51 protein-coding genes (2 of these 51 cut by a window edge) are annotated in these 56,594 nt (G+C 72.0%); 21 read left to right on the top strand and 30 right to left on the bottom strand.

The window, feature by feature from the left end; translation table 11 throughout:
* Positions 1-191, top strand: partial view of a DUF4272 domain-containing protein gene (locus ACLQ3B_RS06630; protein WP_425778317.1) — the final stretch only. The gene continues 490 nt to the left of window position 1, outside the view; only the last 191 of its 681 coding nucleotides appear in the window; the start codon falls outside the window, past its left edge; it ends in the stop codon at positions 189-191.
* Positions 192-193: 2 nt separating this feature from the next.
* Here ACLQ3B_RS06630 and ACLQ3B_RS06625 read toward each other — a convergent pair whose 3' ends face one another.
* Positions 194-1,198: a putative RNA methyltransferase gene (locus ACLQ3B_RS06625; RefSeq protein ID WP_425778315.1), complete on the bottom strand. Its 1,005-nt coding sequence runs from the start codon at positions 1,196-1,198 to the stop codon at positions 194-196.
* 140 nt (positions 1,199-1,338) lie between these two features.
* On the opposite strand from ACLQ3B_RS06625, the gene ACLQ3B_RS06620 reads away from it, so the two are divergent.
* Positions 1,339-2,412 (top strand): adenosine deaminase, encoded by a 1,074-nt coding sequence (locus tag ACLQ3B_RS06620; protein WP_425778313.1) that lies wholly within the window; start codon positions 1,339-1,341, stop codon positions 2,410-2,412.
* Positions 2,413-2,414: 2 nt separating this feature from the next.
* On the opposite strand, the gene ACLQ3B_RS06615 is transcribed toward ACLQ3B_RS06620, so the two are convergent.
* The gene (locus ACLQ3B_RS06615; protein WP_425778311.1) at positions 2,415-2,708 is read right to left on the bottom strand and encodes a hypothetical protein; all 294 of its coding nucleotides are present in this window, start codon (positions 2,706-2,708) and stop codon (positions 2,415-2,417) included.
* A gap of 502 nt (positions 2,709-3,210) precedes the next feature.
* Between ACLQ3B_RS06615 and ACLQ3B_RS06610 the strand changes: the two genes are divergently transcribed.
* The 4 genes from ACLQ3B_RS06610 (at position 3,211) to ACLQ3B_RS06595 (ending at position 8,372) form a co-directional block, all read left to right on the top strand.
* The gene (locus ACLQ3B_RS06610; protein ID WP_425778310.1) at positions 3,211-6,903 is read left to right on the top strand and encodes a nitrate- and nitrite sensing domain-containing protein; all 3,693 of its coding nucleotides are present in this window, start codon (positions 3,211-3,213) and stop codon (positions 6,901-6,903) included.
* Positions 6,900-7,304 carry a roadblock/LC7 domain-containing protein gene (locus ACLQ3B_RS06605; RefSeq protein WP_030329023.1) on the top strand — a complete coding sequence of 135 codons (405 nt, stop codon included), beginning with the start codon at positions 6,900-6,902 and terminating at the stop codon, positions 7,302-7,304. The genes ACLQ3B_RS06610 and ACLQ3B_RS06605 overlap by 4 nt, the downstream gene beginning before the upstream one ends.
* Before the next feature lie 98 nt (positions 7,305-7,402).
* A complete protein-coding gene (locus ACLQ3B_RS06600; protein WP_124820399.1) occupies positions 7,403-7,777 on the top strand; it encodes a DUF742 domain-containing protein in 375 nt (124 codons plus the stop codon).
* A gap of 1 nt (position 7,778) precedes the next feature.
* Positions 7,779-8,372, top strand: coding sequence for a GTP-binding protein (locus ACLQ3B_RS06595; protein ID WP_007455465.1), 594 nt, complete (start codon positions 7,779-7,781; stop codon positions 8,370-8,372).
* 270 nt (positions 8,373-8,642) lie between these two features.
* On the opposite strand, the gene ACLQ3B_RS06590 is transcribed toward ACLQ3B_RS06595, so the two are convergent.
* Together ACLQ3B_RS06590 and ACLQ3B_RS06585 are read right to left on the bottom strand one after the other, a co-directional pair.
* Positions 8,643-11,120 carry a transposase gene (locus ACLQ3B_RS06590; protein WP_425779794.1) on the bottom strand — a complete coding sequence of 826 codons (2,478 nt, stop codon included), beginning with the start codon at positions 11,118-11,120 and terminating at the stop codon, positions 8,643-8,645.
* Positions 11,121-11,159: 39 nt separating this feature from the next.
* Positions 11,160-12,131: a DNA primase gene (locus tag ACLQ3B_RS06585; RefSeq protein ID WP_425778308.1), complete on the bottom strand. Its 972-nt coding sequence runs from the start codon at positions 12,129-12,131 to the stop codon at positions 11,160-11,162.
* Between the two features lie 160 nt (positions 12,132-12,291).
* Here ACLQ3B_RS06585 and ACLQ3B_RS06580 point away from each other — a divergent pair, with 160 nt between their 5' ends.
* Positions 12,292-12,630: a PadR family transcriptional regulator gene (locus ACLQ3B_RS06580; protein ID WP_425778306.1), complete on the top strand. Its 339-nt coding sequence runs from the start codon at positions 12,292-12,294 to the stop codon at positions 12,628-12,630.
* Positions 12,631-12,651: 21 nt separating this feature from the next.
* Here ACLQ3B_RS06580 and ACLQ3B_RS06575 read toward each other — a convergent pair whose 3' ends face one another.
* The 10 genes from ACLQ3B_RS06575 to deoC all read right to left on the bottom strand — a co-directional run bounded on the left by ACLQ3B_RS06575 (position 12,652) and on the right by deoC (position 24,567).
* Positions 12,652-13,326, bottom strand: coding sequence for a permease prefix domain 1-containing protein (locus ACLQ3B_RS06575; RefSeq protein ID WP_425778304.1), 675 nt, complete (start codon positions 13,324-13,326; stop codon positions 12,652-12,654).
* A gap of 68 nt (positions 13,327-13,394) precedes the next feature.
* Positions 13,395-15,185, bottom strand: a complete 1,791-nt coding sequence (gene cydC / locus ACLQ3B_RS06570) for a thiol reductant ABC exporter subunit CydC (protein WP_425778302.1) — start codon at positions 15,183-15,185, stop codon at positions 13,395-13,397.
* The gene (cydD, locus tag ACLQ3B_RS06565) at positions 15,182-16,858 is read right to left on the bottom strand and encodes a thiol reductant ABC exporter subunit CydD (RefSeq protein WP_425778300.1); all 1,677 of its coding nucleotides are present in this window, start codon (positions 16,856-16,858) and stop codon (positions 15,182-15,184) included. Before cydD ends, cydC begins: the two co-directional genes overlap by 4 nt.
* Entirely contained in the window at positions 16,855-17,862 is a 1,008-nt protein-coding gene (locus ACLQ3B_RS06560; RefSeq protein WP_425778298.1) for a cytochrome d ubiquinol oxidase subunit II, read from the bottom strand. The genes cydD and ACLQ3B_RS06560 overlap by 4 nt, the downstream gene beginning before the upstream one ends.
* Before the next feature lie 17 nt (positions 17,863-17,879).
* Entirely contained in the window at positions 17,880-19,133 is a 1,254-nt protein-coding gene (locus ACLQ3B_RS06555) for a cytochrome ubiquinol oxidase subunit I (RefSeq protein WP_425778296.1), read from the bottom strand.
* Positions 19,134-19,489: 356 nt separating this feature from the next.
* Positions 19,490-20,395 carry a M56 family metallopeptidase gene (locus ACLQ3B_RS06550; RefSeq protein WP_425778294.1) on the bottom strand — a complete coding sequence of 302 codons (906 nt, stop codon included), beginning with the start codon at positions 20,393-20,395 and terminating at the stop codon, positions 19,490-19,492.
* A gap of 10 nt (positions 20,396-20,405) precedes the next feature.
* Complete coding sequence (locus tag ACLQ3B_RS06545) at positions 20,406-20,879, bottom strand: BlaI/MecI/CopY family transcriptional regulator (protein WP_425778292.1); 474 nt, start codon at positions 20,877-20,879, stop codon at positions 20,406-20,408.
* A 474-nt stretch (positions 20,880-21,353) separates the two neighbouring features.
* Complete coding sequence (locus tag ACLQ3B_RS06540) at positions 21,354-22,178, bottom strand: aldehyde dehydrogenase family protein (protein ID WP_425778290.1); 825 nt, start codon at positions 22,176-22,178, stop codon at positions 21,354-21,356.
* The gene (locus ACLQ3B_RS06535) at positions 22,171-23,601 is read right to left on the bottom strand and encodes an aldehyde dehydrogenase family protein (protein ID WP_425778288.1); all 1,431 of its coding nucleotides are present in this window, start codon (positions 23,599-23,601) and stop codon (positions 22,171-22,173) included. Before ACLQ3B_RS06535 ends, ACLQ3B_RS06540 begins: the two co-directional genes overlap by 8 nt.
* A 6-nt stretch (positions 23,602-23,607) precedes the next feature.
* Positions 23,608-24,567: a deoxyribose-phosphate aldolase gene (gene deoC, locus ACLQ3B_RS06530; RefSeq protein ID WP_425778286.1), complete on the bottom strand. Its 960-nt coding sequence runs from the start codon at positions 24,565-24,567 to the stop codon at positions 23,608-23,610.
* Positions 24,568-24,700: 133 nt separating this feature from the next.
* Between deoC and upp the strand changes: the two genes are divergently transcribed.
* Positions 24,701-25,333 carry a uracil phosphoribosyltransferase gene (gene upp, locus ACLQ3B_RS06525; protein WP_425778284.1) on the top strand — a complete coding sequence of 211 codons (633 nt, stop codon included), beginning with the start codon at positions 24,701-24,703 and terminating at the stop codon, positions 25,331-25,333.
* Between the two features lie 75 nt (positions 25,334-25,408).
* Entirely contained in the window at positions 25,409-26,086 is a 678-nt protein-coding gene (locus tag ACLQ3B_RS06520; protein ID WP_425778282.1) for a GOLPH3/VPS74 family protein, read from the top strand.
* Positions 26,087-26,261: 175 nt separating this feature from the next.
* On the opposite strand, the gene ACLQ3B_RS06515 is transcribed toward ACLQ3B_RS06520, so the two are convergent.
* Positions 26,262-27,986, bottom strand: a complete 1,725-nt coding sequence (locus ACLQ3B_RS06515) for a phospho-sugar mutase (RefSeq protein WP_425778280.1) — start codon at positions 27,984-27,986, stop codon at positions 26,262-26,264.
* A 48-nt stretch (positions 27,987-28,034) separates the two neighbouring features.
* Positions 28,035-30,104: a protein kinase domain-containing protein gene (locus ACLQ3B_RS06510; protein WP_425778278.1), complete on the bottom strand. Its 2,070-nt coding sequence runs from the start codon at positions 30,102-30,104 to the stop codon at positions 28,035-28,037.
* Positions 30,105-30,310: 206 nt separating this feature from the next.
* Between ACLQ3B_RS06510 and ACLQ3B_RS06505 the strand changes: the two genes are divergently transcribed.
* The gene (locus tag ACLQ3B_RS06505) at positions 30,311-31,894 is read left to right on the top strand and encodes an acyl-CoA mutase large subunit family protein (protein WP_425778277.1); all 1,584 of its coding nucleotides are present in this window, start codon (positions 30,311-30,313) and stop codon (positions 31,892-31,894) included.
* 458 nt (positions 31,895-32,352) lie between these two features.
* The gene (locus tag ACLQ3B_RS06500; RefSeq protein ID WP_425778275.1) at positions 32,353-33,612 is read left to right on the top strand and encodes an amidohydrolase; all 1,260 of its coding nucleotides are present in this window, start codon (positions 32,353-32,355) and stop codon (positions 33,610-33,612) included.
* On the opposite strand, the gene ACLQ3B_RS06495 is transcribed toward ACLQ3B_RS06500, so the two are convergent.
* Complete coding sequence (locus ACLQ3B_RS06495) at positions 33,569-34,531, bottom strand: DUF4349 domain-containing protein (RefSeq protein WP_425778273.1); 963 nt, start codon at positions 34,529-34,531, stop codon at positions 33,569-33,571. The two genes, ACLQ3B_RS06500 and ACLQ3B_RS06495, sit on opposite strands and share 44 nt — an antisense overlap.
* 93 nt (positions 34,532-34,624) lie before the next feature.
* Here ACLQ3B_RS06495 and ACLQ3B_RS06490 point away from each other — a divergent pair, with 93 nt between their 5' ends.
* From ACLQ3B_RS06490 to ACLQ3B_RS06480, 3 genes are all read left to right on the top strand, one after another.
* A complete protein-coding gene (locus tag ACLQ3B_RS06490; RefSeq protein WP_425778271.1) occupies positions 34,625-35,257 on the top strand; it encodes an MBL fold metallo-hydrolase in 633 nt (210 codons plus the stop codon).
* A 4-nt stretch (positions 35,258-35,261) separates the two neighbouring features.
* Positions 35,262-36,245 (top strand): hypothetical protein, encoded by a 984-nt coding sequence (locus ACLQ3B_RS06485; RefSeq protein WP_425778270.1) that lies wholly within the window; start codon positions 35,262-35,264, stop codon positions 36,243-36,245.
* 98 nt (positions 36,246-36,343) lie between these two features.
* Positions 36,344-37,078 (top strand): SCO6745 family protein, encoded by a 735-nt coding sequence (locus tag ACLQ3B_RS06480; RefSeq protein WP_425778268.1) that lies wholly within the window; start codon positions 36,344-36,346, stop codon positions 37,076-37,078.
* Between the two features lie 134 nt (positions 37,079-37,212).
* On the opposite strand, the gene ACLQ3B_RS06475 is transcribed toward ACLQ3B_RS06480, so the two are convergent.
* Positions 37,213-37,668, bottom strand: coding sequence for a gamma-glutamylcyclotransferase (locus tag ACLQ3B_RS06475; RefSeq protein ID WP_112588201.1), 456 nt, complete (start codon positions 37,666-37,668; stop codon positions 37,213-37,215).
* 106 nt (positions 37,669-37,774) lie between these two features.
* Between ACLQ3B_RS06475 and ACLQ3B_RS06470 the strand changes: the two genes are divergently transcribed.
* The gene (locus ACLQ3B_RS06470; protein WP_425778266.1) at positions 37,775-39,178 is read left to right on the top strand and encodes an NAD(P)H-quinone dehydrogenase; all 1,404 of its coding nucleotides are present in this window, start codon (positions 37,775-37,777) and stop codon (positions 39,176-39,178) included.
* Positions 39,179-39,229: 51 nt separating this feature from the next.
* On the opposite strand, the gene ACLQ3B_RS06465 is transcribed toward ACLQ3B_RS06470, so the two are convergent.
* From ACLQ3B_RS06465 to ACLQ3B_RS06450, 4 genes are all read right to left on the bottom strand, one after another.
* A complete protein-coding gene (locus tag ACLQ3B_RS06465; protein ID WP_425778264.1) occupies positions 39,230-39,874 on the bottom strand; it encodes a DUF998 domain-containing protein in 645 nt (214 codons plus the stop codon).
* 152 nt (positions 39,875-40,026) lie between these two features.
* A complete protein-coding gene (locus tag ACLQ3B_RS06460) occupies positions 40,027-40,359 on the bottom strand; it encodes a helix-turn-helix domain-containing protein (protein ID WP_425778262.1) in 333 nt (110 codons plus the stop codon).
* A complete protein-coding gene (locus ACLQ3B_RS06455; RefSeq protein ID WP_425778260.1) occupies positions 40,356-40,724 on the bottom strand; it encodes a type II toxin-antitoxin system RelE/ParE family toxin in 369 nt (122 codons plus the stop codon). The genes ACLQ3B_RS06460 and ACLQ3B_RS06455 overlap by 4 nt, the downstream gene beginning before the upstream one ends.
* A gap of 44 nt (positions 40,725-40,768) precedes the next feature.
* The gene (locus ACLQ3B_RS06450; protein ID WP_124861997.1) at positions 40,769-41,389 is read right to left on the bottom strand and encodes a DedA family protein; all 621 of its coding nucleotides are present in this window, start codon (positions 41,387-41,389) and stop codon (positions 40,769-40,771) included.
* Positions 41,390-41,897: 508 nt separating this feature from the next.
* Between ACLQ3B_RS06450 and thrS the strand changes: the two genes are divergently transcribed.
* A complete protein-coding gene (gene thrS / locus ACLQ3B_RS06445; protein WP_425778257.1) occupies positions 41,898-43,115 on the top strand; it encodes a threonine--tRNA ligase in 1,218 nt (405 codons plus the stop codon).
* Positions 43,116-43,154: 39 nt separating this feature from the next.
* Here the strand turns inward: thrS and ACLQ3B_RS06440 are convergent, their stop codons facing one another.
* The 4 genes from ACLQ3B_RS06440 to ACLQ3B_RS06425 are packed head-to-tail and all read right to left on the bottom strand — an operon-like array spanning position 43,155 to position 47,914.
* A complete protein-coding gene (locus ACLQ3B_RS06440) occupies positions 43,155-45,236 on the bottom strand; it encodes an ABC transporter ATP-binding protein (protein ID WP_425778255.1) in 2,082 nt (693 codons plus the stop codon).
* Positions 45,233-46,966 carry an ABC transporter ATP-binding protein gene (locus ACLQ3B_RS06435; RefSeq protein WP_425778253.1) on the bottom strand — a complete coding sequence of 578 codons (1,734 nt, stop codon included), beginning with the start codon at positions 46,964-46,966 and terminating at the stop codon, positions 45,233-45,235. The genes ACLQ3B_RS06440 and ACLQ3B_RS06435 overlap by 4 nt, the downstream gene beginning before the upstream one ends.
* The gene (locus tag ACLQ3B_RS06430; RefSeq protein WP_425778251.1) at positions 46,960-47,442 is read right to left on the bottom strand and encodes a MarR family winged helix-turn-helix transcriptional regulator; all 483 of its coding nucleotides are present in this window, start codon (positions 47,440-47,442) and stop codon (positions 46,960-46,962) included. The genes ACLQ3B_RS06435 and ACLQ3B_RS06430 overlap by 7 nt, the downstream gene beginning before the upstream one ends.
* A 25-nt stretch (positions 47,443-47,467) precedes the next feature.
* The gene (locus tag ACLQ3B_RS06425) at positions 47,468-47,914 is read right to left on the bottom strand and encodes a DoxX family protein (protein WP_425778249.1); all 447 of its coding nucleotides are present in this window, start codon (positions 47,912-47,914) and stop codon (positions 47,468-47,470) included.
* Positions 47,915-47,997: 83 nt separating this feature from the next.
* On the opposite strand from ACLQ3B_RS06425, the gene ACLQ3B_RS06420 reads away from it, so the two are divergent.
* Positions 47,998-48,603 (top strand): TetR/AcrR family transcriptional regulator, encoded by a 606-nt coding sequence (locus ACLQ3B_RS06420; protein WP_425778247.1) that lies wholly within the window; start codon positions 47,998-48,000, stop codon positions 48,601-48,603.
* Positions 48,604-48,737: 134 nt separating this feature from the next.
* Here the strand turns inward: ACLQ3B_RS06420 and ACLQ3B_RS06415 are convergent, their stop codons facing one another.
* Positions 48,738-50,177, bottom strand: a complete 1,440-nt coding sequence (locus ACLQ3B_RS06415) for a GuaB1 family IMP dehydrogenase-related protein (RefSeq protein ID WP_425778246.1) — start codon at positions 50,175-50,177, stop codon at positions 48,738-48,740.
* A gap of 145 nt (positions 50,178-50,322) precedes the next feature.
* On the bottom strand, positions 50,323-50,919 hold the full coding sequence (locus tag ACLQ3B_RS06410) for a LysE/ArgO family amino acid transporter (RefSeq protein ID WP_425778245.1): 597 nt from the start codon (positions 50,917-50,919) through the stop codon (positions 50,323-50,325).
* 70 nt (positions 50,920-50,989) lie between these two features.
* On the opposite strand from ACLQ3B_RS06410, the gene ACLQ3B_RS06405 reads away from it, so the two are divergent.
* Positions 50,990-51,883 (top strand): LysR family transcriptional regulator ArgP, encoded by an 894-nt coding sequence (locus ACLQ3B_RS06405; protein ID WP_425778243.1) that lies wholly within the window; start codon positions 50,990-50,992, stop codon positions 51,881-51,883.
* Between the two features lie 16 nt (positions 51,884-51,899).
* On the opposite strand, the gene ACLQ3B_RS06400 is transcribed toward ACLQ3B_RS06405, so the two are convergent.
* Positions 51,900-53,651: an acetyl/propionyl/methylcrotonyl-CoA carboxylase subunit alpha gene (locus tag ACLQ3B_RS06400; protein ID WP_425778241.1), complete on the bottom strand. Its 1,752-nt coding sequence runs from the start codon at positions 53,649-53,651 to the stop codon at positions 51,900-51,902.
* 150 nt (positions 53,652-53,801) lie between these two features.
* Between ACLQ3B_RS06400 and ACLQ3B_RS06395 the strand changes: the two genes are divergently transcribed.
* The 3 genes from ACLQ3B_RS06395 (at position 53,802) to ACLQ3B_RS06385 (ending at position 56,268) form a co-directional block, all read left to right on the top strand.
* Entirely contained in the window at positions 53,802-54,413 is a 612-nt protein-coding gene (locus ACLQ3B_RS06395) for a PadR family transcriptional regulator (RefSeq protein ID WP_425779792.1), read from the top strand.
* Between the two features lie 121 nt (positions 54,414-54,534).
* Positions 54,535-55,494 (top strand): ATP-binding cassette domain-containing protein, encoded by a 960-nt coding sequence (locus tag ACLQ3B_RS06390; protein ID WP_425778239.1) that lies wholly within the window; start codon positions 54,535-54,537, stop codon positions 55,492-55,494.
* Between the two features lie 18 nt (positions 55,495-55,512).
* Positions 55,513-56,268, top strand: coding sequence for an ABC transporter permease (locus ACLQ3B_RS06385; RefSeq protein WP_425778237.1), 756 nt, complete (start codon positions 55,513-55,515; stop codon positions 56,266-56,268).
* Between the two features lie 99 nt (positions 56,269-56,367).
* Here the strand turns inward: ACLQ3B_RS06385 and ACLQ3B_RS06380 are convergent, their stop codons facing one another.
* Positions 56,368-56,594 carry the 3' end of an O-methyltransferase gene (locus ACLQ3B_RS06380; protein ID WP_425778235.1) on the bottom strand. The gene runs 427 nt beyond the window's last position, so 227 of the gene's 654 nt are visible here — the last part of the coding sequence; its start codon lies off the right edge, out of view; its stop codon occupies positions 56,368-56,370.

Raw genomic sequence — 56,594 nt, 5'->3', positions numbered from 1 at the left:
CCCTGCTCGACCTGCACTACTGCCTGGACTGGGCGTACCTGGAGACCGAGCGCGGCGGCCAACGTGCGCCGGGCCTTGTCGACGCGAACGCGATCGGGCAGCGGCGTTGGGCGCTGGAGTGGGCGGTGATCCTGCGCGGGCCGTACCACGACGAGCCGCCCGGCTGGGAAGAGGTCGACCTCTCCACCTGAGGTCAGCGGGGCCGGTACGCGTCCACCCGGACCGCCACCGTCACCCGGACCGGCTCGGGCCGGGCCGCCAGCCGGGCGGCGAGCGCGACCGGGTCGGTGTGCCAGGCGCTCGGGCCCATCCCGACCACTGTGGCGACCTCCGGCCGGGTCAGCGCCAGCTCCGCCCGGTGCACGGTCGAGCTGACCAGCGTGAAGTGCCCGCCCAGGCTGTCGGCCACCCGGTCGGCCTTGTCCGGGTCCACCCGCAGCAGGTCGAGGGCATCCACCAACTCGGCCAGGTGGTCGGTGTCGGGCGTGACCACCAGCAGCGTCCCGGCCGGATCGAGCACCCGGTGGAACTCGGCGCCGTTTCGCGGGGCGAAGACGTTCAACAGCACGGCGGTCGAGGCGTCCGCGAGCGGCAGTCGCTGCCAGGTGTCGGCGAGCGCGGCGGCGGCCCGGGGATGCGCGCGGGCCGCGCGGCGCAGCGCCGGCTTGGACACGTCCAGGGCCAGACCCACGGCGTCCGGCAGCGCCGCCAGCACCGCGCCGAGATACCGGCCGGTGCCGGCGCCGGCATCCACCACCAGGGGGTACGCCCGGACGGCTGGTGTCGGCGGCTCGGCCCGTACCGCTGTGGTGGTGTCCTTTGCTCTGCCTACCTCCGCGCAACGGTTCTGCCCGGAAGTCGTTGCGTCGGTTGAAGCAGAGCAAAGGATGGACGGGGCAGCTCCCGGGTGCGGGGCGGCCGTCCCGCCGAGCCGGCCGACGGCTTCCGTCGCGGCGTCGACGAGGGCGGCCGAGATGACGTCGTAGTGGCCGGCGGCTTGGAAGTCGGCGCGGGCGGCGACCATCTCGGCGGTGTCACCGACGTGCGGCGCTCGACCGGTGAGCAGGTTCACGTAGCCCTGGCGCGCGACGTCGAAGCTGTGCCGGCGCGGGCAGCGCACGGCTCTCGTGTCGGTGGCCTGCTCCAGTGGTTCACCGCAGACCGGGCAGCGCAGCCCATCGAGGACGCGGGCGTCCACGTCAGGCCCCCCGGTCGCGTCGGGGGTGGCGGGCCCGTCCGCCGGGGTCGCCCCGCTCGTCCAGCCACCGTGGCGCGTCCATGTCGTCCAGCCTAGTGGCCTGGCTCGGCGGGCCTGAGCTGGCTGACTAGGGTCTGAGCATGGTCGCAACTATCCGGTACGAGGACATCGTCAAGGTCCCGAAGGCGCTGCTGCACGACCACCTCGACGGCGGGCTGCGGCCGGCGACGATCGTCGACCTGGCCGCCGAGGTGGGCCACGAACTGCCCACCACCGACCCGGAGGCGCTCGGACGCTGGTTCGCGGACGCGGCGGACTCCGGCTCCCTGGAGCGCTACCTGGAGACGTTCGCGCACACCGTGGCGGTCATGCAGACCGCGCCGGCGCTGCGTCGGGTGGCCCGCGAGTGCGCCCTGGACCTGGCCGCCGACGGAGTGGTCTACGCGGAGGTGCGTTTCGCCCCGGAGCAGCACCTGGAACGGGACCTGAGCCTGGACGAGGTCGTCGAGGCGGTGCTGGCCGGGTTCGCCGAGGGCACCGCCCAGGCGGTCGAGGCGGGCCTGAGCATCCGGGTGGGCACCCTGCTCACCGCGATGCGGCACGCCGCCCGCTCGCAGGAGATCGCGGAGCTGGCCGTGCGGCACCGGGACGTCGGGGTGGCCGGCTTCGACATCGCCGGGGCCGAGGCGGGCTTCCCGCCCACCCGGCACCTGGACGCCTTCGAGTACCTCCAGCGGGAGAACTTCCACTTCACCATCCACGCCGGCGAGGCGTTCGGTCTGCCGTCGATCTGGCAGGCGATCCAGTGGTGTGGAGCGGACCGGCTGGGCCACGGGGTGCGGATCGTCGACGACATCGCCCCCGACGGCTCGCTCGGCCGGCTGGCCGCGTACGTCCGGGACAAGCGCATCCCGCTGGAGCTGTGCCCCTCGTCGAACGTGCAGACCGGCGCGGTGGCCTCGATCGCGGACCACCCGATCGGCCTGCTGCGGGACCTGCGCTTCCGGGCGACAGTCAACACCGACAACCGGCTGATGAGCGGCACCTCGATGTCGCGGGAGATGGCGCTGTTGGTGGAGACGTTCGGCTACGGCTGGAAGGAGTTGCAGTGGTTCACCATCAACGCGATGAAGAGCGCCTTCATCCCGTTCGACGAGCGGCTGCGGATCATCGATGAGGTGATCAAGCCGGCGTACGCGAAGTTGCTGGCCTGAGCTCAGCCGTGTGGGTGGCCGGCGAGCAGGCCGGCCACCCGGCGCAGCACCTCCCGGGCCCGGGCCGCCTCCGCGCCCAGGCCCATCTGCCGACGCAGCACCGCGGGCTCGGCCCGCAGGAGCGTCACCCCGCGCCGAATCAGCACCCGGGGCGCCTTGCGCTGTTCGGACAGGTCACGGGCGAGTCGGCGCAGGAACGTCGCCCCGCGCGGACGGCGCAGCGCGTACGCCCCGGCGAGCAGGCCCAGGCGGCGGCACTCCTCCACGATTTCGGCGGCAAAAATCCCTTCGGCCACGAAAAGTGGCGATCCGGCGACATCAAATGGCCGGGTGGCCACCCGTCGATCCGCGCCGATCGCATAAACCGGCACATCGGCCCGACCCTCGCGGGCAAGTCGGGCAATGATTTCCACTGCACTGGGCGCGTCCCAGGACTGCGGTGATTCCCAATCCACCTGCCCGTTTCGTCTGGGCAACGTAGGGTCATCGCCGTCTTTGTAGAAGTCGTCCAAGCAGAGCACCGGCAAGCCGGTTTGCTGCGCTATGTACGACTTTCCGGACCCCGATGGGCCGGCCAGTAGGACAACTCGGTGCGGATGTTCCATTACCTTCAGTTACTCCGGCCAGACAGACTGCTATCAAATCGCATCAACATCTCATCACACCTTCGGTTGGGTACAACCTGGGCTTTCTTCTTGTCGACCGGCGTGATGGAATCTCGGGGGTCCGACCCGCCGGGTCGGTCGCTGGGCGTTGCCCGGGGCAACGCGTTCAAGCTGTAATCGCGAGGGCGGTGACGTGAGCAAACGGCCAAAGACGGCGGGCTCCTTCCTGTCGCGGCTGCGCCGGCCGGCCAGCCGGCTCCGGGACATGCCGATCTGGTCCAAGCTCGGTCTCATCATGATCGTGCCGACCATCGCCACGGTCGTCGTGGGCACCAGTGGTCTCGTCGACCACGTGGAGACGCTCAACAATGCCAACCGAGCTGGCGATCTGGCGAACCTGTCGAGCTATTCAGGTGACCTGGTCGACGCATTGCAGGACGAGCGGACCGCCGCCGTGCTGCTGCTGGGCGCGGACGGGACGCAGCCGACGGCGCAGTACCAAGAGGCCTACAACCGGGTGAACTCCCGGGTGGATCAGGAGGCGGGCCCCTACCGCCAGCAGCGGACCGAGATCGAGGACCTGCCGAGCAGCCTGGAAGGCCTCCTCAACAGCATCGACCAGAACCTGCAGGACCTGTCGGGCGTGCGCAGTCAGGTGTTCAACGGAAAGCTCGCGCTCACCGAGACCGTGCAGGCGTACGAGGGCCTGATCAGCGACCTGCTCGCCATCCGCGACTCGTCCACGCAGCTCGCCGGTGACAACCAACTGAGCGACCGGATGCGCGCCGCCGCGGCCGTCGCCCGCGAGAAGGAATTCCTCGCCGTACGCCGGGTTGTGGTGCACCGCGCGCTGGGCGTCAAGGGCGGACGACGCCTGACCCCGGCACTGCGCAGGGACTACGTCGCCAGTGACACCGGCCAGCAGCAGGCGTTGCAGAGCTTCAAGGCCGTCGCCACCGAGGCCGACGCCAAGTTCCACGACCAGACGGTCGCGGGCGGCGACCGCCGGCAGGCCCAGAACTACACCGGCTGGATCGACGGCAACACCACAGGCGACATGCGCGGTGCGCCGTTCGGCCCGGACCAGTGGGAAGCCGCCATGACGGCCAACGCCAAGCTGATCCGCGCCGTCGAGACGAAACTCGACCGCGAAGTGGTCGACCAGGCCGACGCTCTCCGCTCGGACGTCCAGCGCCAGGTCTTCCTGGAGACCGGCCTGCTGCTCAGCATGCTGCTGCTGGCCATCCTCTTCGCGTACCTGGTCGCCCGCTCGATGGCCCGCTCACTGCGTGAGCTGCGGCAGGGCGCGCTCTCCGTCGCCCAGTACGGTCTGCCGCAGGCGGTGGCCCGCCTGCGCGACCCGCAGGTCGTCGGGCAGCTCTCCCCGGTGCAGTTGGCCAACCAGATCGCCGAACCGCTGCCGGTGCGCAGCAAGGACGAGTTCGGTCAGGTGACCGAGGCGTTCAACGCCGTCCACCTGGAAGCCGTCCGTACGGCCGCCGAGCAGGCGGCGCTGCGCGCCTCCGTCGCGACCATGTTCGTCAACCTGGCCCGCCGTTCCCAGATCCTGGTCGACCGCCTCATCGGGCACCTCGACCGGCTGGAGCGCGGCGAGGAGGACCCGGACCGGCTGGCCGAGCTGTTCCAGCTCGACCACCTGGCCACCCGGATGCGCCGTAACGACGAGAACCTGCTGGTGCTCGCCGGTGCCGACTCCACTCGTGTGCAGCGTGAGCCGGCCGCCCTCATCGACGTGCTGCGCGCCGCGCAGTCCGAGGTCGAGCACTACACCCGGATCGAGTTCGGCGTCATCGACCGTGACATCGAGGTCGCCGCGCACGCGGTCAACGACCTGGTGCACCTCGTCGCGGAGCTGTTCGACAACGCCACCGCGTTCTCGCCGCCCGACTCGCAGGTCATGGTCGAGGCTCGCCGTGTCGGTGACCGCTCCTCGCTGTACGTCGAGGACCGCGGCATCGGCATCAGCGCCGACCAGTTGCACGACCTCAACGAGCGGCTCGCGACGCCGCCGCAGGTGGACGTGGCCGTGTCCCGGATGATGGGCCTGGTCGTGGTCGCCCGGCTGGCGTCCCGGCACGGTGTCCGGGTCGAGCTGCGCCCCGGCAACGATCGCGGCACGGTCGCCGACGTGACCCTGCCCACCTCGGTGCTGGTGCCTCGGGCGCTGTCCGGTCGGGTGCAGCAGCCGCCGGCATTGCCAGCGGCCGGTGCACCCCAGTTCGGCGGTCCGCAGTCCGGTGCTCCGCAGTCCGGTGCACCCCAGTTCGGCGGTCCGCAGTCCGGTGCTCCCCAGTTCGGTGGTCCGCAGTCCGGTGGGCCCGCGCCGGTCTTCGGCGCGCTGCCCGCGCTGGGCAACGGCCCCCGCCCGAGCGAGTCCGGTAACCAGGTCACCCTGGGCGGTCGTCCGTTCGACCCCGCTTCGCGCAACGGTGCCGGCACCCCCGCCAACGGCGGCGGGTACCGCTCGATGCCGGCCTGGTCCGACCTGACCGGTGCGGCCGGGACGAACGGCGTCAACGGCGGCGACGGGTTCACCCCCCGGTCGGCCAACGGCCAGGAAACCGACCCGCTGCCGCAGCGCCGCGCCGGGGACGAGACCCCGACCACCGGCCAGCAGCCGCCCATCCCGCGTCAGCTGCCGAGCAGCCCCGAGGCGCACCCGTACTCGGCGCCGCCGGTCTCCGCGCAGCCCTACTCCGGCGCGCCGGTCTCCGCCTCGCCGGCGTCCGGCCAGCCGTACTCCGGGCAGCCCTACTCGGGTGCGCCGTACACCGGCGCGCCGGTGTCCGCCGCTCCGGCCTCCGGGCAGCCGTACGCCGGTCCGCCGGTGTCGGCGTCGCCCGTCTCGGCCTCGCCGGCGTCCGGTCAGCCGTACTCGAACCAGCCGTACTCGGCGCCACCCGCCTCCGGTCAGTCGTTCAGTGGCTTCGCGCCCCGATCCGCCCCGCCCGCGCAGGCAGCCAGCGCCCCGGCACCTCCGGCCTGGCCGCCAGTGCCGGGCAGTGACCGGGACACGGCCACCCCACCGGTGCCCGAGCGGCTGGCCGCGGCGCTGGACATGACCACGGAGCTGCCGCGTGTGCCGCGACCCGGCGAGCAGCCGGCCGCAGCCCAGCCTCCGGCTCCCGCGCCGACCCCGGCAGCAGCTCCGGCTCCGGCTCCGCAGACTCGGCCGGCGCCGCAGCAGCCGCAGGCGCAGAACCGACAGCGGTACGCGGACGAGACGATGGAGCTGCCGATCTTCCGGGAGCTCGAGTCGGCCTGGTTCCGTACCCGTCGCCCGGGCTCCGAGGAGACCGCGGCCGGCGCCCAGCCAGCGACGAACGGCGACTCCGCGACCCAGCAGTTCGCCACGGTCGAGGCCACCGGTCGGGCAGTCCACAAGACACCACCCGGGACGACAGGTAACACACCGATGGCAGACACTCCGACGGTCGGAGGAGCGCCGCGGGACAACGGCTCCACAGCGAACGAGGGCACCCGTCCCAGCCTCGCCGAGAGCCTGCCGAACCGCAGGCCCCAACCGCAGAGCAACGGCTGGCAGACCGCCGCCGACGACGGCTGGCGTGCTGCCTCCGCGGCGGCCGGCGCGACGCCGGTGAGCGAGACCACCACGACCGGTCTGCCGAAACGCAAGCCGATGGCGCAGCTGGTGCCCGGCGCGGTGGAGAAGCCCACCACCTCGGTCCAGCGGCGCTCCCCGGAGGCGGTCCGTGGCCTGCTCTCCGCCTACCACCGGGGCGTGCAGCGAGGGCGTAGCACCTCGGACAACCCGACCAGCCCGGAGGCGACTCCGGGAGGGCAATCCTCGCAGTCTGGCTCAGGCCCGGTGGCCGGGAGCGGGCAGAAGGAGCAAGAAGGATGACAACTACGCAGGATCTTGGTTGGCTGCTGGCCAACTTCGCCGACCGGGTGCCCGGCGTCGCGCACGCGGTCGCCGTATCGGCGGACGGCCTACTCCTCGCGTCGTCACGGGATCTGCCGCGCGACCGGGCAGACCAGCTCGCCGCGATCTCGTCGGGTCTGGTCAGCCTGACCCAGGGGGCAGCCCGCTGCTTCGAGGGAGGCGCGGTGTTGCAGACCGTCGTGGAGATGGACAATGGCTTCCTGTTCCTGATGTCCATCTCGGACGGCTCGTCCTTCGCCGTGCTGGCGGCCCGCAGCTCCGACGTGGGCCAGGTTGGCTACGAGATGGCGCTGCTGGTCGACCGGGTGGGCGACGCGCTGACCCCGCAGCCGCGTGCGGCTGCGGGCATGCTGGGCTGACGTTTCGCCGATCGTGAGGTCGGCGCGACTGCAACAACGACAACGACGGGTTTCACCGGTGGGAGCCGGTAACGGGTGCGAAGGAGGTGAGCGGCGAGATGGCCGATCGTGACGAACCGACCGGAGCGTTGGTCCGTCCATACGCCGTGACCCGTGGCCGTACCCGTCCCCGGCTCGACATCGCGCTGGAGGCGCTCGTCGAGACGACGGTGCGCGGCCGTACCGCTGCCAATGGCAACGGTGGTGGCCGCGAACACCAGTACATCGCCGCGCTGTGTGACGGACGCGTGCAATCGCTCGCGGAGATCGCGGCGCGGATGCAGCTCCCGCTCGGTGTGGCCCGGGTGCTCATCGCCGACATGGCGACGGACGGCCTGGTCGCGGTCCACGAGCCGACCATTTTGGACGACTCCGACGACGCGGTGGGCACTGAACTGCTGGAGAGGGTGCTGAGTGGACTTCGCAGGCTCTGACATGTCGCACCGGCCGCCGAACCCGAGCGGCCGCGTGACGTCGGCGAAGATCGTTATCGCCGGTGGATTCGGCGTCGGTAAGACGACGCTGGTCGGCTCGGTCTCGGAGATCACGCCGCTGACCACCGAGGCCATCATGACCTCCGCTGGCGTGGGCGTCGACGACACCCGGCAGGTGCCGGGCAAGACGACGACCACGGTGGCCATGGACTTCGGCCGGATCTCGATCGACCGTGACCTGATCCTGTACCTGTTCGGTACGCCGGGTCAGACCCGTTTCTGGTTCATGTGGGACGAACTGGTGCGGGGTGCGATCGGTGCGGTCGTGCTGGTGGACACCCGCCGGCTGGCCGACTGCTTCGCGGCGATCGACTTCTTCGAGCACCGACGCCTGCCGTACCTGGTGGCGATCAACTGCTTCGACGGGATGCAGTACCACGACCCGCAGGACGTCCGGGACGCCTTGGCGATCTCGAGCGACGTGCCGGTGGTGGCCTGCGACGCCCGTAACCGGGAGTCGACGAAGCACGTGCTGATCTCGCTTGTCGAGTACGTGCTGACCATGCGCCGTACGCGCGCCGTCGCCCCGGCCTGATCGCGGCGCTGCACGCCCCGGTGGTGGCTCCGGCCGCCACCGGGCGTTGCCAGCCGCCCCGGTGAGTTCCTCCGCGCTGGCCCGTCGCCCAGACGGGCCGGCGCGCCGCCAAGCCGCCTCCTGACGTCCTGGAAGCTGTCCGCCCCTACCCGGGGCACAAGCCCACCCACGGACCTCGCGAGGCGGCTTCTGCGTACCCGCGATCGACCTGCTGACGTGAGAACGCCCCCAGCCAACTGGCCTGGGGGCGTCCTCACGTGTGCGGAAGGGTCAGGACTGGTAGCCCGCCGAGCGGTACTCGTACTCCCGGTCGTCGTCGCGGTCCCCGTGGTCGCGGCTGAAGTCCCAGCCGCCAGCCGCCTCGCGACCAGGCCGACCACCCACCGCGAAACCGCCGATCTCCTGGCCTCGACGCCAGCCCCGGAAGTAGCCTGTCGTGTTCTCCGCGAGGCTTGCCGCATCACGCACTATCCGCAATGGGCGCTCCTCGCGTATCGGGGAACCCGGCACCAGGTTGGCCTGCGGCACGCGCTTCGGCAGCCCGGCGTTGGTCTCGGCGCCCACCGCCGGGCGAGCGGCCTGCTCAGCTGCCTGCCAGCCGGTGTCGGCCGTGGTCGACCAGTCCAGGTCGGACTCCTCGGGCTGCCCGACGAACCAGGCGGACTTGGCCTGCGCGAAGATCAGCAGATCGCCGTCACCCTCGTCGGCGACCGGCGGCGGCCGGTGCTCCATCGGCGGAGGTCGGTGCTCCATCGGCGGCGGCCGGTGCTCCACCGGGGGCGGTGGCCGGTGCTCGGCGCGCTCGCCACGGGCGGCAGCCCGACCGTTACGAGCGGCCTGCTCGCGGTCGACCAGACGCAGCGGGGGCGTCTCCAGGTGCTGGTCCGCAGGAGGGTTGAGCCCTTCGCGCAGCGCCCGGTCGGCCAGCGGCGGCGGCTCCACGAGCCGCAGCATCGGTGGCTCCGGTGGCAGGTCGTCCGCCAACCAAGGCGGGGTGACCCGACCATCGGCCCGGCCCGGGTCGGTCGGGGCGTCGACGCGGCTGCCGTACGAGTAGGCCACCGGGTTGTTCGGTGAGCTGTCGGACGGGTCCTCCGGGTTGTTGACCAGCGGCCAGTTGGCACGTGAACCGGGCGGCGCGGTCTCCTGCCCGGGTCGGGGGGTCGGCACCGGAATGCTGAGATCGGTGGCGCTGAACCCGCCGGTGGGTGGCTCGTCGACCGGGCGTTGCAGGTGGCTCGGCCGGGGCTCGCCGTTGGTCTTGGGGCGGGGCGGAATGACCGTACGCTGCCGTTCGGCCCGGGCGTTGTTGATCGCGGCGGTGGTCAGCGTCGGCCGGAACGGCTCACCGGCCTCGGCCGGAGGCACCAGGCCGCGCTGTGTCGGCGCGATCGGGGTGATCCCAGGCGGTGGAGGCGGCGGCGCGGAGACCGGTCGGTTGGTCGGGCCGTCGATCCGGCTGGAGACCTGCTCGGTGCGCCCGGGCAGCGTGGACGACGGCGGACCAGCCATCGCCGCCGGAGTCATCGGCGCGGGTGCGACCGGCGGCGGTGTGACCGGCGCCGGGGCGACCGGTGGTGGCCCGAGCGGGCGGGGCGACGCCAGCGGCGCGTTGCCGGAGACCGGCTCGGGACGGCTGCGGCGCCCGACGGCGGGTGCCGGCTCGACGGCTGGCGGGGTGGGCCGGACCGACCGCAACCCGGCGTTGGTGCCGGCGAGGCCGGTCAAACCGGCGTTGGTGCCGGCCAGCCCGGCGTTGGTGCCGGCCAGACCGGTCAGCTCGCCGACGGACTCGCCGCGGCGGGCAGCGGCCCGGCGGCCGGGCGCCTGGACGGACGTGCTGACCCGTGAGCTGAGCGCGCTGACCAGCGCCTCACACCCGGCGTCGCAGGCCCGTACGGAGGCGACGGCCTGGCGGACCGTCTCGGCCACCGCGGACGTGAGGGCACGGTTGACCGCAGCGCGTCGGGGTGTCTCGGAGATGGCGACCCGCAGGGCGGTGACCGCATCGTTGATCTCCTCGGCATCGGCGACCCCGTCGGCGGCGAGGTGCGCGGCGATGGCATCCGCCGCCACCGACACCTCGCGGCCCCGGGCCACGGTGCCGCCGAGCATGCCCGGCTCGGGCAGCGCGTCCAGCACCGCCAGCGAGACCGGCTCGGCCGGGTCCGGGTATGCGCGCAGGGCCGCCGGGTAGAGCTCCCGCAGAACCTCGCGCAGCGCCACGGCGGCGGAGTGTCGACCGCTGGCCAGCGCGGCGTGCGCGGCGAGCACCTGCTTGTAGCCGGCGAGGTCCCGAGGCGCCGGCAGGGTGACGGCGGAGAGCGCCCCCGCCTGCAACGCGCGGGCCAGGCCGACCGCCCGTCGTTCGGCCGGAGGCGACTGCATCTCCTCCAGGGAGTCGTCGTCGGCGAACCGCTCGGCGAAGTCGTCCACCGAGTCGTCGTCGGCGATCGCCAGGGGTCGCCCCGCCGCGCTCAGCAGCGAGGTGACCGTGTGGTCGTCGCTGTCGGCGGCGATTGCCGCACCGCTCGGCCCGCCCGACCGCTCCACGAGCAGCGCGACGAGCTGGGCGTAGCCAGCGGCGTCATCGCTGATCTCGCAGACATGCAGCAGACGGCCTGCGTCGTCGACCACAGCGGACGTCAGCGTCGAACCGGCGGAGGCCGGTCGGTCAGCCGGATCCGCCGAGGCCAGACCGCAGTAAACGCGCACGAGCGCCACGGCGTCGTCCTCCTCCCGGGACAGGTCTTTCCTCTGCCAGCAACTGATGCTCCCCGGTACGGGTCAGTCGCGCCAGTCCACCACCGCAGAGATCTTGCCGACAATGGTGCGCCAACCCAAACTCGCGGTCTGCGCCCCGATCTTCTTCAGCCGTCGCCGACCCATGAACGCGCCGATTCCGCCGTTGGCGGTGGCGCGCAGCGCCTCGTCCAGGTCGTCGAGGCTGGAGCCGGCGGAGAGCATGTCGAGTACCGCAGGCAGCCGCAATGCGTACGAGAGGTCACGTGCGGCCTCGCCGGCCTCGATCAGCAGGGTCGAATCCCACGTGTCGTGCCCGCCGCGCAGGTTCTCCACGACCAGGTCGAGCTCGTAGGTGTCCTCGTCGAGCGGAGCGATATCTGCCGGCTCCACCCGTTCGGACAATTCATTCCAGCTGTCCAGTTGGGACAGATCGTTGGGCGCACCGGATCGGATGAAACTGACAAGCGACTCGGGGGTCTTGAACAGCAACAGCTTGCCCCGGTTGCTGAGGAAGACCGGCACCTCCTCGTCGTCCGCCTCGTCGGCCTCGTCCGTGACGGCCTCGTCGGACTCGTCGTCGGTGTCGGCCGCGGCAGCGCCATCGCGCCGGCGGCGCGTCGACTCGTCGTCCTCGTCCTCGGCGGCGAACTCCTCGGCCAGCTCCTCGTCGAGGATGACGACGGTCTCGTCGTCGTCCTCCTCCTCGACCGCCTGGCGGCGGGCGAGGAACGGGTCGTCCTGGTCGCGCTCGGTCACGTCGGTCGGGGTCAGCGAGCTGGCCGGCCGGTACGCCCGGAGCGTGAAGCCGGTGCCGGCGGGCAGCGCGATCTCCACTGGGTCGATGCGCAGCTCGTCCCAGAGCGAACGGTCGATCGACGCCGACGGGCGGTCGGTCTCCTCGGTCTCATCTGGCTCGGCCGTGCCGGTGGTGTCGTCGAGCTCGGGCTCGTCGGCGTCGGGCCGTTGGGGCGACTGGCGGGCCACGCTGACCTCCGTGTGCTTCGGGTTGCCCACCCACCGGGGTCTCTGACCGGCGAGTGACTCTGGGCACATACCCTAGTCGGCGGCCCTGGGTGACCGATGCCCGCACCCCGGTGGCCGGTTGACGCACGGGTCCGACCTGCTGGTGCTCACCGCTGGCGAAGCGGCCGTTCGACAAGTAGCGTAGCTACGCATGAAGGCCCAGGCGCTGCACGGCCATCTCGACGCTCTGCTGCTCGCCGTTCTCGAACAGGGCGCGCTGCACGGCTACGCGATCATCGAGGCGCTGCGTGCCCGCAGCGACGGCAATCTGGACCTACCCACCGGCACCATCTATCCGGCACTCCGTCGCCTGGAACGCGCCGGCCACGTGGCGAGCACCTGGAGCACGGTCAGCGGCCGGGAACGGCGGACTTACCAGCTCACCGACTCCGGCAGGCGGGCGCTGGCCGGGGAGCGCGCCGGTTGGCGCGAGTTCCAGGTGACCGTCGGCCGGTTCCTCGACCCCGGCAGCCCGCCCACCCCGGCCTGACCCTCTCGGGTCGGCCGCCGATCAGCGGACGGTGGCCCGGAACCAGCCGCGCGCCGCGCGGGTCAGCGAGAAGTATCCGCCGCCCACCAGCACGCCCCCGATGATCATCGGGGGCCAGCGCAGCGCCGCGTCCCAGAGGTTGAGGGACCAGGTGAAGAGGGCGCAGCCGGTGAGCATGGCGAGGGCCAGCAGGCCGGTCAGGCCGGCGCCCACCGCGCGTTGCGCCAGGGCCAGGCTCGGCCGAGGGGCCCGCGCGCTGACCCAGACCACCAGCAGGCCCGCCACCGAGAGCAGCAGCGCGCTCATCCAGACCCAGTCGACCGAGTTGGAGAGCAACAGGTAGCCGGCCGGGGGGCGCGGGCCGCCACTCCAGCTCGCCCCGCGCCAGGTCAGATCGCCGGCGGCCACGCCCACGCCGGCGACAGCGAGCATCCGCAGGGAGAGCCCACGCAGGGCGGCCACCGCCAGCTCGGCCTGCCAGGAGGGGAGCAGCTGCGCCGGCGAGCCGAACTCGGCCACCGCCCGGCGCTGCGCCTCGGTGGGCGGCACCCCGCTCTCGCGGTACGCCTCGACGGCGTCCAGCAGCCCGTGCCGGGCCTCGGTCAGCAGCTCGGACTTGAGTCGCGCCGGCCCCTGCAACCGAGCGCCCAGATCCCGCAGGTGCTCGTCGACCAACACATCCTCAGCACGCGCCATGGCACCACCCTGCCACGGACTCCGACGGGTCGACGTCCGGGAGAACCCTGGTCCGTCCCCGAGGCCGGTCAGGGGGCGAGCGCCAGGTAACCCCGTTCGGCCGCGGCCTGGAGCAACCACTGGTCCCGGTACCAGCCCGGAACGGCGACCAGTTCGGCGTGCCGACCGCGCTGGGTCACCCTGCCGCCGTCCAGGACCACGATCTCGTCCAGCTCGGCCAGACCGCTGAGTCGGTGGCTGATCAGCAGCACCGAGTGCCCGGCGGGGGTGGCGGCGAGGGCGGACGCGAGCACCGCGTCCGCGGCGGCCGGGTCCAGACCTTCGGTGGGCTCGTCGAGCACCAGCACCGGCGGCGCGGCCAGCAGGGCCCGGGCGAGCGCCAGTCGCTGCCGCTGCCCGCCGGAGAGCTGCCCGCCCTCCTCGCCGACGAGCGTGTCCCAGCCTGCCGGCTGGGCGTGGACCCAGTCCAGGAGGCCGGCGGCGGCGGTGGCTCCGGTCAGCTCCTCCTCGCCTGCCCCGGCGCGCCCGAGCAGCAGGTTCTCCCGCACCGTGGCGTGGAAGACGTACGCCTCGGCCAACAGCCCGCCGACCGCGCGGGGCAGCGCCTCCTCGGCGTACGCCGAGAGGTCGTGACCGTCCAGGGTCACCCGGCCGGACGCGGGCCGGACGGCGCCGGTCAGCACGGCGGCCAGGGTGCTCTTGCCGGCGCCACTCGGGCCGACGACCGCGATCCGGCGTCCCGGCGGCAGGTCCAGGCTGACGTCGTCCAGGGCGGGCGCCGCGCCGGCCCGGTATCGCACTGTCACGTCGACGAGGCGCAGCTCGTGCGGGCCGGTCAGGTCCGTGGGGCCGTTCGCGGGCGGCGGGGTCGGCGGGTCCGTGTCGAGCAGGTCGGCCACCCGGGTCAGCCCGGGCCGCAGTTGCGTCCACTGTCGGGCCGCCGCGACCAGCGCCAGTGTCACCTCGACGGCGGCCAGCGCGCCGACGGCCAGGACGCCCACCAGCACCCCCGACACGTCGGCGGCGAGCGCGACCAGCACCACCGCCGCGGCGGTCACGCCGGCGGTCAGCACGCCGGCCGCGTCCACCGCGAACCCGGTGGCGGCCAGCCGACGTTCCAGCCGGGCCAGCCGGTGGGCGCGCTGCTCGGCGGCGCGCAGCGTGACATCTGTCGCCCCGAAGGCGGCCAGGTCGGCTGCGCCGTGGGTGAGGTCGATCGCGTCGGTGGCCAGCGCGCCCCGCAGGGGGGCCACCTCGGCCGCGCTGCGGCGGGTGACCGCGGTGGCCAGTGCGGGCAGGGCCACCCCGGCAACCAGCAGCCCGACGGCGAGCGCGCCGGCGGCCGGTGGTGAGATCAGCGCCGCCACGGCGACCGCCAGCACACCGACCAGCGCCGCCGCCGAACCGGGGACCAGCACCCGCAGCAGCAGGTCCTGGACGGCCTCCACGTCGGAGACCAGGCGGCTCAGCACGTCCCCCGAGCGGTGCGCCGGCCCACGGCGGGCCGCCAGGGTGGCGAAGACCCGGGCCCGCACGTCGGTGATCATGCGGAGCACCGCGTCGTGCCCGGCGAGCCGTTCGCTGTAGCGGAACACGCCCCGGCTGATCGCCAGCGCCCGGACCGCGACGATCGCCACGGTGAGGCGGTCCAGCGGAGGCTGGCCGGCGGCGCTCATCAGCAGCCAGGTGGCGGTGGCCATCAGGGCGAGCCCGGCGAACTCGGTGGCGGCTGCCAGCAGCCCGGCTCCGACCAGGCGGCCCAGGTACGGGCGGGCCAGTCGCAGCACGGCCCGCTCGGCGGCGGCGCGCCCGGCCGGCGCCGAGTCGGCCGCCGCCGTCGGCCCGTGTTCCCTGTTCATCGGGTGGTCTTTCCGGTCGGCTCGGGCGTCAACTCGGTGACCCGGCCGTCCTCGACGCGCAGGATCCGGTCGGCGTCGGCGAGCAGCGCCGGTCGGTGCGCGACCAGCAGCGCGGTCCGCCCGGCGACCAGGCGACGGGTGGCGTCGAGCACCACCGCCTCGGCCGCCGTGTCGAGTCGGGCGGTGGGTTCGTCGAGCAGCACCACCGGGGCGGCACGCAGGAACGCCCGGGCCAGGGCCACCCGCTGCCGCTGCCCGCTGGACAGCCCGTGGCCGCGCTCGCCGAGCACTGTGTCCAGACCGTCGGGCAGGCCGGCCACCACGTCGTCCAGGGCCGCGTCGTGCACGGCGGCGGTGAGTGCGTCGGCCGGGGTGTCCGGGGCGCCGAGGCGGATGTTGTCGGCCAGCGAGGCGGCGAAGAGGTGCGCCCGCTGCGGCACCCAGGCGAGTTGCCGACGCCAGGCGTCCGGGTCGGCGGTGGCGAGGTCGACCCCGCCCACCGTGATCCGGCCGCCGGTCGGCGTCACGAAGCCGAGTAGCAGGCCGAGCAGGGTGCTCTTGCCGGCGCCGCTGGGCCCGATGATGGCGATCCGCTCGCCGGGCCGGATGGTCAGGGTCACGTCGCGCAGCGCGGTGGTCCGCTCGTACGCCACGGTCACCCCCTCGAACCGGATCTCGGCCCGCGCGGGCGGGGTGGACGCGCCCTCGGCGGCCCGGGGTGGGGCGGGCGCGGCGGAGACGGTCAGTGCCTCGTCCAGCGCGGCCAGGCCCTCCATGCTGGCGTGGAAGCGGCTGCCGGCGGCCCGCAGCGGCAGGTACGCCTCCGGGGTGAGCAGCAACACCAGCAGCGCGGTCTGCAGGGCCAGCCCGCCGCCGAGCAACCGGATGCCGACCGGCACCGCGACCAGCGCCACCGAGAGGGTGGCGACCAACTCCAGCACCAAAGCGGAGAGGAAAGCGATCCGCAGCGTCTTCATGGTGGCCACGCGGTGACCGTCGGCCATCCGGCGCACCACCTCGGTCTGCGCCCGGGCCCGGCCGAACGCGCGCAGAGTGGGCAGCCCGGCGACCATGTCCAGGAAGTGCCCGCCGAGCAGCGCGAGTCGCCGCCACTGCCGTTCGGTGGCGGCCTGCGCCTGCCAGCCGAGCAGCGCTCCGAAGACCGGGATCAGCGGCAGGGTCAGCGCGATGATCACCGCCGAGCTCCAGTCGGCGAAGACGACCCGGGCCAGCACCGCCAGGGGCACCGTCACGCTGAGCACCAGCTGTGGCAGGTACCCGGTGAAGTACGCGTCCAGCGCGTCCAACCCGCGGCCGGCCAGGGTGGCGATCTCACCGGCCCGCTGCCCGGCCACCCAGCCGGGCCCGTGCCGGCCCACCGCACCGAGCAGGTCGGCCCGCAGCGCGGCCTTGACCGTGGCGGCGACCCGCGCGGAGACCGTGCCCTGCGCCCAGACCAGGGCCGAGCGGACGGCGACCGCGCCCACGAAGCCGGCCAGCGCCTGTCGATCCAGCCGACCGTCGATCGCGGTGGCCAGCAGCGACGCGAGCGCGGTGGCCTGCGCCACGATCAACCCGGCGGCCAGCACCCCGAGGAGCGCGAGCACGGCGAGATCGCCCCGGGCCGCAGGGACCCGGCGCAGCAGACGCGGATCGAACGGACGGCGGCTCACCAGTACACCGGTGCCCTACCGTCGGTCCGTCCTCGGAAAACCCACCAGCACATCGCCTGGAAGCCTAGTAGGGCCGGAAGTAGCGGCAGCGCCACCCAGCCCAGCAGCCGCAGGGTCGGGGCGCTGGCGGCGGCGTCGGCCACCCGCAGCGAGGCGTCCGGGTCGGTCGTGGACACCAGCACGTAGGGCCAGAGAGCGGCTCCGACCAGCACCACCGGCAGCGCCAGGGCCACGCCGGTGGCGACCAGAGCCCACCCCGGCCGCCCCCGCGTCAGCGCCGCGCGGGCCGCCAGCAGCGCCGCCACGAGCAGCACCGGCAGGAGTACGGCCACCGCCGGCCGCTGCACGGCGTCGCGTACCCGGGTGGAGAGCAGGCCCACGACGGTGGCCAGGGCGACCGCGGTGAGCGTTACCGGCACCAGCCGGCGGGCCGTACGGCCGACCACGGCGGCGGCCTCGGCGGACAGGCGCAGGGCGAGGAAGGTCGCCCCGTGCACCGCGACCAGGGTGACCATGGCCAGCCCGGCGGCGGCCGCGAACGGGGTGGCCAGGTGCGTGACCCCGGCGACGTGCCCGTCGGCCTGGAGCGGCACACCCTGCAACAGCGCGGCGAGCAGCGCGCCCCAACCCAGCGCGGCGAGGGCGCTGCCGATCACCATCACGCGGTCCCAGCGGGCGCGGACCCGCTCGTCGCTCGGCCGGCTGCGCAGCTGCACCCCGACCGTGACCAGGATGACGCCGGCCAGGGCGCCGACGACGACCGGATAGCAGCCGGCCAGCAACTCGCCCTCCAGGAGGGGGAACGCGCCGAAGAGGATGCCCACGGCGGCCACCAGCCAGACCTCGTTGCCGAGGAAGAACGGGCCGAGGGCGGTGAGCGTCTCCCGCCGCCCGGCCGGACCGACGCCCCGGGCGAGCAGCAGCCCGACACCGTAGTCGTAGCCGGCGAGCACCAGGTAGCTGGCGAAGAAGAGGCCGAGCAGGGCATACCAGGCGAGGTCCACGGTCTACTCCTCGGTGCTCAGATGAGGACGGGTTCGGGGTGGGCCGGCTCGCTGGGCGGTGCCGGTGGGCGGCCGAGCGCCGGGTCGGCCGCGCCGCGTCTGGCGTGCCGGGCGAGCAGCACCCAGTTGGTGACGGCGAGGGCGCCCAGCAGCAGGCTGAACCCGATCAGCGAGGCGAGCATCAGTGGCGCGCCGACCGGGGAGACGGCCTGCTCGGTGGGGAGCAGCCCGTACGCCACCCAGGGTTGACGGCCGACCTCCCGGGAGATCCAGCCGAGGATCACGGCGACGAACGGCAGCGGCAGGGCGAGCAGGATCAGCCAGAGCGGGAAGCGCAGTCGGATGATCCAGTCCCGGAAGAGCAGGGGCAGCAGCAACCAGACGCAGCCCAGGGTGAAGCCGATCAAGATCATGAAGCCCAACCCGACGCTGGCCAGCACCGGCGGGGTGTAGTCGCCGGGGCCGAAGCGGGTGGTCCACTCGGCGATCAGCGCCCGGCTCTCCGGGTTGTCGCCGCCGAACTTGGTCGGCTGCACCGTGCCCACCGGGCCGAACTGGGCGAAACCGAAACCCTGCACCATCGTGATGGCCAGTGCCGCGGTGACCAGACCGATCCGTAGTGAGGTGCGGAAGAGCGCGAAGTCCGGGGTACGCCGAATCAGGTGCCCGGCGCTGACCGCCGCCATCAGCATCCCGCCGACCAGCAGCGCTGCCGAGACCACGTGCCCGAAGGCCATGCCGAGGCTGGGGTTGGTGAGCAGCGCGCCGAAGTCGGTGAGGTGGGCGATCCCGTCGCGGACCTCGTAACCGACCGGGTTCTGCAGCCAGGAGTTGGCCACCATGATCCAGAACGCCGAGGCGTACGCGGTGATCGCCACGCCCCAGAGCAGCGCGAGGTGGACGCCCTTGCCGAGTCGGTGCCAGCCGAAGATCCACATCCCGAGGAACGTGGACTCCAGGAAGAACGCCACGAGCGTCTCGATGGCCAGGGGCGCTCCGAAGACGTTGCCGACGTAGCGCGACAGGCCACTCCAGTTCAGCCCGAACTGGAACTCCATCACGATCCCGGTGGCGATGCCCAGCACGTAGTTGATCACGTAGAGCTGACCCCAGTAGCGGGTCAGCCGCTCCCACTTCGGGTTGCCGGTGAGCACCCAGGCGGTCTGCATGCCGACCAGCAGGGTGACCAGACCGAGCGTGACGACCACGAACAGAAAGTGGATCGAGGTGGTGGTGGCGAACTGCAGGCGGGCGAGGAGCAGGGTGTCCATGACCAGCCCTCCAAAGCGTTGGGTCCCTTGTCGTAGCCACCCTACACGTAGCATCACTACATGTCTGCCTACTACGCCCTGTCGTAGACAAAGGTACTACGCCACGTAGTACTGGAGGAAGGTCGATTTACGGGCGTTTTGTTGCCCAGCACAAGTCCATGATCGGCGACGTGGTTCCTGGTGCCGGTTGGCGGGCAGCGGTTCCGCCGAACGCGACGGCGTTGACCTGGATGTAGTGGTCTCGCGGCACCGGGGTGCCCCTCGATCCTGGATCGAGTGCGATCTTGCGAGGAGGCGTGCGCGGGGCTGCGCTGCCGCGCGGGTCTGCCGCTTGGCGCAGCGGCGCCTTGTGCCTGTCAGCTCAGGAAGAGGGTGACCGGGAGGGCGACAAGTGTGGTGGCGACCGCGAGGGCGGCGGCACCGAGCACCCGGGGCGGCCGGTCGCTGACCAGTAGGCGCTGCACCCGTACGTCGAGATCCCGGTCGCCCATGCCCAGCGCGCCGGCCGGGGTGATCCGGTGCCCGGCGGCGGCGAACCGGCGCAGTGCCCCCGCCAGGGGGGCCTCGGCGTGCAGCTCGCGGGCCTTGTCGTCGGCGCGCATCTCGACCAGCAGGGCGACCCGCTCGTGCGCGTCGCGCACCCAGCCGAACCACGGCAGCGCCCGGCACAGCGCGGTGAACGGCAGCAGCACCAGGTCGTGCCGCTCGTGGGCGTGCGCGCGCTCGTGGCTGAGCACCGCGGCCAGCTCGGCTCGGTCCAACAGGCTCAGGGTGCCGGCGCTGACCACCACCTGCGGCTTCACGCCTGGCAGGCAGTACGCGGCGGCGCTCGGATGATCCAGCACCAGCGCGCCCGGCGCCGCCGGGTCGTTCCGGGCGACCAGGGAGAGCAGGTCCCGGTGGCGACGCTGGGCGCGTACGGTGCCGTGGATGCTGCGGACGGTCGTCGTGACCAGCACCGCTCCGATGCCGAAGCCCACGCCGACGCCGGCCAGGTGGAACGTGCCCACCCCGATCGGCAGGGCGCCGTGGGCGAGGTCGTTGGCCAGGGCGAGCAGTGCGCCACCGGTCGACCGGTCGTACGCGCTCAACCCGAGCGCCATCGGCAGGCCCATCGCCGACAGGCCCAGTGCCAGCCCGACGGCCTGCCAGCAGACGATCGCCACCCGAGGGCTGCGCCACGTCCAGGTGGAGCGGGCCAGCACCTGGGCGGTCAGATAGCAGGCCAGCATCGTGGCGGCGAAATGCACGGCGTAGGCCATGGCGTGTGCCCTACCGCTCCGCTGCCTCGCCGGCGGGCCGTCGGCCCGCCGGCCCGTCCACCCGATCGGTCAGGGCGTCGGCCCCGACCGCGTCGCCGCCGGTGGAGCCCGGCCCGGTCAGGCCGGCCTCGCTGCCCAGGGCCGCCCGCAGCACCTCGGCCTCGGTGCCGGTCACCGAGCGGGCGAACCGCACCAGCGCGGCGTCCCGGCTGCCACCCAGGTCGAGGGCGTCGAGCATGAGTTGGGCGATGTGCGCCTCGCGGCTGGCCGCCGGCCGGTACCGCCAGGCCCGACCCTCCCGCTCCCGTTGCACCATGCCCTTGCCGGCGAGCCGGTCCAGCACGGTCATGACCGTGGTGTACGCCAGCTCGCGGCCATCGAGCGCGTCGGCCACCTCGCGCACGGTCACACCGTCCGACGTGCCGGGAACCACGTCCCACAGCACGTCCATCACCGCACGCTCAAGATCGCCCAACCGAGTCACAAGCCAATCCTACCCCCGGTAGTAGACCCCCCACCGACCCAGCCGTCCCCACCCCGTCCCACCCCACCCCAGCGGTGATCATGAGGTCGACCGGCTGGACGGAGATCAAACACCCCGCCAACCAGCCAGGACCGGCGGCACCGGTCAAGATCCGGACAAGAACAGGGTTGTTGCTGCCTCGGGCGCGCGGGAGGCAGCAACAACCCTGACGTTGCGCGGATCCTGACCTGGCACCGCCGGCGGATCCGGGTCAGCGGTTCAGCGGGGCTTGGGCGGTGCGGGGGAGGGCCGGTGAGCCGGGGGCGATGCCCCGCTGACCGGCAACCCGACCCGAGGCGGTACCTCTGAGCTGACTCACCCGACGAACCCGGCCCACGTCAGGTTTTCCGGGGGAGCCCGCCCACGCAGGGATCAAGCCTGACCGCCCGGAGTCGGCGGGCTCCCCCGGAAAACCCCAAGGCCGAGCTAAGACGATCACACCCCCTTGGGATGCCACACCGTCTTCGTCTCCAACAGCGCGGTCATCGGCGCCACCCCCGGGTCGACCGACCAGTCGTGGTCGGCCGGAGCCGGCCGGAGGACCCGCTTCAGGTTCTCCGCCGCCTTGACCTCCAGGTCGGTGGCGAGCGCGGTGTCGGTCACCCCGGTCAGGTCGATCGCGTTGACGTCCATGTGCGCCGCCAACGTCGGCGCGGTCTCGGTGATCGCGCCGGTGAGGATGTTGACCACACCACCGGGCAGGTCGGAGGTGGCCAGCACCTCGGCCAGCGTCACCGCCGCCAGGGGCTCGCTCGGGGAGGCGGCCACCACCACCGTGTTGCCGGTGACGATCGCCGGGGCAATCACGCTGACCAGGCCGAGCAGCGCCGGGCGCTCCGGGGCGACCACCGCGACCACGCCTGTCGGCTCGGGCGCGGAGATGTTGAAGTAGGGGCCGGCGACCGGGTTGGCCCCGCCGTACACCTGGGCGAGCTTGTCGGCCCAGCCGGCGTACCAGACCCAGCGGTCGACCGCGGCGTCCACCTCGTCGCCGGGGATGCCCAGGGCGACGAACTGCTCGCGGCGGCCCTCCAGCATCTCGGCGGCCCGGTAGAGGATCTGACCCCGGTTGTACGCGGTCGCGCCGGCCCAGCCCTTGACGGCGGCGCGGGCGGCGACCACCGCGTCCCGGGCGTCCTTGCGGGAGGCCAGTGACACATTCGAGGACTGCACGAGATACGACCGTCCCGACTCGCTGCGCGGGAACTTCCCGCCGATGAAGAGCTTGTACGTCTTGCGTACCGCGACCCGCTCAGACATTGAGGTAGCCCTCCAGCCCGTGCCGGCCGCCCTCGCGACCGTAGCCCGACTCCTTGTACCCACCGAACGGCGAGGTGGGGTCGAACTTGTTGAAGGTGTTGGCCCAGACGACGCCGGCGCGCAGCCGGTCGGCCATCCACAGGATCCGGGAGCCCTTGTCGCTCCAGATCCCGGCCGACAGCCCGTACGGCGTGTTGTTGGCCTTCTCCACCGCCTCGGCCGGGGTGCGGAAGGTGAGCACCGACAGCACCGGCCCGAAGATCTCCTCGCGGGCGATGCGGTGTGCCTGGGTGACGCCCGTGAAGATGGTCGGCGCGAACCAGAAGCCCCGGTCGGGCAGGTCGCACGGCGGTGACCAGCGCTCGGCGCCCTCGGCCGAGCCGGCGTCGGACAGCTCGCGGATCCGCTCCAGCTGGGCGGCCGAGTTGATCGCGCCGACGTCGGTGTTCTTGTCCAGCGGGTCGCCGACGCGGAGCTGGGCCATCCGTCGCTTCAGCGACTCCAGCACCCGGTCGGCCACGTTCTCCTGGACCAGCAGTCGGGAGCCGGCGCAGCAGACGTGCCCCTGGTTGAAGAAGATGCCGTTGACGATGCCCTCGACGGCCTGGTCGACGGGTGCGTCGTCGAAGACGATGTTGGCGGCCTTGCCGCCCAGTTCCAGGGTGAGCTTCTTGCGGGTGCCGGCGATCGACCGGGCGATGGCCCGGCCCACCTCGGTGGAGCCGGTGAAGGCCACCTTGTCCACGCCGGGGTGCTCGACAAGCGCGCGACCGGTGTCGCCGGCGCCGGTGAGGATGTTGACCACACCGGCCGGCAGGTCGGCCTGCTGGCAGATCTCCGCGAAGAGCAACGCGGTCAGCGGGGTGGTCTCGGCCGGCTTCAGCACCACCGTGTTGCCCGCGGCGAGCGCCGGGGCGATCTTCCAGGCCAGCATGAGCAGCGGAAAGTTCCACGGAATGACCTGCGCGGCCACGCCGATCGGCTGCGGGTCGGCGCCGAACCCGGCGTGCTCCAGCTTGTCGGCCCAGCCGGCGTAGTAGAAGAAGTGCGCGGCGACCAGCGGCAGGTCGACGTCGCGGCTCTCCCGGATCGGCTTGCCGTTGTCCAGTGACTCCAGGACGGCCAGCTCGCGGGAGCGCTCCTGGATCAGCCGGGCGATCCGGTACAGGTACTTCGCCCGGTCGCGGCCGGGCATGGGACCCCAGACCTTTTCGTACGCCTTCCGGGCGGCGCGCACCGCGCGCTCCACGTCCTGGGCGCCGGCTTCGGCGACCTCGGCCAGCACCTCCTCGGAGGCGGGGTTGATCGACTTGAAGCTGCCACCGTCGGTCGGGTCGACGAACGCGCCGTCGATGAACAGCCCGTACGAGGGTTTGAGGTCCACCACCGAGCGGGACTCGGGGGCGGGGGCGTATTCGAACATCGGCTATCAGTCCAGGGTGAAGTAGTCGGGACCGGAGTAGGTGCCGGTCGTCAGCTTGGTGCGCTGCATCAGCAGGTCGTTGAGCAGGCTGGACGCGCCGAAGCGGAACCAGTCCGGGTCGAGCCAGTCCGGGCCGACGGTCTCGTTGACCATCACCAGGTACTTGATCGCGTCCTTGGTGGTCTTGATGCCACCGGCGGGCTTCACGCCCACCTGCCGCCCGGTCGCCTCGCGGAAGTCGCGGACCGCTTCCAGCATCACCAGGGTCACCGGCATCGTCGCCGCGACCGGGACCTTGCCGGTGGAGGTCTTGATGAAGTCGCCGCCGGCCAGCATGGCCAGCCAGGAGGCCCGCCGGACGTTGTCGTAGGTGGCCAGCTCGCCGGTCTCCAGGATCACCTTGAGGTGGGCGTCCCCGGAGGCTTCCTTGGTGGCCACGATCTCGTCGTAGACCTCCTTGTACCGCCCGGCCAGGAACGCGCCCCGGTTGATCACCATGTCGATCTCGTCGGCGCCGGCCGCGACGGCGGCCCGGGTGTCGGCCAGCTTGATCTCCAACGGCGCCTGACCCGACGGGAACGCGGTCGCCACGCTGGCCAGGTGCACGTCACTGCCGCGCAGCACCTCGGCCACGTAGGGGACCATCGCCGGGTAGACGCAGACCGCGCCGACGTGTGGGCAGGACGGGTCGGCCGGGTCCGGGCGCAGGGCCTTCGCGGCGAGCGCGCGCACCTTGCCCGGGGTGTCCGCCCCTTCCAGGGTGGTCAAATCGACCATCCGGATCGCCAGGTCGATCGCCTGGGCCTTGGCGGTGGTCTTGATGGAGCGGGTGCCGAGTTGTGCCGCCCGTTGCTCCGCGCCGACCTGGTCCACGCCGGGCAGGCCGTGCAGGAAGGTCCGCAGAGCGGTCTCGGATCGTCCCAGCTCGGAGAGCTCCGACCGGGCCGACGTCGTTGTCGCCGTCATGCCGAGAAGTCTACGCACCGGACCGCCGAGTGATCTTGCTCACGAGCGCTCGGTGCTGCTCCGACGTGAGCGGCGTCCCTGGTCCGGCGGCACCCGCACCGCCGCGCGCTACGGACCGGTAGGTTGAGCGATCGTGGACGTACACGTCATTGACCACCCGCTGGCCCAGTCGAGGTTGACCGCCATGCGGGACGCGCGCACCGATTCCTCGACGTTCCGGGCGGCGCTGCACGAACTGACCACCATGCTGGTGTACGAGGCGGCGCGCACCTTCCCCGTCGAGCGGTACCCGGTGCAGACGCCGGTCACCGGCACCGAGGGCACCCGGCTGGCCAACCCGCCGCTGCTGGTCCCGGTGCTGCGGGCCGGCCTGGGCATGGCGGACGCCGCGTTGAGCCTGCTGCCCGAGTCGTCGATGGGTTTCGTGGGCCTGGCCCGCGACGAGGTGACCTACGAGCCGCGCGCGTACATGGAGTCGCTGCCGCGCGACCTGGCCGGGCTGCCGGTGCTGGTGCTGGACCCGATGCTGGCCACCGGTGGTTCGCTGGAGCACTCCTGTCGGCTGCTGGCCGACCGCGGCTGCACCGACATCACCGTGCTCTGTGTGCTCGCCGCCCCGGTCGGCATCGAGCGGCTGGAGCGCTCCGGCCTGCCGTTGCGCCTGGTCACGGCCTCGATCGACGAGGGGCTCAACGAGCGCATGTTCATCGTCCCCGGGCTCGGCGACGCCGGTGACCGTCAGTTCGGTGGCATGCCCCGGTTCTGAGGCGACCACCCCGGTCGGTGCCGGGTCCGGCGGGTCCGTGCGCGTTGGTGCGCGGACCCGCTACCGTTCTCGGCCATGACTGGTGTTGCGCTCGCCGAGGAGCTGCTGCTCCTCGCCTACGACGACACGACCGGCAAGGCGACCATGCCGCGGATCAGCCTGGATCTGGGCATGGCCGCCGCGGTGCTGGTCGAGCTGGCCCTGGCCGGCCGGATCGCGTACGCCGACGGATCCCTGACGGTGATCGACCCGACGCCGACCGGCGAACCGTTCAGCGACGACGTCCTCAGCCGGATCGCCGCCGACACTCCGCACACCCCGGCGTCCTGGGTGCAGCGCCTGCGGCACGGCCTGCGCGACCGGATCCTCGCGGACCTGTGCCGGCAGGGCGTCGTCCGGGACGTCGACGAGACGGAGTTGGGCTTCATCCACGTGCACCGCTACCCGGTCATGGACTCCTCCGTCGAGGCGGAGACCCGGCAGCGGCTGGCCGAGGCGCTGACCGGCGCGGCCGCCCCGGACGAGCGGACCGCCGCGCTGGCCACCCTGGTCGTGGTGCTGCGGATGGAGTCCGCGCTCGGGGTGAGCGGCGAGGCCGCCGCCGACGCCCGCCGCCGGTTGACCGAGATTGCCACCGGCGCCGGCTTCTCCGGCGAGGTGAGCACCGACGACTCGGTGGTCCGGCCGTCGGTCGGCCTGGTCGTCGCCGCCCTGGCCACGGCGGTCGACCAGGCTCTCGGCCCGCGCCGCTGACCTCGCGCGGCGATCCGCCCAGGGTGCGACCAGGCGTCCGCCCCTGCTGCTTGCGTCCTTTGCTCTGCTTCAACGGAGGCAACAGTTCCGGCCCGTTTTCGTAGCGTGGGTTGAAGCAGAGCAAAGGAGACGCAGGGAGCGGATGGCCGGGGTCGGGCCCGGCCCGGCCCGCCGGTCAGAGCCCCAGGGCCGCTGCCATCTCGGTGCGCAGCCGAGCGATCGCCGACTGCGCACAGGCGCGGGCACCGGCGACGTCGCCGTCGGGCACCGGCTCCACCACCTCGAGGTACGCCTTGAGCTTCGGCTCGGTCCCGGACGGGCGGATCACCACCCGGGCCACAGCAGTCCGCAGGATCACCACGTCCGACTCGGGCAGCAGGTCCCGGACGCTGTCCACCGGCTGCCCGAGCAGGGTGGCCGGGGTGTCGGCCCGGATCCGGGCCATCGCATCGGCGATGACCCGCAGGTCGTCCACCCGGACGGAGAGCTGGTCGGTGTGGTGCACGCCGAACTCGGCGGCCAGCTCGTCCAGCCGGTCGGTAAGCGTACGGCCCTGCGTCTTCAGGCCGGCCGCCAGCTCCGCCACGGTCAGCGCGGCGGTGATGCCGTCCTTGTCCCGGACGTGTTCCGGGGCGACGCAGTAGCCGAGCGCCTCCTCGTAGCCGAAGACCAGCGGAGCGCTCCCGCCGCCGGCCCGCACGATCCACTTGAAGCCGGTCAGGGTCTCGTCGTAGGGCAGGCCCCGGGCCGCGCACATCGCCCGCAGCAGTGACGACGACACGATTGTGGTGGCGTAGAGCCCGGTCACCCCGCGGCGCATCAGGTGGTCGGCGAGCAGGACGCCCACCTCGTCGCCGCGCAGCATCCGCCAGCCGTATCTGTCTTCGCTCGCGACTGCGGGGCTCGCAAGCTCACTCCTCGCACTCGCTGGCCGCATGCCGTCGCGGACGACCACCGCGCAACGGTCGGCGTCCGGGTCGTTGGCGATGGCGAGGTCCGCCCCGGTGGAGTCGGCCAGGGCGATCAGCCGGTCCACCGCACCCGGCTCCTCCGGGTTGGGGAACGACACGGTGGGGAACGCCGGGTCCGGCTCGGCCTGGTCGGGCACCACACCGGGGGTCGGGAAACCGGCGCGGGCGAAGGCGGCGGTGAGCACCGCCGCGCCCACGCCGTGCAGCGGGGTGTACGCCACAGTCAGGTCCCGTGGCCCGTCCGGGTCGATCACCGCGGTGGCCCGTTCGACGTACGAGGCGACCAGGTCGTCGCCGAGCACCTGACCGGGCTCGCCCAGCGGCACCTGGGTCAGCGGCCCGACCGATCGGATGGCCGCCTCGATACCGGCGTCGGCGGGTGGCACGATCTGCGCGCCGGCGCCCAACTCGCCGCCCAGCTCCGCGCCCAGGTAGACCTTGTAGCCGTTGTCCTGCGGAGGGTTGTGGCTGGCGGTGACCATCACCCCGGCGACACCGCCGAGGTGCCGCACGGCGTACGCCAGCACCGGGGTGGGCAGCGGGTGGGGCAGCAGCAGCGCCGGGCGGCCCGCACCGGTGGCCACCTGGGCGGTGCGCTCCGCGAACTGCCGGGAGCCGTGCCGGGCGTCGTACCCGATCACCAGCGGGCCGGTGGCACCCTGGGCCGCGAGCCAGGTGACCAGGCCGGCAGCGGCCTGGGTGACCACGGCGAGGTTCATGCCGTTCGGGCCGGCGCGCAGCGGGCCGCGCAGGCCCGCCGTGCCGAAGGTCAGCGGGCCGGCGAACCGGTCGGCCAGCTCCGGGGCGCTCGCCGGAAGCCCGTCGAGCACCGCCGTCAGCTCGTCCCGGCTGGCCGGGTCGGGGTCGTCGGCCAGCCAACGCCGGGCTTGCTCGCGAATGTCGTCGATGTCAGAGGTGTCCGCCGCCATGCCCCTTGATAGCACGGCGGCGGATCACCCCTGTGGGTTCCCTCCGGCTCAGCCGTTTCCGGTGAGCTGGAACGTCCGCGTCATCTCGTCGAAGATCGGCTTGCTCTCCGCGAACTTGGCGTCCGTGGCGGTGAGGTAGAACGAGTACGCCTTGCCGTCCTGCGCCACGCCCCGCCAGACGCCGTGCCGCATCGCGTCACCCTCACCGCAGGTGTACTCGAATTCCGCTGCCGGCTTGCTGGCCAGCTCCGTCTCGGTGGAGGCGATCTGGTTGTACGGCTTGACGCAGGAGGTGCTCCGGCTCTTGAGGCCGTTCTCGGCCGTCTCGGCCCACCGGGTGGAGCTGCTGGACCACTTCTCGGTGATGATGCGAACCTTGCGGCCGCTGTCCGCCGGGTCGATGTAGTCGGTGTACGAGCCGCCGGTGGCCTTCTTCCAGCCCTTCGGCACCATGACCTGGATGCCGCGGGCCGTGTGCTCCTGCATCTCGACAGTGGGAGCCACCGGGGCGGACGACGTGGTGGGCTGCGCGGCCGGGGTGCTCGGCGGTGCGTCGTCGCCGCTGGAGAGCGCCACTGCGGTGAGCAGCAACACGACGACCAGACCGCCGGCCGCGGCGAGCTGCACCTTGCGCGGCCAGCCCTTGACAGTGGTGACGAGCTGACCACCGGTGGCCCGGAGCTTGTCCATCGGGCTGCCGGCCGAAGCGGCGGGCGCGGTCGCCCAGGGCTGGCCGGTGCCCGGCACCGACCACTGGTTGCCGCCGCCGTAGGTGCCGCCGACACGCTGGGTGGCCTCCGGTGCCCCGCCGCCGTACCCGACCTGCTGGGTGGCATCGGCCGGGCTGCCGTAGCTGACCCGCTGGGTGGCGTCGGGGTGCCCGCCGGCGTCCACCCGCTGGGTGGCGTCCGCGTTGCCGCCGTAGGTGCGCCCGGACACCGGTCGGCCGGGGGCCGGCATCGCGCCGGTCGGCGTGTGCAGCGGACCGGCCAACGCGTCGGCGCTTGTCTCGTCGAGCCCACCGGTGGCGCCGGGGGCGCGAGCTGCCTGGGGGCGCTCGCCCCGACGCAGCGCGGCCAGCCGGTCGGTCAGGGACTCACCGGGGGCCAGCATCGCCTTGCCACCGATCTGGCTGTCCGGCTTCGGCTCCGGCTGCGCCGGCGGGAGAACGGGCACGGGGCGCTGCTGCACCGGCACCACGGCGTACGGGTCGGTGACCGAGTGCACAGCCGTCGCCGTGCTGCCCAGCGGGCCGGCGAGCAGCTCGCGCAGCATCGCCCGGGAGGTGTGCACGTCGAGTCGGCGCGCCGGGTCCTTCTCCAACAGACCCATCAGCACCCGGGTCAGCGGGCCGCTGCGCTGCGGCGGGGCGGGCGGGTCCTCCACCACGGCGTGCATGGTCTCGATCGGGTCGCCCTTGTCGAACGGCGGCCGCCCCTCGACCGCGGTGTAGAGCGTCACGCCCAGCGAGAACAGGTCGCTGGGCGGGCCGAACTCCTGACCCATGGCCCGCTCGGGCGAGATGAAGTGCGGCGAGCCGAGCACCATGCCGGGGGTGGTGAGCTGCACGTCGGTGGGCATCCGGGCGACCCCGAAGTCGGTCAGCACGCAGCGCCCGTCGGTGCAGATCAGCACGTTCGCCGGTTTGACGTCGCGGTGCAGCACGCCGATCGCGTGCGCGACCTCCAACGCGCCGAGCAGCGCGATGCCGATCTTGGCGACGGTGCGGGGCGCGACCGGCCCGTCCTCGATCACCATGTCGGCGAGGCTGCGGGCGTCCAGCAGCTCCATCACGATCCACGGCCGGCCGGCCTCGGTGACCACGTCGTACACCTGCACCACAGCGGGGTGCTGGATGGCGGCGGCGGCGCGGGCCTCGCGCAGGGTGCGTTCGTACATCGCGTCGCGGTCGCTGGGGGCCAGCCCGGGGGGCAGGACGACCTCCTTCACCGCCACGTCACGGCGCAGCAGGGTGTCTGTGGCGCGCCACACCGTGCCCATGCCGCCGTTGCCCACCGAGGACCGCAGCGAGTACCGGCCACCAATTGTGGTGCCGGGCGCCGCTCGTCCGTTGGCGGGACTGACTGGTCCGCCGCTCCACGTCGGGATCTGAGTCACAGAAAAGCCACCGGGGGAAATCGAGGGGGGCTGGGACACAACCCCCCTATCTTGCTGGTTCCGACGCCCGATGCGAAAGCCGACGCGACGGACGTTTATCGAAGTCGACAGAAAGTGCCCCGTCGTTCACCTGCTGTCGACCGGTCGGGACGCACTGTGCGGTATCCCTCACCCGACGACGTGGCCAGGCGTCCTACCATCCGGGGATGAACCAACGGCGGTCAAGTGAGTCCGGTTTCCCGATCAACGGCGTCTACACGGAGGCCGACCTTCCGGAGGACCTGGACTCCCGGCTCGGCAGCCCCGGCGAGTTCCCGTACACCCGGGGTGTCTACCCCACCATGTACACCTCCCGCCCGTGGACCATGCGCCAGTACGCCGGCTTCGGCACCGCCACCGAGTCCAACGCGCGGTACCACCAGCTGTTGCGGGCCGGCACGATGGGCCTCTCGGTCGCGTTCGACCTGCCGACCCAGATGGGCTACGACTCCGACGAGCCGATCGCGCACGGCGAGGTCGGCAAGGTGGGCGTCGCGATCGACTCCATCGAGGACATGCGGCTGCTCTTCGCCGACATCCCACTGGACAAGGTGTCCACGTCGATGACCATCAACGCGCCCGGCTCGGTGCTGCTGCTGCTCTACCAACTCGTCGCCGAGGAGAACGGGGTGCCGGGCACGGCGCTCAACGGCACCATCCAGAACGACATCCTCAAGGAGTACATCGCCCGGGGGACGTACATCTTCCCGCCGAAGCCGTCGCTGCGCCTGGTGGCCGACACGTTCGCGTACTGCCGCCGGGAGGTGCCGAAGTGGAACACCATCTCCATCTCCGGCTACCACATGGCGGAGGCCGGCGCGACGCCCGCGCAGGAGATCGCGTTCACCCTGGCCAACGGCGTGGAGTACGTGCGGGCGGCGCTGGCCGCCGGGCTCGCCGTCGACGACTTCGCGCCCCGGTTGTCGTTCTTCTTCGTGGCCCGCACCACGCTGCTGGAGGAGGTGGCGAAGTTCCGCGCGGCCCGGCGGATCTGGGCCCGGCTGATGCGTGACGACTTCGGCGCCAAGGATCCGAAGTCGATGATGCTGCGGTTCCACACCCAGACCGCGGGCGTGCAGCTCACCGCCCAGCAGCCGGAGGTGAACCTGGTCCGGGTGGCGGTGCAGGGGTTGGCCGCCGTGCTCGGCGGCACCCAGTCGCTGCACACCAACAGCTTCGACGAGGCCATCGCGCTGCCCACCGAGAAGGCGGCCCGGCTCGCGCTGCGCACCCAGCAGGTGCTGGCCTACGAGACGGACCTGACCGCCACCGTCGACCCGTTCGCCGGCTCGTACGTGGTGGAGGCGATGACCGCCGAGATCGAGGCCGCCGCCGTCGAGTTGATGGAGCGGGTGGCCGACCACGGCTCGGCGGTGGACGCGATCGAGGCCGGGTTCCAGAAGCGGGAGATCGAGCAGTCCGCGTACCGGATCGCCCAGGAGATCGACTCGGCGGAGCGGGTGGTGGTGGGGCTCAACCGGTTCACCGTGGACGAGGAGGAGCCGTACGAGCCGCTGCGGGTGGACCCGACGATCGAGGCGGCCCAGGCCGACCGACTGGCCCGGCTGCGCTCCGAGCGGGACGCCGACGCGGTGGCGCGAGCGCTCGCCGAGCTTCGGGCCGCCGCGGAGGGCACGGACAACGTGTTGTACCCGATGAAGGAGGCCCTGCGGGCCCGCGCGACCGTCGGTGAGGTCTGCGGGACGCTGCGCGAGGTGTGGGGGCTGTACCGGCCCACCGACCGCTTCTGAGCGCTCGACCGCGACCGCAACTCCCGGAACACGGTGTGTCCGGCGGGCTCAGCGGGTATCCGGTCGATTGAGCCGGGGACGCACACCGTGTGCGCCCACGGTGGGTGGGTGCGTGTGAGCGTCTTTATCCGGCTCGTTGCGGAGTGTGGTCGGCTAATTGTCGGAGTGTCAGTTCACCACCCCGACTAATGCGACAATTTGGCAACGGGGCCCCGACCGGCTTCGAGATTCGTGACCGCCGCGATCGGTTACGCGTTGTAGGAGGTGAGGGGCTGATGACGGCGTTCGACCGTGATCTACCTGCTGTCCCCCGCCTCGACGAGCGCCCCCAGCAGGGCATACGTGACTCTGCGCGGTCCGATCACTACCGTAACGAGGTTGCGCAGCGTCACCGTCGGAGGTCTAGGCTGTCTGCTGTCCCCGATGATCCATCCAATCCTACTGATCGAGAATTCGACGTGACGAGTGCGTTGACGCTGCCCACGGGCGGCCAGCTGGCGTCGTCCTGGCCGGAGACGCCACCCGGATCCCAGCCCCTGCCCCGTGAGCTGGACCACCTCCTTGCGCTCCGGGTACCGGGGCTGATCGCTACGCGCCGTCACCTCCACTCGCACCCCGAGCTGTCCGGCAACGAGTTCGAGACGGCCGCGTTGATCGCCCGGGAGCTGTCGCTGGCCGGGCTGAACCCGCGTCTGCTGCCCAAGGGCAACGGCGTGATCTGCGACGTCAACGGCAGGCCGGACGGCCCGGTCGTGGCGCTGCGGGCCGACATCGACGCCCTGCCCCTGGACGACCCCAAGGACGTCCCGTACCGGTCGACCGTGGAGGGCGTCTGCCACGCCTGCGGGCACGACGTGCACACCTCGATCCTGCTCGGCGTCGGCATGCTGCTGGCCCAGCTCGCCGACCTCGGCGAGCTGGACGGCCGGGTCCGGCTCATCTTCCAGCCGGCCGAGGAGATCCTGCCCTGCGGTTCGCTGGAGGTCATCGAGGCCGGCGGCCTGGACGACGTGGTGCAGATCTTCGCGTTGCACTGCGACCCGAACCTGCCGGTGGGCCAGGTCGGCCTACGGGTCGGCCCGATCACCGCGGCCGCCGACAACGTCACCGTCCGACTCTCCGGCCCGGGCGGGCACACCGCCCGCCCGCACCTGACCGTCGACATGGTCGACGCGCTCGGTCGGCTGATCACCGAGGTGCCCGCCCTGGTCAGTCGCCGGGTGCCGGCCAACAGTGGCCTGCTGCTGGTCTTCGGCCACGCCTCGGCCGGCACCCGCTACAACGTCATCCCGTCCGAGGCGAGCGCCTCCGGCACCCTGCGGGTGATGGACCGCGACACCTGGGAGCAGGCTCCCAAGATCGTCGCTCAGGTGGTGCGGGACGTGATCGCGCCGACCGGTGCCACTGTCGACCTGGAATACCTGCGCGGCCGGCCGCCGGTGTCCAACGACTCCCATGCCATCAAGGTGCTGACCGCCGCCACCGCCGCCGCGCTCGGCCCGGACGGGATCGCCGAGACACCGCAGAGCATGGGTGGCGAGGACTTCTCCTGGTACCTGGAGTACGTCCCGGGGGCACTCGCCCGGCTCGGCGTGGGCCGTTCCGGCCCCAACGTCGACCTGCACCGCGCGAGCTTCGACGTGGACGAGCGGGCCATCCCGGTCGGCGTCCGCGTCATGGTGCAGACCGCGTTGCGGGCACTGGCGGCGGCGCGCTGACCGGCGCGACCGGCGCCCGAGGCTTGCGCCGTCGGCGCAGCACCACCAGCAGCACCGCCACCGGTACGCCGAGCGCCACCAGGAACGGCAGCAACGCGCCCAGCACCGTGAGCAGGACGGTCATCGAGACGACGAACGCCTTCCAGCCGCCCTTGAGCCCGGCCAGGAAACCGGTGTCGGCCTCCTCCCCGGTGGTCTTCGCCGCCGGTCCGGCCAGCGACACGGTGATCGTGGAGAGGGCGGTCAGGTCGGCCAATCGTCGCTTCTTGGCCTCCAGTGAGGCCAGGTCGGCCTCCCGCCGGCCCAACTCGTTCTCCAGCGACACCAGGTCGGTGATCGAGGTGGCCCGGGCCAGCAACCGGCGGGCGCTCTCCACCCGGGCACGCTGACTGGTGATCCGGGCATCCAGGTCGACGGTCTCCTCGGTGACGTCCTGAGTGTTGATCTCCCGGCTCTGCTGCCGACCGAGCTTGGCGATGTCCTCCACCACGTCGGTGAACTTCGCCGCCGGCACCCGCAGCTCCAACTCCGCCACCGCGTCGGCGTCGGCGCTGTGCCGCTGGTCGCCGCCGACGAAGCCACCGGCCCGGGTGACCATGGCAGTGGCCGCACGGGCAGCCGAGTCCACATCGTCCACCTGCACCCGCATCGTTCCGGTGTAGATGATCGCCCGCTGGTCGACCCGTAGGTCCGGCGCGCCTGCGCCGGCCCCCTCCGGTGCGCCCGCGGCGGCATCTCGGCCCGCGTCGCCGCCCTTGGCCGCCGGCGCCTCGGCCGCCGAGTCAGCGCTGTCCCGCGCACCGCTGTCGCCGGCACCGCATCCCGTCAGCGCCAGCGCCGCCGCCAGGACCGTCGTCGCCAGCAGCGCACTGCGGCGTCGTCCCACCTGTCCGTCCATCCCCGCTCCCATCGTCGTCAACCGGTGTGGCGATAGCTCGGACGCGACGCACACACCGGCTGGTTCCGGCAGACTGCGCTGAGGACGTCACGATTCGATAATCGAGGAGTCACGATGCGGCTCACCAAGTACGCCCACTCCTGCCTTCGGGTGGAACACGACGGGGGAGTGCTCGTCGTCGACCCCGGGGTGTTCGGCGGCGCCGCGGCGGCGCTGGACGGTGCGGACGCGGTGCTGATCACCCACGAACACCCCGACCACCTGGACCTGGCAGCGGTGCGCCTCCAGCTCGACCGACAGTCGATCCCGATCCACGGCCCCGCCTCGCTCGCCGGGGCCCTGGGTGACGCGGCAGAGGTGCTGCGCCCGGTCAGCGCCGGTGAGTCGTTCACCGCCGCCGGGGTGGCCGTGCGCGCGTACGGGGGGCGGCACGCCGTGATCCACCCCGACATCCCGGTGGTCGACAACCTCGGTTACCTGATCAACGACGTGGTCTACCACCCGGGCGATTCCCTGGTGGTGCCCGACGAGACCCCCGTCGACACGCTCTTCGCGCCGATCCACGCCCCGTGGTCGAAGTTCTCCGAGGTGGTCGACTTCATCCGCGCGGTCGCACCGCGGCGCGCGTACGCCCTGCACGACGCGTTGCTCAACGACAACGGGCTGGGCGTGCTCGACCGGCAGTACACCGCGCTGTCCGGCACCGAGTACCAGCGGCTGGAGCCCGGTAGCCGGGTGGACGTCTGACCCGATGCCCGGCCTCTCCGCGGAGCTGGTGCAGCAGCTCTACCGCACCCCACCGGACCGGTTCGTGGCCGCCCGGGACGCCGCCGTGGCCGAGGCCCGTCGGGCCGGCGACCCGACCGCCGCCCGCCAACTGGCCCGGCTGCGTCGTCCGACGGTGGCCGCCTGGCTGGTGAATCTGCTCGCCATCCGACGTCCGGAGTTGGTCGCCGATCTGGTGCAGCTCGCCGACGCTTTGCGTGTCGCCCAGCGGGAGCTGCGTGGGCCCCGACTGCGGGAGCTGTCCGCGCAGCGCCGGGCCGTGGTGGGCGCCCTGGTCGCCGAGGTCCGCAAGCTCGCCGCGGCCGAGCCGGACGCGCCACCGGCGAGCCGGCTGCCCCTGGCCGAGGTGGAGGCGACGCTTAACGCGGCGTTCTCCGACGTCGAGGTCGCCGAGCAGGTGCGGGCGGGCCGCCTGCTGCGGGCGGCCAGCTACGCCGGCTTCGGTGAGGTGCCCCGGCCACAACTGCGGCTGGTCACCGGCGATGACGAGGAACGCGAGGAGGAACGTCCGGCCCGCCGGCCCGGCCCTCAGCGGGGTCGCCCCGAGCCGGCGCCCCGCACGGATCGGGCGGCCGAGCGCGCCGAGCAGGCCGAACGGGCTGCGCAGCGGGCGGCCCGAGCCGAGCGGGCCCGGCAGCGCCGCGCCCTGGACCGGGAGTTCGCGAAGGCCCAGGCCGACCAGGAGCGGGCCGAGGCCGAGCTGACCGAGGCGACCGGGCAGGAACGCGACGGTGCGGCCGTACTCGATGGCCTTGAGGCTGAGCTGGCCGAGCTGGAGCGGCGGCGCGCGGTCGCCGAGCAGGATCTCAGCCGGGCCAAGCTGGCCCGGCGCGCTGCCGAGCGGGCGGTCACCGTGGCTCGGCGGCGCGCCGGTGAGGTCGAGGCGGCGGTCGAGGCACTGGCGGCCGAAGAGGGGGATGCGGACGAGGGCGGCGGCGCGGCAGACTGACCATCGATGGACGACGACGAGTGCGTGGGTCGTAACCGGCGGGTGGCCCCGGGCCGGGCCGCGGTCGGCGGGTCGGGTTGCCCGAGGGGAACACTCCGGTGACCCCGGAGCAGGTCGCGGCCGCCAGCAAGCCCGTCGTGCTCGACCTGGGTGACGCCTTCAGCCGGGACGCGACCACGTTGCGCCGGGCCCGACTGCTCGGCATCTCCGGTTGGGCCTTCTACATCAGTGGCCGGGCCGGCGCGCTCGGCGATGTGCGGGCCGAGACGGCCGCCGCCGCCCTCGGGTTCATCGCCCCGGACGCGGTCGCCGACGGTTGGGACGCCGCGGCCCGGGTCGTCCCGCCGTTCGAGGTGGCCGCCGCGAGCCTCGCCGAATGCTGCCGGTGGGGGGCGCAACAGCTCGGCCCCCTGCCCTGCACCGAGCGCCTGTCGGCGCTCGTCGAGCGGGCCGTGGTCGCGGCGGAGGCCAGCGGGATGCCGCTCTTCGCCGCGTGGCGGGCCATGCCGCTACCGGATCTCTCTCCCGGGGCCCGCAGCGCCGCCGGGCTGCGGTTGCTCCGGGAACACTTCACAGGCGCCTACCTGCTGGCGGTACGCGCCGCCGGGATGACCCCGCTGGAGGCCGTGCTGGCCGGGCCGGAGGGCGAGGCCGGGGCGGTGGCCTGTGGCTGGCCGCCGCCGTACCCGCCGATCGCGCCCCTGGTGCGCCGCCGACTCTGGGCGGAGGCGGTGACCAACAGGCTGGCCGCGCCGGCGTTCACGGCCCTCGGCCCCGCCGACGGCGCGGAGTTGGTGGAGCTGCTGCACCGCACCCGGGTCGACCTCGCCTGAGCCGGGAAACGCGGTGGACCGACGGGTACGAACTCCCCGTCCCGGCGGGCGGTGTGTGATTGACGACCCCGGTCCGGCCCGACCGGCGCTCCGGTCGACAGCGGTAGCAGACTGGAGGCGTGCGATACGCCCTGCTACGCCGACGCGGTGCCGGTGGGGCGGGCCCGCAGCTCGGTGACGTAGTCGTCCGGGGCGCCCGCCTTCTCGGCGGCGTTCGCGATCTCCGACAGGTACCACGAGGTCGGCAGGCCACCCTCGTACCCGTTGAAGACGTAGATCCACGCGGTCACGTCGCCGTCGAGGGTGGAGACCCGCACGTGCAGCTTGCGGTACGTGCCGGCGGTCACCCCCTCGATCTCGTCGAGCTGGCCCGCGTCGTACGGGTGGATGTCGTAGAGCGCCACGAAGACCCGGTCACCGGGGGACTCGACAAGGGTGCTCACCGCACCCTCCCAGCCGATCACGTCCGCCCCGGCGAAGGTCAGCCGCCAGCCTTCCAGCCAGCCGGTGCCCACCATCGGCGAATGCGGACAGTAGGCGCGCATCCGGGCGGGGTCGAGATTTGAGCCGTAGGCGGCGTGATGACGCACGGCGATGACGATAGCCCGGCCGACGGGTGGGAGAGAATACGACAGTGCGTGTCGAATGCGCTCGGGAGAAGAAAGTGACTGTGAGCATGGACGAAGGGCGAACGCTGTGAGCCGGATCGTGATCATCGGTGGGGGGCCGGCCGGGTACGAGGCGGCACTGGTCGCCGCCCAGCTGGACGCCGATGTCACAGTGGTGGAGGCCGACGGTGCCGGCGGCGCCTGCGTGCTCTCCGACTGCGTACCGTCGAAGACCTTCATCGCCAGCTCGGGGGTGGTCACCGGATACCGCGACACCGAGGAGTTCGGGGTGCACTCGGACGGCCTGGAGGCGGTCACCGTCGACGCGCGGGCGGTGCACGAGCGGGTCAAGCGGCTGGCCCTGGCGCAGTCCGCCGACATCCACGCCAAGCTGCTGAAGGCGGGGGTCACCTTCGTGGCCGGCACCGCCCGGCTCGGCGAGGATTCGCTCGGGCACACCCACCGGGTCGTCGTCACCCCTGCCGACGGTGGCGAGGAGTACTCGATCGACGCGTCCACCGTGCTGGTGGCCACCGGCTCGACACCCCGCCAGCTGCCCACCGCCCTGCCGGACGGTGAGCGCATCCTGACCTGGCGACAGGTGTACGACCTGCCGGAGCTGCCCGAGCACCTGATCGTGGTCGGGTCAGGTGTGACCGGCGCGGAGTTCGCCAGCGCGTACCTGGCGATGGGGGTCGAGGTGACCCTGGTCTCCAGTCGGGACCGGGTGATGCCGCACGAGGACGCCGACGCCGCGTCCGCCATCGAGCGGGTGTTCCGCAACCGGGGCATGGAGATCCTGAACAACTCCCGGGCCGACGCGGTCCGGCGTACCGCCGACGGCGTCGAGGTGGAGCTCTCCGACGGCCGTAAGGTGACCGGCTCGCACGCGTTGATCACCGTCGGTTCGATCCCGAACACGGCCAACCTGGGTCTGGCCGAGTACGGGGTGGAGCTGGGCCGGGGTGGCTACCTGACGGTCGACCGGGCCTCCCGGACCAACGTGCCCGGCATCTACGCCGCCGGCGACTGCACGGGGGTGCTGCTGCTGGCCAGCGTCGCCGCCATGCAGGGCCGGATCGCGATGTGGCACGCGCTCGGCGAGGCGGTCCGCCCGCTGCGCCTGCGTACCGTCGCGGCGAACGTCTTCACCGATCCGGAGCTGGCCACCGTGGGGGTCTCGCAGGACGAGGTGGACGCGGGCAAGACCCCGGCCCGGCAGGTGATGCTGCCGCTGTCCGGCAACGCCCGGGCCAAGATGGACGACCTCTCCGACGGTTTCGTGAAGCTGTTCTGCCGGCCCGCCAGCGGTCAGGTGATCGGCGGTGTGGTGGTCGCTCCGAAGGCCAGCGAGCTGATCCTGCCCATCACCATGGCGGTGGAGAACAACCTCACCGTCAACGAGTTGGCGCAGACCATCACCATCTACCCGAGTCTCTCCGGCTCCATCACCGAGGCGGCTCGCCAACTCATGCTGCACGCGCTGGAGTAACCCCGCTCCCTGCCCGCCTCCCCGGTCGATCATGGAGTTGTGGTGGGCGGTTCACACCGTCACGCCGCTTTTGTGAGGCAGCACAACTCCATGATCGACGACTTGGGTCTGATGGGCCGCCACAGTCGCCAGGACCGCCACCTCGGTGAGGATCAGGAGGCGTTCGGCCAGGCCGATCAGCATGCGGTCGCCGGGGTAGGCGGACCAGATCATTGCCGCCGCCAGCGCCAGGCTGAGTAGGACCAGGGCACGTAGCGTCCGGGCGGCGGGGGCCAGGTCGGGTTGGCGGGCGAGCAGCCAGCCGCCGAGCGGCAACGCCAGGAAAGCGACCACCGAGGCGTACCGGTGCAGGTAGGCGGCGGTGGTCATGGCGGTGCCGGGCTCGTTCGTCGGCACCACGGCGGCCACCAGCAGCCCACCGGCCCACGCGCCGAGCAGCAGCTCGGCCGTCCTGCCGGAGCGGGGCCGGAGTGGGCCGGCGCGACGCAGCCCGTACAGCAGCGCCACTGTGGCGAGCGCGAGCACCACCATGGCGACGTCGATGACGCCGCCCCGGTCGGAGACCGCGAAGTCGCTGATTGTCAACGCCCACGGGTTGAGGTCGTCGTTGACTTCGAGATGACCGATCACGGTGAGCAGCGCCGCCAGGGCGATCCCGCCCAGGGCCAGCAGGCCGGTACTCCGGGTAACAGGCATGCCTCAGCCTGTCGCCGCGGACACCCCAGCCGAATCCGGGACGGCCACCGAAATCGACCCCCGGGACCACCCCTAGAGGCCTTCCGGCATTTGGCCGTCACGTGCTTCCGCGCATCCGTGAACTTTGGATGGCCGCGAAGACCTTCGGCAGGTCAGGCGACGTTCAGTTGGATGTTCCCAATGCGGGCGACGACGTCGAGATGACCGCCCAGGCCGGTGACGTAGGCGCGGAGTGACTCCAGGCTTGTGTGCTCGCCATTCTCGATCTGGCTGATTCTCGCCTGCGTCAGCCCCGCCGCCTCGGCCAGTTGGACCTGAGTCATACCCAGATGCTTGCGGATCTCTGCCAGCTGCGCTCCGCTGACGGCTGCCAGCATCCGCTCACGGTGCTGAGCCCGCCGGGAGACCCGGTCCGGATCTTCCCAGGATTGATCGAGCGCGCGGGCCTTGGCCTTGACGTCCTGCCAGTCAGCTCCACCGGTCATCTCTGTGTTCCCCTCAGCCGGGAGAGGTGCTCCTGAAACCGGTCGTCCGCCAACGGGACCGCCGTCTTGTACCAAGTCTGCCATTGGCCCGACTTGTCGCCAGCGACCAGAAAAACAGCTTCTCGAACTGGATCAAAAGCGAAAATCATGCGGACCTCCGTGGAGCCAGTCGACCCAGGCCGTAATTCCTTCATGTGGTGGAAGATGCTGCCCTTGAGGCGGTCGACCAGGGGACGCCCGAGCGCCGGCCCGTGTTCGACGAGGAGGTCGATGGCCTCGCTGATGAGTCGGCGCTGGCGGGATCCGTCTTGCAGAGGCAGAGGGAACCACTCCTCGACCTCAGGATGAAGTTTGACGTCCCACATGCTGTCAATATAAGTGCAGCTTATACCCGCAGATCCCACGACACTCAGTCGATGGGGACGTCTACTGCGGCGGCGGCACGGGCGTGCCGGGCGCTGACCACTGTCATGGCCCACCCCGCCGCGGCGAAGCCGGCCGCCGCGGCGGTGGCGATGATGGCCAACCGCCAGGCCGACTCGGTCAGTGCGGTGCCGCCCAGGTGCCCGACCAGGGCACCGTAGGTGGCCCAACCCAGCGCGGCGACGGCCTCGTAGAGCACGAACAGTCGGTACGGGTAGCGGCTGCGCCCGGCCGAGAAGCAGGCCGCCATCCGGCCGCCGGGCACGAACCGGCAGAGCAGGATGACCAGCGGCCCGGGTTGTCGCAGCCCCTGGGTGACCCTGCTGGCCACCCGGCGGGCCCGACTCAACTCGGCGTGCCGGGGTGGCCGTCGGTCCGGAGCGCTCCGCCCGAGCAGGTAGCAGGCCAGGTCACCGGCGAACACACCGAGCGCGCCGACGGCGATGGTGACCGGCAGGCTGAGCCCGCCGTAGACGGTGAGCGCACCGCTGGTGATCATGACGATCTGGGTGGGAATCACCGGCACGAAAGCGTCCGCGATCAGCAGAGCGAGCAGCACCAGGTACGCCCACGTCGGCGACGCGACGTCAGTCAGAAGTTCGGGCACGCCTGCCACCTCGCCGGATGCGGCCGATTGGGTGTCTTGAGCCTGACGCCGTGTCCGGCGTCACGGTGGACGGCCCCGGCCCGTCGTGACCGTCGACACGACTGGGCCACCCAGCTTCAACGAGGCCGATCGCTGCCGAGTGACGGCTTCGGTGGAGGTTCCACCCGTCCGAGGCGGGCGGCAGAACGGCGTTCGTCGGCGTACCGTTGTCGACGCGGCCACGCCCGTCGGGTCCCCCGTTCCTGACGATTCGGCCGCCAGGGCCGCCGGCGGGTCCCGCGCCGGCGGCCCACCCCTCCGCCGCAAATCCGGGTGCGTCGCCGATCGTCGGGCGGGTACGGTCGCCGTATGCGCAGCGCGGTAGTGATGACCACGACGCCGGGTGTCCCCGGCGCGCCGCTCTGACGTAACCACAGTCGACCAGGCCCCGGGGCGATCCGCCCCCGAGGGCAGCGCGCCGAACGGAGCTCAGATCGCCTCCGGGTCGTACCCGATCCAGGAGCCCGACATGATCGACCACCGTAGGCTCGGCCGCGAGCTGGACCTCTTCGTCTCCGATCCGCTGGCCGGTGCCGGCCTGCCGATCTGGCTGCCGGCCGGCGCCGCCGCCCGGCACGCCGTCGAGGAGTACGTCCGGGAGTTGGAGCGCCGCTCCGGCCACCAGCACGTCTACTCGCCGCCGCTGGGGAAGCGGGAACTCTTCGAACTCTCCGGTCATCTCGGCTACTTCGCCGACGACATGTTCCCGCCGATGCGGCTGAGCGCCGACGACGAGTTCGTGCTCCGGCCGGCGCTCTGCCCGCACCACGCGTTGGTCTTCCGGGCGCGGGGCCGTTCCTACCGGGAGCTGCCGTTGCGAATCGCGGAGCTGGGCGGGATGTACCGCTCGGAGCGCTCCGGCGTGCTCGGCGGGCTGTCCCGGGTCCGCGCCATCTCGCTCAACGACGCGCACACCTTCTGCGCGCCCGAGCAGGTCGGCGCTGAGGTCGTCGAGATCCTCGGGCTGATCCGTGCCGCGCACGCCGCGCTCGGCGTCCGGCCGGCCGGGTTCCGGCTGTCGCTGCGCGGGCCGGGCGAGAAGTACGTCGGCGACGACGCGCAGTGGGCCCGCGCCGAGGAACTGCTCCGGGAGGCGCTGGTCGGGGTGGAGTACGTCGAGGCGCCGGGGGAGGCCGCCTTCTACGGCCCGAAGATCGACATTCAGATTCTCGACGCCGCCGGCCGGGAGTCGACCATCTCCACCATCCAGGTGGACTTCGACAAGCCGGAACGGTTCGACCTGTCGTACACCGACTCGGACGGCAGCCGGCGTCGCCCGGTCATGCTGCACCGCAGCCTGGTCGGCAGCATGGAGCGGCTGTTCGCGTACCTCATCGAGGTGCACGAAGGGGCGTTCCCGGCCTGGTACGCGCCCGTCCAGTTGGTGTTGCTGCCGGTCGACGACGGCCAGGTCGACGCGGCGGCCGACCTGGCCCGACGGGCTGTCGACGCCGGCCTGCGGGTCGAGGTCGACGCCGCCGGCTCGCTGGGCGCCCGGGTCCGGGACGCGGCCCGCCGCCGCGTCCCGTACCTCGGGGTGTTGGGTGCCCGGGAGGTGGCCGACGGTTGTCTCGCGCTGCGCCTGCGCGGCGGCCGTGCCCTGGCCCCGATGCCCGCCGACGCCGCTCTCGCCCTGATCGGCGGGCAGGTCGCCGCCCGCGCGACCGACCTGCTGCCGCCGGACTGACACGCCCACCGATCGTCTCGCGCGCACGGCCGCCCGACCTCAGACCGACGCCGGTTGGGCGGCCGGTTCCTCGTCGACCACCGCGCCGGTGAACTGCGAGCGGTAGAGCCGGTGGTACGCGCCCTGGGCGGCGAGCAACTGCTCGTGGGTGCCCTGCTCGACGATCCGACCGTCCTCCATCATCAGGATCAGGTCGGCGTCGCGGATCGTGGAGAGCCGGTGCGCGATGACGAAGCTGGTCCGGTCCGAGCGCAGCGCCGCCATCGCCCGTTGCAGCAGCACCTCGGTGCGGGTGTCCACCGAACTGGTGGCCTCGTCGAGGATCAGCAGCGACGGCTCGGCGAGGAACGCCCGCGCGATGGTGATGAGCTGCTTCTCGCCGGCGCTGACGTTGCTGCCCTCCTCGTCGATGACGGTGTCGTAGCCGTCGGGCAGGCTGCGTACGAACCGGTCCACGAAGGTGGCCCGGGCCGCGGTGAGGATCTCCTCCTCGGTCGCGTCCGGCCGGCCGTAGGCGATGTTGTCCCGGATGGTGCCGCCGAACAGCCAGGTGTCCTGGAGCACCATGCCGATCCGACCGCGCAGGTCGTCGCGGCGCATCGTGGTGATGTCCACCCCGTCGAGCGTGATCCGGCCGGCGTCCAACTCGTAGAACCGCATCACCAGGTTGACAAGCGTGGTCTTGCCGGCGCCGGTCGGACCGACGATCGCCACCGTGTGCCCGGGCTCGGCAACCAGCGACAGGTCGTCGATCAGCGGCTTGTCCGGCTCGTAGCGGAACGAGACGTGCTCGAACTCGACCCGACCGTGCGGGTCGGTGACCCGGGCCGGCGCGACCGGGTCGGGGGTCTGCTCGTCCGCGTCGAGCACCGCGAAGACCCGCTCGGCCGAGGCCACCCCGGACTGGAGCAGGTTGGCCATCGAGGCGAGTTGGGTGAGCGGCTGGGTGAACTGTCGGGAGTACTGGATGAACGCCTGCACGTCGCCGAGGCTCATCGTGCCGGAAGCGACCCGCAGCCCGCCGACCACGGCGATCGCCACGTAACTCAGGTTCCCGATGAACATCATCGACGGCATGATGATCCCGGAGATGAACTGCGCCCCGAAACTGGCCCGGAACAGCTCCTCGTTCTTCGCGTGGAACGCGGCCTCGACCTCACGCTGCCGGCCGAAGACCTTCACCAGCTCATGACCGGTGTACGCCTCCTCGATCTGGCCGTTCAACTCGCCGGTGTGCGTCCACTGTGCGATGAACTGCTTCTGGGAGCGCTTCGCGATGCGCTGGGTGACCAGCACCGACAACGGCACCGCGACCAGGGCCACCAGGGCCAGCACCGGCGAGATCCAGAACATCACGGCCAGCACGCCGATGACCGTCAGCAGCGAGGTGAGCAGTTGGCTGAGGGTCTGCTGGAGGCTTGTGGAGATGTTGTCGATGTCGTTGGTGACGCGGCTCAGCAACTCACCGCGCGGCTGCCTGTCGAAGTAGGGCAGCGGCAGCCGGTTGAGCTTCTCCTCCACCTCGGCGCGCAGCCGCAGCACGGTGCGCTGGACCACCCCGTTGAGCAGCCAGCCCTGCCACCAGGACAGCAGGCTCGCGGCCAGGTAGAGCCCGAGCGCCAGTAGCAGCACCCGGCTCAGGGCGCTGAAGTCGATCCCGACCCCGGGCACCACGTCCATCCGGGCCAGCATGTCGGCGAAGCTCTCGTTGCCACTGGCCCGGGCGGCCGCGACGGCCTGCTCGGCGGTGGTCCCGGCCGGCAGGTCCCGACCGATCACCCCGGTGAAGATCAGGTCGGTGGCGTGGCCGAGGATCTTCGGCCCGGCCACGCTGAAGCTGACGCTCACCAGGGCCAACGTGATGATCGCGGCCAGGTGCAGTCGGTGCGAGCGCAGCCGGCCGAGCAACCGTCGGGCCGACGGCCCGAAGTTCATCGACTTCTCGGCGGGCATCCCGGCGCTCATCCATCCCGGGCCACCGCCCGCACGGCCGGGCGGCAGCCGCTTCGGCGTCCGCGCTTCGCCGCTGGGCTGTTGCGCGTCGCCTCCCGGCGTCCGCGCTTCGCCGGCCGGCTTCTGACTGGGTACGGCCGCGGTGCGCGGCTCGTCACGCTCGCTCATGCCGGCACCTCCGTCGTCTGCTGCGAGGCCACGATCTCGGCGTACGTCGGGCAGGTGTCCAGCAATTCCGCATGTCGTCCCACTCCGACGACCCCTCCGTCCTCAAGAACGATGATCTGGTCGGCGTCGATGATCGTGGAGACCCGCTGGGCCACGATCACCACCGCCGACTGCGCGGTGACCGGCCGCAGTGCCGCTCGCAGACGCGCGTCGGTGCCCAGGTCGAGCGCCGAGAACGAGTCGTCGAAGAGGTAGATCTCCGGCTGCCGGACCAGGGCTCGGGCGATCGCCAGGCGTTGCCGCTGCCCACCGGAGACGGTGGTGCCGCCCTGCGCGATCGGGGCGTCCAGCCCGCCGGGCATCTGGGCCACGAAGTCCCGGGCCTGGGCGATCTCCAACGCGGTCCACAGCTCCTCGTCGGTGGCGTCCGGGTTGCCGTAGCGCAGGTTGCTGGCGACCGTCCCGGTGAACAGGTACGGCCGTTGCGGCACCAGGCCGATGCGCCGCCACAGCTCGTCCGGCGCCAACTCCCGCACGTCCACCCCGTCGACCAGCACGGCACCGTCGGTGACGTCGACCAGGCGGGGGATCAGGGACAGCAGGGTCGTCTTGCCCGCGCCGGTGCTGCCGATGATCGCCGTGGTGGTGCCCGGGGTCGCCCGGAAGGAGATGTCGCGCAGCACCGGGTCCACCGCGCCCGGGTACTGGAAGCGCACCCCGCGCAGCTCCAACTCGGCCCGGGTGGGCAGCTCGGTGACCGGCGCGGCGGCCGGGACCACAGAGGAGTCGGTGTCCAGCACCTCGACGATCCGCTCGGCGCAGACCGCCGCCCGCGGCACCATCATCAGCATGAAGGTGGCCATCATGACCGCCATCAGGATCTGCATCAGGTACTGCAGGAACGCGGTGAGCGCGCCGATCTGGATCGCGCCGGCGTCCACCCGCTGCGCGCCGAACCAGAGCACCGCCACGCTGGAGACGTTCAGCACCAGCATGACCACCGGGAAGATCAACGCCAGCAACCGTCCGGTACGCAGCGCGGTGGCGGTCAGGTCGGCGTTGGCGACGCCGAAGCGGTCGGTCTCGTACGGCTCGCGGACGAACGCGCGGACGACCCGAATGCCGGTGATCTGCTCCCGCAGCACCCGGTTGACCGTGTCGATGCGGGTCTGCATCAGCCGGAAGCCCGGCACCATCCGACGGATGATCGCGCCGAGCGCGATGGCCAGCACCGGCACGCTGACCAGCATCAGCCAGGAGAGCCCGATGTCCTCGCGAAGCGCCATGAACACACCGCCGACACTCATGATCGGTGCGGCGACCAGCATCGTGCAGCTCATCAGCACGAGCATCTGCACCTGCTGCACGTCGTTGGTGTTGCGGGTGATCAGCGACGGCGCCCCGAACCGGGCCACCTCGCGGGCGGAGAAGCGGTTCACGTGCCCGAACAGCTCGGCGCGTACGTCGCGGCCGAAGCCCATCGCGACCCGGGCGCCCAGGTAGACGGCGGCGATCGAACAGACGATCTGGATCAGGCTGACCAGCAGCATCCAGCCGCCGGTGTGCACGATGTAGTCGGTGTCGCCCCGGGCCACGCCCTGGTCGATGATGTCCGCGTTGAGGCTGGGTAGGTAGAGCGAGGCCATGGTGCCCACGAACTGGAGCAGCACGACCGCCAGCAACGGTCTCTGATAGGTGCGCAGTTGGCCGCGCAGGAGTCGAATCAGCACGCCGGGTCCTTCGTTTCGGTAGGGCGTCCGGTCATCCGCGGGTCGTCTCCGCTGCCGATGACCTCAAGCAGGAACTCCCGGATCACCTGGGCCTTCACCGGGTCGGCGTCGACCGAGGTGATGGGGCGCCCGGAGTGGATCATGGCGCTGAGTGCCGCCACCCGTGCCCGACCGGCGGGGGTGATGGCGAGTCGGATGCTGCGCCGGTCGCTGTCGTCGCGCTGCCGCTCGACCAGGCCGTCGCGCTCGAGCGTGTCGACGATGCCGGTCAGGGTCGCCGGGCGGACGAAACCCTTCTCGGCGACCGCCCGGTGCGGCAACTCGCCGTGTCGAGCGAGCGTCATCAGGGTCACCATGCCGGCATGGGTGAGGCCGTGCTCCTCGGCGAGGTAGCGGTTCCACCGCTGTTCGACGAGGTGCCCGGCCACCAGCAACAGCCGGCCGAGTGGCACGTCCTGCAGGGTCACGAGTTCCACGACGTGCACATTAGCGTCCTGATAGTCAGGGGCCAAATGAAATTGCCGCAGCAGTGGCAACGAACACGATCTGGAGGATCGTGCGCTGCGCCAGCGGGGTCACCGGACGTCCGGCGAGGGTCAGCCTCCGGCGGGCGGCCGAGACGTTGGCCGGGAACATCGCGACCATGAGCAGGCCGAGCCCGGCCGCCGCCACCCGAGCGGTCGCCGGCACCAGCAGGCCGACCGCGCCGATCAGTTCCAGCACGCCGGTGACGGTGACCAGCAGGCCCGGCCGGGGTAGTCGGGGCGGAACCATCGCGATCAGGTCGGCGCGACGCTGGCCGGCGAAGTGCGCGACTGCGGTCAGGGTGAACATCACGGCCAGTCCGACGCGCAGCGCGGCAATCCAGCCGTCCAGTGCGGAGATGCCGGCCAGGCCGGCGAGTCGGGCCAGCGCGGTGCCGACGATCAGGGCGATCAGGGGTGCCATCGGAATCCTCCTCCGTGAAACTTGCCAGTGACAAGATTGCGCGTCAGGGTCCTATCTTGTCAATGGCAAGATAGGATTCCGGCGTGACCGACACGCGCGCCTACCACCACGGCGACCTGCCCCGCGCACTGCTCGCCGCAGCCGTGGAGGCCATCGAGGAGGTCGGACCCGCCGCGCTGAGCCTGCGCGACCTGGCTCGTCGGGCCGGCGTCTCGCACGCCGCGCCCGCACACCACTTCGGCGACAAGGCGGGCCTGCTCACCGCGCTCGCCGCGCAGGGCTTCGACCTGCTGGCCCAGACGTTGACCGAGGTGGCCGACGACCTGTTGGAGGCCGGCGTCGCCTACGTCGACTTCGCCGTCACGCACCGCGCGTACTTCGAGGTGATGTTCCGGCCGGAGCTCTACCGCGCCGACGACGCCGAGCTGATCGCCGCCCGGGGCCGGGCCGGCGCCGCGCTTCGGTCCGGGGTGGCGGCGCTACCCACCGGCGGCGCGCCCGCCGACACCGACCGGGACGCGCTCGCGGCCTGGTCGATCGCGCACGGCTTCGCCACCCTCTGGCTGTCCGGCGCACTGCCCGACCGAGTGGGCGAGAACCCCCGCGAAGCAGCCCGAGCCGTCCTCCGCCGCCCAACCCCACCCCACCCCCACCCCACCCCCACCCTGACCCGCCCTGAACCGCCCTGAACCGCCCCCACCCTGAACCCGCGCGTTGATCATGAAGTTATTGCCACGACACGCCGATGCGGGAGGCAATAACTTCATGATCAACGCCGGAGGGCGGGGTGGGGGTGGGAGGGCGGGGGTGGGGGTGGGTGGGGTTACCAGCTGGTGGGGAGGGGCATTCCTTCGGTGAAGCCGGCGGCGCTCTGGACGCCGACGATCGCTCGCTCGTGGAACTGGGTCAGGTTTCGTGCGCCGGCGTAGGTGAAGGCGCTGCGGACCCCGGCGATGATCTCGTCGATCAGGTCCTCGACACCGGGGCGGGCCGGGTCCAGGTGCATCCGGGCCGAGGAGATGCCCTCCTCGAACACCGCCTTGCGGGCCCGGTCGTACGGGCTGTCGTCGGCGGTTCGGGCGCTGACCGCCCGAGCCGAGGCCATCCCGAAGCTCTCCTTGTACCGCCGGCCGTCCGCGTCGGTGTACAGGTCACCGGGGGACTCGTAGGTGCCGGCGAACCAGGAGCCGATCATCACGTTCGACGCGCCGGCGGCGAGCGCGAGAGCGACGTCCCGGGGGTGGCGCACCCCGCCGTCGGCCCACACGTGCCGGCCCAGTTGGCGGGCGGCAGCCGCGCAGTCGAGCACGGCGGAGAACTGTGGTCGACCCACGCCGGTCATCATCCGGGTGGTGCACATCGCGCCGGGGCCGACGCCGACCTTGATGATGTCCGCCCCCGCCTCCACCAGGTCGCGTACGCCCTCGGCGGTGACGACGTTGCCGGCCGCCACCGGCACCCCCGGGTCCAGCTTGCGGACCGCCTGGAGTGCGGAGATCATCCGCGCCTGGTGGCCGTGCGCGGTGTCCACGACCAACGTGTCCACTCCCGCCTCCAGCAACGCCGCGGCCTTGCCGGTCACGTCACCGTTGATCCCGACGGCTGCCGCGATCCGAAGCCGACCCCTGTCGTCCACCGCTGGGGTGTAGAGGGTGGCGCGCAACGCGCCCTGTCGAGTCAGCACCCCGACCAGCCGGCCCTCGGCGTCCACCACCGGGGCGAGTCGGCGACGGCCCGCCGAGAGCAGATCGAACCCGGTACGCGGATCGGCGTCCGCCGGGACGGTGTGCAACTCGGTGGACATCACGTGACGCAGTTGGGCGAACCGGTCCACGCCCGTGGTGTCCGCCTCGGTGACCACGCCCATCGGCCGGCCGGCGTCGTCGACCACGATCACCGCACCGTGCGAGCGCTTGGGCAGCAGGTGGATGGCGTCACCCACGGTCTCGGTCGGGCCCAGCGTGATCGGCGTGTCGTAGACCAGGTGGCGCTGCTTGACCCAGGCGACGACATTCGCCACCACCTCGATCGGAATGTCCTGCGGGATCACCGTGATGGCACCCCGGCGGGCGACAGTCTCCGCCATTCGCCGTCCGGCGACCGCTGTCATGTTCGACACCACGAGCGGAATGGTGGTGCCGGTGCCGTCGCCGGTGGACAGGTCGACGTCGAGCCGGGAACCCAGGTCGGAGCGGGCCGGCGCCATGAAGACGTCGGTATAGGTCAGGTCGTGCGCGGGAGCCGCGCCGTGAAGGAACCGCACCTGGCAATCATTCCCGCTCTCGGCTGGTTCCACCGCCGGTGGTAGTGGAAAACACTCGCACGCCGTTGGTGGCGTCGCTGCTCGCCCTTGGGAGCCGGTCGAGCCACCACGAGGGCCACGGCGAGCCCGACCAGGTGCGAGCCGGTCAGCTCGCCAGGAGTGTCACGGCGAGGCCGGCCATCACGACGGCGATGACCGCGTCCAGCACCCGCCAGGCGACGGTACGGGCCAGCAGCGGTGCGAGGCGCCGCGCGCCGATGCCGAGCGCGGTGAACCAGACCGCACTGGCCAGAACGGCGCCGGCGCCGAAGACCCACCGGTGGGGGTGTTGTTGGGCCACGCCCCCGAGGAGCAGCACGGTGTCCAGGTAGACGTGGGGGTTCAGGTAGGTGAAGGCGGCGCAGGCGAGCAGGGTCGCCCCCAACGTGGCCGGCGGCCGCTCGGTGGGCAGCAGGGCGCCGGGACGCAGGGCGCGGCGGGCGGCGAGCCCCGCGTAGCAGAGCAGGAAGGCCGCACCGCCCCAACGGATCGCCACGAGGAGGCCCGGTCGGCCGGTCACCAGCGAACCGAACCCGGCCACCCCCGCCATGATCAGCAGCGCGTCCGACGCGGCGCAGGTCAGCACCACGGGTACGACGTGCTCGCGTCGGAGACCCTGGCGCAGCACGAAGGCGTTCTGGGCGCCGATGGCGACGATGAGCGCGATGGAGATCGAGAAGCCGGCGATGGCGGAGGTGAGCACGGACTCGACGCTAGGGCTGTCGACAGCCACCAGTCCAACTAAAGATTCTCACGCAACTTAAGCTCTGCTGATGAATGGTCTCGACTCGGCGCAGCTGCGGACGCTCGCGGCGGTGGTGGCGGAGGGCAGCTTCGACGCGGCGGCCCGGCTGCTGCACGTCACGCCGTCGGCGGTGAGCCAACGAATCAAGGCGCTGGAGGAGACCGTCGGCCAGGTGCTGGTCCGCCGCGCCCGACCGTGCGTGGCAACCGACGCGGGCCGTCCGCTGCTGCGCCTGGCCGGCCAGCTCACGCTGCTCGAACGGGAGGCGCTGGCCGATGCTCGCGGCCCGCTGGCCGGAAGTGGCCTGACCCGGGTCGCCGTGGTGGTCAACGCCGACTCGCTGGCCAGCTGGTTCCCCGCCGCGCTGGCCCGGTTGCCGCAGCGGGCCGGGCTCTCGTTCGACCTGCGGCAGGACGATCAGGACCACACCGCCGAGTTGCTCCGCGACGGTTCGGTGACGGCGGCCGTCACCGCCCAGCGGGAGGCCGTGCAGGGCTGCCGGGTGCTGCGGCTCGGAGCCATGCGCTACCGCGCGCTCGCCGCGCCGGAATTCGCGGCGTCCCACTTCGGCGAGGGATTCACCGCGTCCGCGCTGGCGGGCGCGCCGCTGATGGTCTTCGACCGCAAGGACCGGGTGCAACACCGGTTCATCCGGGCGGTGACGGCCCGGCCACTCGACCCGCCTGCGCACTACGTGCCGTCGGTGCCGGCCTTCAGCGAGGCGATCCGGCTCGGGTTGGGCTGGGGCCTGGTGCCGGAACAGATCGCCGGGGCCGACCTGGCCGCCGGTCGCTGTGTCGACCTCGCGCCGGGCCGCCACCTGGACGTCCCGCTGTACTGGCAGCACTGGCGGCTGGAGTCCGACGTGCTGAACGCCCTGACCGCCGCCGTTCGCGCGGTCGCCAGCGAAACCCTGCGCTGACTGCCCGCCGAGCGGCTCAGGCGATGGTGCAGATGGGGGCGCCAGCGGTGATCACGGCACCGACCTCGGCGCTGAGACCACTGACAGTGCCCGCCTTGTGCGCATGCAGCGGCTGCTCCATCTTCATCGCCTCCAACACCACGACCAGGTCACCCTCGGCCACGGTGTCGCCGTCCGCCACGGCGACCTTGACGATGGTGCCCTGCATCGGCGAGGTGAGCGCGTCGCCGCCGACAGGTGCGCCGGCCTTGGCGCCGCCCCCGCGCCGGGTCGGCTTACGAGAGGCGGGTGCCGCGGTGGTCGTACTCCCGCCGAAGCCGGCGGGGAGGCTGACCTCGAGGCGCTTGCCGCCCACCTCGACCACGACGGTGTCGCGTTCGGCCGGCGCTTCGGCGGCGCCGGCGGCGGCGGTGAACGGCGGCACGGTGTTGTGGAACTCGGTCTCGATCCACCTGGTGTGCACCGTGAACGGCTCGGCGGTGAACGCCTCGTCCCGCACGACGAGCCGGTGGAACGGCAGCGCGGTGGCCATCCCGTCGAGGACCATCTCGTCGAGCGCGCGGCGGGCGCGCTCCAGCGCCTCGGTCCGCGTCTCACCCGTGATGATCACCTTGGCGAGCAGTGAGTCGAAGTTGCCACCGATCACGTCGCCGGCCGAGATGCCGGTGTCGACCCGCACACCCGGCCCACTGGGCAGGCGCAGCGCGGTGACCGTGCCCGGGGCGGGCAGGAAGTTGCGGCCCGGGTCCTCGCCGTTGATCCGGAACTCGATCGCGTGCCCGCGCGGCGTCGGGTCCTCGGTGATCCGCAGCTTCTCGCCGTCGGCGATCCGGAACTGCTCGCGGACCAGGTCGATGCCGGCGGTCTCCTCGGTGACCGGGTGCTCGACCTGGAGCCGGGTGTTGACCTCCAGGAAGGAGATGGTGCCGTCGACGCCGACCAGGTATTCCACAGTGCCGGCGCCGTGGTAACCGGCTTCGCGGCAGATCGCCTTGGCGCTCTCGTGGATCTGCGCGCGCTGGGTGTCGGTGAGGAACGGCGCGGGCGCCTCCTCGACGAGCTTCTGGTGGCGTCGCTGCAACGAGCAGTCCCGGGTGCCCACCACGATCACGTTGCCGTGCTGGTCGGCGAGGACCTGCGCCTCGACGTGCCGGGGCTGGTCGAGGTACCGCTCGACGAAGCACTCGCCCCGACCGAACGCCGCGACCGCCTCCCGGGTGGCCGACTCGAACAGCTGGGGGATCTCCTCCATCGTGCGGGCGACCTTGAGGCCGCGCCCGCCGCCACCGAAGGCGGCCTTGATGGCCACCGGCAGGCCGTGGTCGACGGCGAACGCCATCACCTCGTCCGGGTTGGCCACCGGGTCCGGGGTGCCGGGGACCAGCGGCGCGCCGGCCCGCTGGGCGATGTGCCGGGCCGTGACCTTGTCGCCCAGGTCACGGATCGCCTGCGGGGTGGGGCCGATCCAGGTCAGCCCGGCGTCGGTGACGGCCTGGGCGAAGTCGGCGTTCTCACTGAGGAAGCCATAACCCGGGTGTACGGCGTCGGCGCCGGCCCGAGCGGCGACGTCGAGCAGCTTGTCGATGCGCAGGTAGGTCTCGGTCGCGCTGTCCCCGCCGAGCGCGTACGCCTCGTCCGCGAGGGTGGCGTGCAGGGCGTCGCGGTCGGAGTCCGCGTACACGGCGACGCTGCCCAGGCCAGCGTCGCGGCACGCGCGGATCACCCGGACGGCGATCTCGCCGCGGTTGGCGATGAGTACCTTGCGCACCTTCGTGGCTCCTCCCGGGCAGGTTACTGACGGGGAGTGTATCGGCCGCCCACGACGCCCCTAACGATCGCTCAGTGTGGGATGCCGCACTGCACCCGCCACGGTTTAGTCAAACTTGGCTATTACGCTTATGGGGTGTCTTCGACTCGGATGATGATTCTCGGTCTGGTGCGGTGGATGCAGCCCGTGCACGGCTACGACGTGCGACGCGAGCTGTTGAGCTGGAGCGCCGACAAGTGGGCGAACGTGCAACCCGGCTCGATTTACCACGCCCTGCGCAAGCTCACCGAGGAAGGGCTGCTCCGCGCCGTCGCGACCGAGCAGGTCGGCGCCCGTCCGGCGCGCACCACCTACGAGGTGACCGCCAAGGGCGAGGACGAGTTCGAGACGCTGCTGCGCAACCTCTGGTGGAACATCAGCGAGCCGACCGACCCCTTCACGGCGGCGTTCTCCTTCCTGCCGGCGATGCCGCGCGCCGAGGCGGCCGCGGCCCTGCGGAACCGGGCCAACCTGCTCCGCGCCAACGTCGCCTCGATGCGTGCCTCGCTGGATTCGGACTGGGTTCGCGGCGCCAAGCCGGTGCACGTCAGTTGGATGATCGAGCTCTGGTCCGCCCGCGCGGAGGCGGAGATCGGGTGGTGCGAGCGGATCGCGGAACGTGTCGAATCCGGAGTGTCGTACCTGCCTGCTGAGCTGGAGAACGCGGATGGTTGGCCGGGGTGGCGGGACGGCGAGGAGCGGCCCGCACCCGACGCGGAATAATCAACGTTGACTAAAAAAGCTATATCGCGTTAGCCTGCTGGCGGCACAGCGGGGGAGTGCGCCGTCCGGCGTCGTCCCACTCGACGGCCGGCCCGACCGGCCCGAACGACCAGGAGCAGAAATGATCGAGACCAGGGGGTTGCGGAAGTCGTTCCGCTCCCGCGCGGGTCGAGAGACGAAGACGGTGGACGCCGTGCGGGGCGTCGACCTCGAGGTTGCCAAGGGCGAGATCTTCGGCTTCCTCGGCCCGAACGGCGCCGGCAAGACCACCACGCTGCGGATGCTCGCCACGCTTATCGAGCCGGACGGCGGCGAGGCCACCATCGCGGGCGCAGACCTCCGCAAGGACCCGGCCGAGGTGCGCCGCCGCATCGGGTACGTCCCGCAGGGCGGCAGCACCTGGGACGAGTCCACCGCCCGCGAGGAACTGGTGCTGCACGCCCGGATGTATGGCATCAGCAAGCCCGACGCGCAGCGCCGCGCCGCCCGCGCCCTGGATGCCTTCCAGCTCACCGAGTACGCCGACCGCAAGTGCAAGACCTACTCCGGCGGCCAGCGCCGCCGGGTGGAGATCGCCCTCGGCATCATCCACGAGCCGAAGATCGTCTTCCTGGACGAGCCGACCACCGGCCTCGACCCGCAGAGCCGCGCCCACATGTGGGACGAGATCCGGCGGCTGCGCGGGGACGGGATGACCGTCTTCATCACCACGCACTACCTGGACGAGGCCGACGCGCTCTGCGACCGGATCGCGATCATGGACAACGGCGAGGTGGTGGCCGAGGGCACGCCAACCGAGCTCAAGCGGGAAATCTCCGGCGACGTGGTGCTGGTCGGCCTCGACCTGTCCGCCACCCCGCAGGCCGCCCAGACACTCGACGGTGAGCCGTACGTCAACAAGCTGGAGACGGCCGACGAGGGCGGCCTGCGCCTCTACGTCGACGAGGGCGCCACCGCCATTCCGCAGGTGCTGCGCCGACTCGACCAGGCTGGGCTGGAACTGCGCTCGATCGAGCTGCACCGACCCAGCCTGGACGACGTCTTCCTCACCAAGACCGGCCGCTCGCTGCGCGAGTCCTGACCACCGGAGACGACTCTCATGAAATTCGCCCGTGACACGTGGCTGATCTTTCAGCGCCAGATCCAACTCCTGCTGCGCAACCCGGTCTGGGTCTTCGTCGGCGTGTTCCAGCCGGTCATGTACCTGCTGCTCTTCGCCCCGCTGCTCAAGCCCGCACTGAACGCACCCACCCAGGCCGCCGCCTACAAGATCTTCGTACCGGGTCTGCTGGTGCTGCTGGCCATCTTCGGTGGCCTGTTCCAGGGCTTCGGCCTGATCGCCGAGCTGCGAGCCGGGCTCATCGAACGCTCCCGGGTCACCCCGATCAGCCGGCTCGCCCTGCTGCTCGGCCGCTCGCTGCGCGACGTGGTCTCGCTCCTGGTGCAGGCGGTCATCATCACGCTGCTGGCGCTCCTGTTCGACCTTCGGGTGTTCATCGGGGACCTGCTGCTGGCGTACCTGATGCTTGCCCTGATCGCCCTCATGACCTCGGCCGTCTCCTACGGCGTCGCCCTCAAGGTCAAGAGCGAGGACGCGCTGGCCCCCCTGATGAACACCGTGGCGCAGCCGGTGCTGCTGCTCTCCGGCATCCTGCTGCCGCTCACCTTCGCACCCGGCTGGTTGCGGGGCATCGCCAACTGGAACCCGTTCTCCTGGGCGGTCGACGGCACCCGGGCACTGTTCGCCGGTGACCTGGGCAGCGACAAGGTCTGGCAGGGCCTCAGCATCACCGCGGTCCTCGCCGCGCTGGGCGTCTACTGGGCCGCTCGCCAGTTCGCCCGCAGCGTCCGCTGACGCTGGCTTCCGCAGTCCGTTAGAAATCGGGGTGTCCCTTGGTGGGGGACACCCCGATTTCGGCGCTCGGCGATTGCTGGTGCTCGGGGTTGCTGCTGCTCAGCGGACCCGGGCTAGGGTCAGGCCGTCCGCGATCGGCAGCATCACCGGGTCCACCCGGACGTCGGCGAGGACCTCGTCGTTGAACGCGGCGATGGCCCGGTCCCCGGCGTCCTGCGGGGCGATGACCCGCCCGCCACGCAGCACGTTGTCGACGGCGATCACCCCACCCGGACGCATCCGGGGCACCAGCTCAGCCCAGTAGATCGGGTAGCCGGTCTTGTCCG

The sequence above is a fragment of the Micromonospora sp. DT53 genome, from assembly GCF_049841535.1.
Lineage (GTDB): Bacteria > Actinomycetota > Actinomycetes > Mycobacteriales > Micromonosporaceae > Micromonospora.
Note: the sequence above shows the minus strand (reverse complement) of the source record. Positions and strands in the feature narration are given on the sequence as shown.

What these genes read in the sequence shown, in the direction of transcription:
- ACLQ3B_RS06620 (WP_425778313.1), top strand. Translation starts at nt 1,339, where the DNA reads ATGGTCGCAACTATCCGGTACGAGGACATCGTCAAGGTCCCGAAGGCG.
- ACLQ3B_RS06605 (WP_030329023.1), top strand. Translation starts at nt 6,900, where the DNA reads ATGACAACTACGCAGGATCTTGGTTGGCTGCTGGCCAACTTCGCCGAC.
- ACLQ3B_RS06600 (WP_124820399.1), top strand. Translation starts at nt 7,403, where the DNA reads ATGGCCGATCGTGACGAACCGACCGGAGCGTTGGTCCGTCCATACGCC.
- ACLQ3B_RS06595 (WP_007455465.1), top strand. Translation starts at nt 7,779, where the DNA reads ATGTCGCACCGGCCGCCGAACCCGAGCGGCCGCGTGACGTCGGCGAAG.
- ACLQ3B_RS06580 (WP_425778306.1), top strand. Translation starts at nt 12,292, where the DNA reads ATGAAGGCCCAGGCGCTGCACGGCCATCTCGACGCTCTGCTGCTCGCC.
- ACLQ3B_RS06575 (WP_425778304.1), bottom strand. Translation starts at nt 13,326, where the DNA reads ATGGCGCGTGCTGAGGATGTGTTGGTCGACGAGCACCTGCGGGATCTG.
- cydC (WP_425778302.1), bottom strand. Translation starts at nt 15,185, where the DNA reads ATGAACAGGGAACACGGGCCGACGGCGGCGGCCGACTCGGCGCCGGCC.
- ACLQ3B_RS06555 (WP_425778296.1), bottom strand. Translation starts at nt 19,133, where the DNA reads ATGGACACCCTGCTCCTCGCCCGCCTGCAGTTCGCCACCACCACCTCG.
- ACLQ3B_RS06550 (WP_425778294.1), bottom strand. Translation starts at nt 20,395, where the DNA reads ATGGCCTACGCCGTGCATTTCGCCGCCACGATGCTGGCCTGCTATCTG.
- ACLQ3B_RS06540 (WP_425778290.1), bottom strand. Translation starts at nt 22,178, where the DNA reads ATGTCTGAGCGGGTCGCGGTACGCAAGACGTACAAGCTCTTCATCGGC.
- ACLQ3B_RS06535 (WP_425778288.1), bottom strand. Translation starts at nt 23,601, where the DNA reads ATGTTCGAATACGCCCCCGCCCCCGAGTCCCGCTCGGTGGTGGACCTC.
- deoC (WP_425778286.1), bottom strand. Translation starts at nt 24,567, where the DNA reads ATGACGGCGACAACGACGTCGGCCCGGTCGGAGCTCTCCGAGCTGGGA.
- ACLQ3B_RS06520 (WP_425778282.1), top strand. Translation starts at nt 25,409, where the DNA reads ATGACTGGTGTTGCGCTCGCCGAGGAGCTGCTGCTCCTCGCCTACGAC.
- ACLQ3B_RS06515 (WP_425778280.1), bottom strand. Translation starts at nt 27,986, where the DNA reads ATGGCGGCGGACACCTCTGACATCGACGACATTCGCGAGCAAGCCCGG.
- ACLQ3B_RS06505 (WP_425778277.1), top strand. Translation starts at nt 30,311, where the DNA reads ATGAACCAACGGCGGTCAAGTGAGTCCGGTTTCCCGATCAACGGCGTC.
- ACLQ3B_RS06490 (WP_425778271.1), top strand. Translation starts at nt 34,625, where the DNA reads ATGCGGCTCACCAAGTACGCCCACTCCTGCCTTCGGGTGGAACACGAC.
- ACLQ3B_RS06485 (WP_425778270.1), top strand. Translation starts at nt 35,262, where the DNA reads ATGCCCGGCCTCTCCGCGGAGCTGGTGCAGCAGCTCTACCGCACCCCA.
- ACLQ3B_RS06465 (WP_425778264.1), bottom strand. Translation starts at nt 39,874, where the DNA reads ATGCCTGTTACCCGGAGTACCGGCCTGCTGGCCCTGGGCGGGATCGCC.
- ACLQ3B_RS06460 (WP_425778262.1), bottom strand. Translation starts at nt 40,359, where the DNA reads ATGACCGGTGGAGCTGACTGGCAGGACGTCAAGGCCAAGGCCCGCGCG.
- ACLQ3B_RS06455 (WP_425778260.1), bottom strand. Translation starts at nt 40,724, where the DNA reads ATGTGGGACGTCAAACTTCATCCTGAGGTCGAGGAGTGGTTCCCTCTG.
- thrS (WP_425778257.1), top strand. Translation starts at nt 41,898, where the DNA reads ATGATCGACCACCGTAGGCTCGGCCGCGAGCTGGACCTCTTCGTCTCC.
- ACLQ3B_RS06440 (WP_425778255.1), bottom strand. Translation starts at nt 45,236, where the DNA reads ATGAGCGAGCGTGACGAGCCGCGCACCGCGGCCGTACCCAGTCAGAAG.
- ACLQ3B_RS06425 (WP_425778249.1), bottom strand. Translation starts at nt 47,914, where the DNA reads ATGGCACCCCTGATCGCCCTGATCGTCGGCACCGCGCTGGCCCGACTC.
- ACLQ3B_RS06405 (WP_425778243.1), top strand. Translation starts at nt 50,990, where the DNA reads ATGAATGGTCTCGACTCGGCGCAGCTGCGGACGCTCGCGGCGGTGGTG.
- ACLQ3B_RS06395 (WP_425779792.1), top strand. Translation starts at nt 53,802, where the DNA reads ATGATGATTCTCGGTCTGGTGCGGTGGATGCAGCCCGTGCACGGCTAC.
- ACLQ3B_RS06390 (WP_425778239.1), top strand. Translation starts at nt 54,535, where the DNA reads ATGATCGAGACCAGGGGGTTGCGGAAGTCGTTCCGCTCCCGCGCGGGT.
- ACLQ3B_RS06385 (WP_425778237.1), top strand. Translation starts at nt 55,513, where the DNA reads ATGAAATTCGCCCGTGACACGTGGCTGATCTTTCAGCGCCAGATCCAA.